The organism is Pseudoalteromonas sp. 2CM28B (assembly GCF_023161935.1).
The window spans coordinates 346029-403699 of the sequence record NZ_JALNTH010000004.1 but is presented as its reverse complement, the minus strand read 5'-3'; the positions used below and the strand labels follow the sequence as shown (position 1 = coordinate 403699).

The 57671-nt window shown below is 40.6% G+C and carries 48 protein-coding genes and 1 riboswitch (2 of these 49 cut by a window edge); of the genes, 29 read left to right on the top strand and 19 right to left on the bottom strand.

The window, feature by feature from the left end:
* Positions 1–299, top strand: partial view of a tRNA uracil 4-sulfurtransferase ThiI gene (gene thiI / locus MTN96_RS08565; protein WP_004588521.1) — the final stretch only. 1159 nt of this gene lie to the left of the window's left edge; the window shows 299 of its 1458 coding nt (coding positions 1160–1458); the start codon falls outside the window, past its left edge; the stop codon is at positions 297–299.
* A gap of 26 nt (positions 300–325) precedes the next feature.
* On the opposite strand, the gene MTN96_RS08560 is transcribed toward thiI, so the two are convergent.
* Together MTN96_RS08560 and MTN96_RS08555 are read right to left on the bottom strand one after the other, a co-directional pair.
* Entirely contained in the window at positions 326–1228 is a 903-nt protein-coding gene (locus MTN96_RS08560; protein ID WP_248531198.1) for a ketopantoate reductase family protein, read from the bottom strand.
* Positions 1221–1574, bottom strand: coding sequence for a VanZ family protein (locus tag MTN96_RS08555; protein WP_004588519.1), 354 nt, complete (start codon positions 1572–1574; stop codon positions 1221–1223). The genes MTN96_RS08560 and MTN96_RS08555 overlap by 8 nt, the downstream gene beginning before the upstream one ends.
* Positions 1575–1724: 150 nt before the next feature.
* Here MTN96_RS08555 and MTN96_RS08550 point away from each other — a divergent pair, with 150 nt between their 5' ends.
* The 3 genes from MTN96_RS08550 to MTN96_RS08540 all read left to right on the top strand — a co-directional run bounded on the left by MTN96_RS08550 (position 1725) and on the right by MTN96_RS08540 (position 5373).
* The gene (locus MTN96_RS08550) at positions 1725–2207 is read left to right on the top strand and encodes a YajQ family cyclic di-GMP-binding protein (RefSeq protein WP_004588518.1); all 483 of its coding nucleotides are present in this window, start codon (positions 1725–1727) and stop codon (positions 2205–2207) included.
* Between the two features lie 267 nt (positions 2208–2474).
* Positions 2475–3257, top strand: coding sequence for an ABC transporter substrate-binding protein (locus MTN96_RS08545; RefSeq protein WP_248531196.1), 783 nt, complete (start codon positions 2475–2477; stop codon positions 3255–3257).
* 86 nt (positions 3258–3343) lie between these two features.
* Positions 3344–3507, top strand: a riboswitch (cobalamin riboswitch).
* 36 nt (positions 3508–3543) lie between these two features.
* The gene (locus MTN96_RS08540; RefSeq protein WP_138578334.1) at positions 3544–5373 is read left to right on the top strand and encodes a TonB-dependent receptor domain-containing protein; all 1830 of its coding nucleotides are present in this window, start codon (positions 3544–3546) and stop codon (positions 5371–5373) included.
* 245 nt (positions 5374–5618) lie between these two features.
* Here the strand turns inward: MTN96_RS08540 and msrA are convergent, their stop codons facing one another.
* The 3 genes from msrA to MTN96_RS08525 form a co-directional block, all read right to left on the bottom strand.
* Positions 5619–6155 carry a peptide-methionine (S)-S-oxide reductase MsrA gene (msrA, locus tag MTN96_RS08535; protein ID WP_248531194.1) on the bottom strand — a complete coding sequence of 179 codons (537 nt, stop codon included), beginning with the start codon at positions 6153–6155 and terminating at the stop codon, positions 5619–5621.
* Between the two features lie 89 nt (positions 6156–6244).
* Positions 6245–9352 (bottom strand): efflux RND transporter permease subunit, encoded by a 3108-nt coding sequence (locus MTN96_RS08530; protein ID WP_248531192.1) that lies wholly within the window; start codon positions 9350–9352, stop codon positions 6245–6247.
* Positions 9353–9355: 3 nt separating this feature from the next.
* Positions 9356–10408 carry an efflux RND transporter periplasmic adaptor subunit gene (locus tag MTN96_RS08525; RefSeq protein ID WP_055252939.1) on the bottom strand — a complete coding sequence of 351 codons (1053 nt, stop codon included), beginning with the start codon at positions 10406–10408 and terminating at the stop codon, positions 9356–9358.
* 246 nt (positions 10409–10654) lie between these two features.
* Here MTN96_RS08525 and MTN96_RS08520 point away from each other — a divergent pair, with 246 nt between their 5' ends.
* The 6 genes from MTN96_RS08520 to MTN96_RS08495 all read left to right on the top strand — a co-directional run bounded on the left by MTN96_RS08520 (position 10655) and on the right by MTN96_RS08495 (position 16234).
* Positions 10655–11359, top strand: a complete 705-nt coding sequence (locus MTN96_RS08520) for a DUF2982 domain-containing protein (RefSeq protein ID WP_029773870.1) — start codon at positions 10655–10657, stop codon at positions 11357–11359.
* A 20-nt stretch (positions 11360–11379) separates the two neighbouring features.
* Positions 11380–11712, top strand: coding sequence for a hypothetical protein (locus MTN96_RS08515; protein ID WP_024034321.1), 333 nt, complete (start codon positions 11380–11382; stop codon positions 11710–11712).
* A gap of 151 nt (positions 11713–11863) precedes the next feature.
* The gene (locus tag MTN96_RS08510; protein ID WP_248531191.1) at positions 11864–13519 is read left to right on the top strand and encodes a DUF1566 domain-containing protein; all 1656 of its coding nucleotides are present in this window, start codon (positions 11864–11866) and stop codon (positions 13517–13519) included.
* 9 nt (positions 13520–13528) lie between these two features.
* Positions 13529–14047, top strand: a complete 519-nt coding sequence (locus MTN96_RS08505; protein ID WP_248531189.1) for a DUF1566 domain-containing protein — start codon at positions 13529–13531, stop codon at positions 14045–14047.
* 175 nt (positions 14048–14222) lie between these two features.
* Positions 14223–15140, top strand: a complete 918-nt coding sequence (locus MTN96_RS08500) for an AAA family ATPase (RefSeq protein ID WP_248531188.1) — start codon at positions 14223–14225, stop codon at positions 15138–15140.
* Positions 15141–15151: 11 nt separating this feature from the next.
* Positions 15152–16234 carry a general secretion pathway protein GspB gene (locus MTN96_RS08495; protein WP_096042123.1) on the top strand — a complete coding sequence of 361 codons (1083 nt, stop codon included), beginning with the start codon at positions 15152–15154 and terminating at the stop codon, positions 16232–16234.
* A 49-nt stretch (positions 16235–16283) separates the two neighbouring features.
* Here MTN96_RS08495 and MTN96_RS08490 read toward each other — a convergent pair whose 3' ends face one another.
* Positions 16284–17477, bottom strand: coding sequence for an HD-GYP domain-containing protein (locus MTN96_RS08490; protein WP_064386891.1), 1194 nt, complete (start codon positions 17475–17477; stop codon positions 16284–16286).
* A 119-nt stretch (positions 17478–17596) separates the two neighbouring features.
* On the bottom strand, positions 17597–21400 hold the full coding sequence (gene putA, locus MTN96_RS08485; protein WP_024034315.1) for a bifunctional proline dehydrogenase/L-glutamate gamma-semialdehyde dehydrogenase PutA: 3804 nt from the start codon (positions 21398–21400) through the stop codon (positions 17597–17599).
* A 207-nt stretch (positions 21401–21607) separates the two neighbouring features.
* Between putA and MTN96_RS08480 the strand changes: the two genes are divergently transcribed.
* A complete protein-coding gene (locus tag MTN96_RS08480) occupies positions 21608–22090 on the top strand; it encodes a winged helix-turn-helix transcriptional regulator (protein ID WP_004587169.1) in 483 nt (160 codons plus the stop codon).
* 112 nt (positions 22091–22202) lie between these two features.
* Here the strand turns inward: MTN96_RS08480 and MTN96_RS08475 are convergent, their stop codons facing one another.
* On the bottom strand, positions 22203–22808 hold the full coding sequence (locus MTN96_RS08475; protein ID WP_024034313.1) for a TIGR04211 family SH3 domain-containing protein: 606 nt from the start codon (positions 22806–22808) through the stop codon (positions 22203–22205).
* 215 nt (positions 22809–23023) lie between these two features.
* On the opposite strand from MTN96_RS08475, the gene MTN96_RS08470 reads away from it, so the two are divergent.
* The 3 genes from MTN96_RS08470 (at position 23024) to MTN96_RS08460 (ending at position 27752) form a co-directional block, all read left to right on the top strand.
* Entirely contained in the window at positions 23024–24544 is a 1521-nt protein-coding gene (locus tag MTN96_RS08470; RefSeq protein WP_248451686.1) for a CYTH and CHAD domain-containing protein, read from the top strand.
* A 165-nt stretch (positions 24545–24709) separates the two neighbouring features.
* A complete protein-coding gene (locus tag MTN96_RS08465) occupies positions 24710–25519 on the top strand; it encodes a phosphate/phosphite/phosphonate ABC transporter substrate-binding protein (protein ID WP_248462629.1) in 810 nt (269 codons plus the stop codon).
* Positions 25506–27752, top strand: a complete 2247-nt coding sequence (locus MTN96_RS08460) for an ATP-binding protein (RefSeq protein WP_248531187.1) — start codon at positions 25506–25508, stop codon at positions 27750–27752. Before MTN96_RS08465 ends, MTN96_RS08460 begins: the two co-directional genes overlap by 14 nt.
* A gap of 24 nt (positions 27753–27776) precedes the next feature.
* Here MTN96_RS08460 and MTN96_RS08455 read toward each other — a convergent pair whose 3' ends face one another.
* The gene (locus tag MTN96_RS08455; protein WP_248531186.1) at positions 27777–29294 is read right to left on the bottom strand and encodes a S10 family peptidase; all 1518 of its coding nucleotides are present in this window, start codon (positions 29292–29294) and stop codon (positions 27777–27779) included.
* 336 nt (positions 29295–29630) lie between these two features.
* Between MTN96_RS08455 and MTN96_RS08450 the strand changes: the two genes are divergently transcribed.
* The 5 genes from MTN96_RS08450 (at position 29631) to MTN96_RS08430 (ending at position 38620) form a co-directional block, all read left to right on the top strand.
* Positions 29631–30851: a response regulator gene (locus MTN96_RS08450; protein WP_248531185.1), complete on the top strand. Its 1221-nt coding sequence runs from the start codon at positions 29631–29633 to the stop codon at positions 30849–30851.
* A gap of 221 nt (positions 30852–31072) precedes the next feature.
* Positions 31073–31411, top strand: coding sequence for a P-II family nitrogen regulator (locus MTN96_RS08445; RefSeq protein ID WP_004587162.1), 339 nt, complete (start codon positions 31073–31075; stop codon positions 31409–31411).
* Positions 31412–31423: 12 nt separating this feature from the next.
* Positions 31424–32653, top strand: a complete 1230-nt coding sequence (locus tag MTN96_RS08440; protein ID WP_004587161.1) for an ammonium transporter — start codon at positions 31424–31426, stop codon at positions 32651–32653.
* 149 nt (positions 32654–32802) lie between these two features.
* Positions 32803–35145, top strand: coding sequence for a penicillin-binding protein 1B (mrcB, locus tag MTN96_RS08435; RefSeq protein WP_004587160.1), 2343 nt, complete (start codon positions 32803–32805; stop codon positions 35143–35145).
* Between the two features lie 454 nt (positions 35146–35599).
* Positions 35600–38620, top strand: coding sequence for a TonB-dependent receptor (locus MTN96_RS08430; RefSeq protein WP_024034306.1), 3021 nt, complete (start codon positions 35600–35602; stop codon positions 38618–38620).
* Positions 38621–38696: 76 nt separating this feature from the next.
* Here the strand turns inward: MTN96_RS08430 and MTN96_RS08425 are convergent, their stop codons facing one another.
* The 5 genes from MTN96_RS08425 to MTN96_RS08405 form a co-directional block, all read right to left on the bottom strand.
* Entirely contained in the window at positions 38697–40538 is a 1842-nt protein-coding gene (locus MTN96_RS08425) for a methyl-accepting chemotaxis protein (RefSeq protein WP_248531184.1), read from the bottom strand.
* Positions 40539–40695: 157 nt separating this feature from the next.
* On the bottom strand, positions 40696–41976 hold the full coding sequence (gene hemL, locus MTN96_RS08420; protein ID WP_248531183.1) for a glutamate-1-semialdehyde 2,1-aminomutase: 1281 nt from the start codon (positions 41974–41976) through the stop codon (positions 40696–40698).
* Between the two features lie 35 nt (positions 41977–42011).
* Positions 42012–43028 carry an aspartate carbamoyltransferase gene (locus tag MTN96_RS08415; RefSeq protein ID WP_004587156.1) on the bottom strand — a complete coding sequence of 339 codons (1017 nt, stop codon included), beginning with the start codon at positions 43026–43028 and terminating at the stop codon, positions 42012–42014.
* A gap of 116 nt (positions 43029–43144) precedes the next feature.
* Positions 43145–43579 (bottom strand): CopD family protein, encoded by a 435-nt coding sequence (locus MTN96_RS08410; RefSeq protein ID WP_054983204.1) that lies wholly within the window; start codon positions 43577–43579, stop codon positions 43145–43147.
* 7 nt (positions 43580–43586) lie between these two features.
* Positions 43587–45269, bottom strand: a complete 1683-nt coding sequence (locus MTN96_RS08405; protein ID WP_248531182.1) for a chloride channel protein — start codon at positions 45267–45269, stop codon at positions 43587–43589.
* A 248-nt stretch (positions 45270–45517) separates the two neighbouring features.
* Between MTN96_RS08405 and erpA the strand changes: the two genes are divergently transcribed.
* On the top strand, positions 45518–45856 hold the full coding sequence (gene erpA, locus MTN96_RS08400; RefSeq protein WP_002958911.1) for an iron-sulfur cluster insertion protein ErpA: 339 nt from the start codon (positions 45518–45520) through the stop codon (positions 45854–45856).
* A 48-nt stretch (positions 45857–45904) separates the two neighbouring features.
* On the opposite strand, the gene MTN96_RS08395 is transcribed toward erpA, so the two are convergent.
* Positions 45905–46093 carry a hypothetical protein gene (locus tag MTN96_RS08395; RefSeq protein WP_004587152.1) on the bottom strand — a complete coding sequence of 63 codons (189 nt, stop codon included), beginning with the start codon at positions 46091–46093 and terminating at the stop codon, positions 45905–45907.
* A gap of 499 nt (positions 46094–46592) precedes the next feature.
* Here MTN96_RS08395 and MTN96_RS08390 point away from each other — a divergent pair, with 499 nt between their 5' ends.
* Entirely contained in the window at positions 46593–46832 is a 240-nt protein-coding gene (locus MTN96_RS08390) for a helix-turn-helix domain-containing protein (protein ID WP_004587151.1), read from the top strand.
* Between the two features lie 71 nt (positions 46833–46903).
* Here MTN96_RS08390 and MTN96_RS08385 read toward each other — a convergent pair whose 3' ends face one another.
* The 4 genes from MTN96_RS08385 to MTN96_RS08370 are packed head-to-tail and all read right to left on the bottom strand — an operon-like array spanning position 46904 to position 50654.
* Positions 46904–48283 (bottom strand): MFS transporter, encoded by a 1380-nt coding sequence (locus tag MTN96_RS08385; RefSeq protein WP_248531181.1) that lies wholly within the window; start codon positions 48281–48283, stop codon positions 46904–46906.
* 46 nt (positions 48284–48329) lie between these two features.
* Positions 48330–48947: a peptidylprolyl isomerase gene (locus MTN96_RS08380; protein WP_004587149.1), complete on the bottom strand. Its 618-nt coding sequence runs from the start codon at positions 48945–48947 to the stop codon at positions 48330–48332.
* Positions 48948–48949: 2 nt separating this feature from the next.
* A complete protein-coding gene (locus tag MTN96_RS08375; protein ID WP_096042114.1) occupies positions 48950–49510 on the bottom strand; it encodes a YajG family lipoprotein in 561 nt (186 codons plus the stop codon).
* A gap of 1 nt (position 49511) precedes the next feature.
* The gene (locus MTN96_RS08370) at positions 49512–50654 is read right to left on the bottom strand and encodes a methyltransferase (protein ID WP_024034301.1); all 1143 of its coding nucleotides are present in this window, start codon (positions 50652–50654) and stop codon (positions 49512–49514) included.
* A 42-nt stretch (positions 50655–50696) separates the two neighbouring features.
* On the opposite strand from MTN96_RS08370, the gene MTN96_RS08365 reads away from it, so the two are divergent.
* The 8 genes from MTN96_RS08365 to nqrE all read left to right on the top strand — a co-directional run.
* The gene (locus MTN96_RS08365; protein WP_096740006.1) at positions 50697–51308 is read left to right on the top strand and encodes an alpha-ketoglutarate-dependent dioxygenase AlkB; all 612 of its coding nucleotides are present in this window, start codon (positions 50697–50699) and stop codon (positions 51306–51308) included.
* A 55-nt stretch (positions 51309–51363) separates the two neighbouring features.
* Entirely contained in the window at positions 51364–51675 is a 312-nt protein-coding gene (locus MTN96_RS08360; RefSeq protein ID WP_004587145.1) for a BolA family transcriptional regulator, read from the top strand.
* A gap of 123 nt (positions 51676–51798) precedes the next feature.
* Positions 51799–52992, top strand: a complete 1194-nt coding sequence (gene fabV, locus MTN96_RS08355; RefSeq protein ID WP_024034299.1) for an enoyl-ACP reductase FabV — start codon at positions 51799–51801, stop codon at positions 52990–52992.
* 353 nt (positions 52993–53345) lie between these two features.
* The gene (locus MTN96_RS08350; RefSeq protein WP_004587143.1) at positions 53346–54689 is read left to right on the top strand and encodes a Na(+)-translocating NADH-quinone reductase subunit A; all 1344 of its coding nucleotides are present in this window, start codon (positions 53346–53348) and stop codon (positions 54687–54689) included.
* A 3-nt stretch (positions 54690–54692) separates the two neighbouring features.
* Positions 54693–55895: an NADH:ubiquinone reductase (Na(+)-transporting) subunit B gene (locus MTN96_RS08345; protein ID WP_004587142.1), complete on the top strand. Its 1203-nt coding sequence runs from the start codon at positions 54693–54695 to the stop codon at positions 55893–55895.
* Positions 55888–56640 carry a Na(+)-translocating NADH-quinone reductase subunit C gene (locus MTN96_RS08340; protein ID WP_004587141.1) on the top strand — a complete coding sequence of 251 codons (753 nt, stop codon included), beginning with the start codon at positions 55888–55890 and terminating at the stop codon, positions 56638–56640. Before MTN96_RS08345 ends, MTN96_RS08340 begins: the two co-directional genes overlap by 8 nt.
* Complete coding sequence (locus MTN96_RS08335; protein ID WP_004587140.1) at positions 56640–57272, top strand: NADH:ubiquinone reductase (Na(+)-transporting) subunit D; 633 nt, start codon at positions 56640–56642, stop codon at positions 57270–57272. The genes MTN96_RS08340 and MTN96_RS08335 overlap by 1 nt, the downstream gene beginning before the upstream one ends.
* Positions 57273–57282: 10 nt before the next feature.
* Positions 57283–57671: the 5' portion of an NADH:ubiquinone reductase (Na(+)-transporting) subunit E gene (gene nqrE / locus MTN96_RS08330; RefSeq protein ID WP_004587139.1), read on the top strand. It continues 220 nt past the right edge of the window; 389 of the gene's 609 nt are visible here — the first part of the coding sequence; it begins with the start codon at positions 57283–57285; its stop codon lies off the right edge, out of view.

Below are 57671 nucleotides of genomic sequence, written 5' to 3'. Positions count from 1 at the left end.
TGCGTGATATAGACGTAGAAGCTAAGCAGGAGCTTAAAGAAGCTGAGTCGGTAGTTGATTTACCAGCGGGTGCAGTGGTTGTTGATATTCGCTCACCAGAGGAAGAAGATGCAGCGCCGCTTGAGATTGACGGTATAGATGTAGTGCATTTACCGTTTTTCCGCTTAGCGACTAAATTTGGTGATCTGCCAAAAGATAAGGATTACTACCTGTATTGTGAAAGAGGGGTTATGAGCCAGTTACAGGCGCTTATTCTTCATGAAGCAGGCTTTACGGGTGTAAAAGTTTACCGCCCGTAAAGGTTAACCGTAATTTAGAGCGTGGTTTATACCACGCTTTTTTTTGCCTTAATTTTAGCAAGTAGGGCATCGTTTAGCGGGGTGCTGATATTTAATCGCTTACCTTGTTGGCTAATATAGCCACAAATGGCGTCTATTTCGGTTTGTCGGTTATGCGCTACGTCTTGATGCATTGAAGAGTAGTTTTCAGCGGTTAGCATCATTACGTTATAAGCGTTGTTAAGTGCATCAGCCAGCTTAATATCAAGCTTTAAAGCCTGGGCTATTTGGCATGCCTCAGTTAATAAATTAAAGATAATGCTATTAAAATAAGGGGCACGTAACTGACCATTTTTAATATCATACAATGCGCTTAATGGGTTAATGGCAATATTTACTAATAGTTTTTCAAAACGTAGCTGCTCAATATTAGTACTGTAGCTTAGCTGCGGCACGTTTTGCAATTGCTCACACATTGCTTGGCGATAACTGTGCGCGCAAGGGTTGCAGGCACCTAATACGCTTTTACCTTCACCGGTGTGCTGTACTATAAAGTCGTTTGTTTTAAAGCCAGCCATGCTGGTGGTTAAAAAGTACAACGCTTGTTGCTTATCGAGTTGCTCATTGAGCGTTTCAACATTACCCATTCCGTTGTGCGATACAACAAGTACACTACTTGGCGATAAAAAGGGTTTAACTTGCGTAAAGGCAGATTGCACTTGAAAAGCCTTTACAGCAAAAATAACAATATCAAACGCGGGCTGTTCATTAATTTGCTTAAGCGTAATAAACCGCGCATTAATTTTTTGCGAAGGCTGTTTTGCTTTGCAATAAAAGCGTGTATTTGCAGTGGCTTTGCGTGTTAACACATGAACAGTGTGAGCTTTAGATAAAAAATGGCTTAGCAATAAACCAATAGCGCCGTCGCCAATAATAAGAATATTAGCCATAAGGGTTCTTTTTTCGAGGAGTAAAAATGGTTCTTAGTAAAAAGTACGTGGCTGCACCAGCAAAATCAGCAACAAAATCACCTAACGAGGCCTGCCTGTAGGGCAGCGCATCTTGCATTATTTCTATTGCTGCACCGTAGCCCGCAAGCAAAAGTACTTGCGTGTACAGCGGTAACTTAAAGGCTTTATCCATAATGATGGCAAGTATAAAAAATATCCCAAAGTGGGCAACTTTATCAACATGTGGAAATAAGTTCGTAACGCCGCCTTTTATTTCTTTGGCAAATAAGAGGGTAAACACCACAATACTAATCAAAAAAACTGCTTGGTAAACACGCCTTGTCACGATAAATCCTAAAACCGCTTAAAAAAGAGGCTGCAGTATATCAAACTAAATTAGTATCGCACCTGAACAACTGGCAGAAAAATGTAAAGATTTATAATTTTAGCGTTATAATCGGCGCATAAATTTAGATTTAATAGTTAGGAGAACCCAATGCCTTCATTTGATATCGTATCAGAAGTAGAAATGAACGAAGCTAAAAATGCAGTAGATAACGCCAACCGTGAGCTAGAAACACGCTTTGACTTTAGAGGTGTTGACGCATCAATTGAGCTAAACGACAAAACAATTAAACTAAAAGCTGAAGCTGACTCACAAGTTATGCAGTTGTTTGATATTTTAGCAGGTAAAATTTCTAAGCGTGGTATGGACGTAGCAAGCTTGGAACTACAAGACATCACTCGTGCTGGTAAAAACGTGTTTCGTAATGTTGCACTTAAGCAAGGCATTGAGAAAGACATGGCTAAAAAAGTAGTTAAAGCCATTAAAGACTCAAAAGTAAAAGTACAAGCTGCTATTCAAGGTGAAGAAGTACGTGTAACTGGTAAAAAACGTGACGATTTACAAGCCGCTATGCAAGTCGTTCGCACTGCAGATTTAGGTCAGCCTTTCCAGTTTAAAAACTTTCGCGATTAATTAGCTAAGTGCCTTTAGTATTTTAAAGTGAAAATTTAAATGTGTGGTTATTAAATATATTAGCCACACATTTTACCCCGCCCTAATTACAGCCTTTATTTACTCGCAAGCCTAAACCCCTTTTACCTGTGTAAAATTACTCCACTGTTATTCCATACTCTTTTAACGTTATTTAAATGCATTATTAAACCTGCTTATCACGCAGTTGTGTATATTAGGCTATTCTTAATATCAATATTACTTAATAGCGACTGTTAAAGGCTTTAAATGCTTAAGTTTCTTGTTTTTATAATTATTATTGCGAGCAGTAAGTTTAGCTTTGCCAAGCCAATAAATGTAGATGTGTTGGTAGAGGACGGTTACTTTCCAATTATTATTAATGCCGAAAAAGAGCAAGGGTTAGCGCCTGAGTTTGTAAAAATACTCAATGACTCTCAAAGCGAATATAAATTTACTCTTAACTCTTTGCCTGTAAAAAGGCTCAAAAAGTGGGTCGAATGGGGGGAATTCGACATGTTGTTTTTAATGGCTATGCAATGGGTACCTGAGGTAGCAAGAAGTGCCTTAAAGGAAACTAGCTTTTATGTTATTGCTAAAAATGAGTTGTATACGCTGGCACAAAACGCCCAAAAGCAAAGCTATTTCGATGACTTACATGCTTTAACAAAAGCGGGAGTATTGGGGTATTCCTATCGTTTTGCTGATTTTAAAACCGATGCACAGTATTTAAGTGATGAACACCAAGTTAGTTTAACAATCGATGAGTTTAACGTTGTTAAAATGCTGCTATTAAAGCGTGCCGATGTAGGGGTGTTAAATAACATAGCTTATCAATACTTTAAAAAGAACAACATTTTTAATATGAACCTGCTTTATAAGAGTAATACCCCAGATGCTATATACGATACTCATTTTTTAGTTAATCCTGTGCGCAGTAAAATTACGGTAAAACAAATGGATAAGCTTTTAAATTCGCCCGAAATAAAACCTAAAATCACAGCGCTTTTAAGTTTATACGGCGTAACATCCAGCTTTACTGAAAATAAATAATTTAACCTTTAGCTATATAGACGTCCGTTGACATTTGTAAACAAACTGCTCACAATAACCGCCTATTTTCAAGGTGCTTGCTGGTTGCTAAATACAGGGTTTAAAGTATTAAAACTAACAGCGAGATAATCGGGAAGTTGGTGCGCCTTTATGATAAAAGCAATCCCAACACTGCCCCCGCAACGGTAAAGTATTAACGCATTTATGTGTTTACTGAGTCCGGAGACCGGCCTTGAAGTAATCTTACTTACTTAAATCTTTGCGGTGGGCAAAGATAGGGAACATCATGCTAAATAAAACAACTCTTGGCGTTGCTATCTCGGCTGCGCTGTCTTTTTCTGTATCTGCTGCACAAAGCCCAATTGAAAAAATCACTGTTACCGCTAATAAATTTGAACAATCAATAAATAATGTATTAGCGAGCGTTAATGTAATTGAACGCGCCGAAATAGATGCAAGCAATGTACGCGATTTACCAACCTTATTAAGCACTCAAGTGGGTTTTCAGATTAATCCTAATGGTGGCTTTGGCCAAACGTCGGGCGTATCTTTACGTGGTACAGGTTCTGGCGATACGCTAATTTTAATTGATGGTGTACGCACGGGCTCAGCCACGCTAGGACAAAAAGCATTAAATAACGTGCCGCTAAATAGTATTGAGCGAATCGAGATCATAAAAGGCTCGCGTGCAGCTGTGTATGGCTCAGATGCATTAGCTGGGGTTATTAATATAATAACGCGTGAAGCGAGCAATGTATCACTTGATGCCACATTTGGCTCTAACGCTTATCAAAACTATCAGCTTGCAGGTTCAGTAAAATCAAATGAAGTGGTTAGCGCATTTAATGCAGGCTTTGAAAAAACCGATGGTTTTGATGCATTACAAGGTATAGCGCCCGATGACGACAGCTATGAAAATAAAAACGTAGGCTTTAAATTAAACTATGCAGATGCACACTACGGTAACTTTAAGCTACTAGGCCAGTACAGCGAAGGTTACGCGGATTACGATAGCAGCTTTAGCCCTGCAACGAGCACGGTCGAAAGAGGGGATTTTAAAAACTATCAACTGTCGGCGCAGTGGAGCAAAAACTACACTAACCAATCTCATGCTATAGATGTTGCTTTTGCAACCGATGATTCTGACAGCACATATGTGGACTCTTTTACCGGCGGGCCATTAACCAGTACATTTATTACTAAGCGCTCGCAAGTAGATTACAGCGGCCAATACCGCTTAACAAATGCGCTTAATATTAGCGGCGGCGTTAATTGGTATAACGATGATGTATCGCAAAGCTCGCAAGCATTTGATGAGAATAGCCGCGATGTATTAGCAGTGTTTGTTGGGGCTTATTACGACACCGACACTGTGCTTGCCAATTTAACTCTTCGCCAAGACGACGATGAACAGTTTGGTGATGAAACAACCTATACTGCGGCGGCTGGTTATCATTTATCTGAAAATTCAACATTTAGAATTAGTCAAAGCACAGGTTTTAAAGCGCCAACATTTAACGATTTATACTACCCAAATTTTGGTAATCCAGATCTCCAACCTGAAAAATCAATAAACCGCGAGGTTGGTGTAAATGTTAATTTTGACAGTGCACAAGTCGATTTTGCAATTTTTAGAAACGACATCGAAGATAAAATTGATTACGATGAAAACTTTGCGTTAGCTAATATAAACGAAGCTCGCTATGAAGGGGTTGAGTTTAGCCTTACACAACAAATTTTAGGCTTTGATAGCCACTTTAATTTTGCATATTTAAGTGCCGAAAACAAAGAAACCGGCGATGAGCTACGCAATGTTGCCAAGCGCACTGTTAATTGGGAGCTCACAAAGCAATTTGGTGATTTTGATGCTCGCATTGATATGCAATACCGCAGTGATCGCGAGGGTGCAGTCACGCGCCTAGGTTCGTATACACTTTGGAACCTAGCGGGTAACTATCATGTAAACGATAATATTGAGCTGTCGCTTCGTGTAGAGAACCTATTCGACAGAGATTACAATGTGGTTGACTCAAGAGCTGACTTTACAAGCGGTGACGTATATTACTACAACACCCCAGAGCGCCGCTTTTTTGTAGGTGCAAGCTATCAGTTTTAATAGCGTTTTTTAATATACAAAAGCCCGATTTATATCGGGCTTTTTAATGTGTATTTATACCAATTCGCATTAATACTTAATCATTTTCAGGGGCTAAATGTGTCGCTATCTGCGTTAAAAAATTCTCATTTAGAACAACTAAATAGCGAATTTTTTGCCTTGCTATCAACACGTTTATCCATCCTCAAAATAGATCACTTAATTATGCGGATTGGTATTAGAATTATTTTAACAACGAAAATTAGCTAGTCAGTTAAAAACTCTTTAAATACAGTTTCAAACTTGTGTAATTTAGGTGCTATTAAAATACTACAGTAACCCTGCTGTGGGTTTTCGTTGTAGTAATCTTGATGATAATGCTCTGCTGGGTAATATGTGGTAGCAGGGCTAACCTCTGTCACTATTGGCTCGCTAATATGGTTTTGTAACTGGGCTATCATCTCATTGGTTTTATTTAATTGCGCATCGTTGTGGTAATAAACAACACTTCTATACTGTGTGCCAATATCGTTACCTTGGCGATTTAATTGCGTGGCATCGTGTAACGTAAAAAACATGCTAAGCAGTGTTTCAAAACTCACTACAGCGCTGTCAAATTCCAGTTGCACAACCTCAGCATGGCCTGTTGTACCAGAGCAGACTGATTTATACGTGGGGTTGTCGGTATGGCCGCCGGTGTAACCTGAGCTTACGTTTAGTACACCTTTTACTCGTCTGAATGCAGCGTCTATACACCAAAAACAGCCTCCACCAAATGTTGCTAATTGTGTTGATGTGCTCATAAGTTGTCCTAATTATGTCTGTTACAGTATTAAGGCGAGCATAAATTGAATACGCCGTAACAGCAAGTTACGGCGCAGTGTAAGCTCAGTTAAATTTCTTCGCTGTCTTTTAACGGGTGAGAGTCGGCTTGCTTATTTAATTTTTGCTGTAAAAATTCTGGCGACTGTGTGTTGCGGGCTAGGGCATAATACGCCGCAGGCACAACATAAAGCGTTAGCAATGTTGCTACAATAACCCCTGTAAATACCACCACACCAATTACCATGCGGCTCTCTGCGCCTGGGCCTGATGCCAATACTAAAGGCACTGCGCTCATTACCGTAGTCAGAGAGGTCATTATTATTGGGCGCAGGCGCTGAGTGGCCGCTTGCAAAATAGCCTCGCTAAATTCTACGCCTTTATCGCGCAGTTGGTTGGTAAATTCGACTATTAAAATACCATTTTTAGCGCTTAAACCTATCAGCATTACAATACCAATTTGGCTATAAATATTAAGCGTTAAGCCCGTTGCCCATAGGCCAAACATGGCGCCCATTAGGCCAAGTGGTACTGTTAGCATAATGACAAACGGGTGCATAAAGCTTTCAAATTGCGCTGCTAAAACTAAAAAGGTCACAGTTAGGGCAAGCACAAATACATAGGTCATGGCCGATGCGCCTTCGTAATATAATTGTGATTCACCTTTATAATCTACAGCGCCGTCAATGTCGTTTTCTTCTGCAGCTACTTTGTTTAAAAAGTTAAGTGCTTGTTCCAGTGTATAGCCGTCCGCAAGATTAGCGCTTAGTGTAATGGCGCGCATTCGGTTATAACGGTTTAAGCGCGATGCTGTGGCCTCTTCTTTTAAGCTTATAAGGCTATCTAGTGGGACCAGTTCACCACTGCGTGATTTAAGGTAAATATTTGAAATGTCAGTAGGGTTTGTAAAGTCTTGTTTAGTGCCTTTTAAAATTACATCGTATTCTTCACCACGGTCAATAAAGGTGGTAACACGGCGCTGCCCTAGCATGGTTTCTAGCGTAGTGCCTACATCTGATACTGACACACCTAAATCGGCGGCTTTGTTTTTATCTATGCTGACTAAAAATTGTGGAAAGGTTTCTTTATAGTCGTGATCGATTCTTACCAAGCCTGGATTTTTTTCTGCGCGCTCTATAATGCGGTCGCGCCAATCAGCAAGTTGCTCGTAATCGTTACCTTGTAGTACAAACTCAATGGGGCGAGAGGAGCCGCCACCGCCAATACCACGGCGCATAATAGCAAAGGCACGTACATCTGTTACTTCGGTCATTTTGGCGCTTATTTCGTCCATAACTTCCCAGGTAGAGCGCTTGCGCTTATCCCAATCGGCCATACCAACGATAGCAACACCGCCACTGCCGCCCCAGCCCGGTACGCGTACTAAAACACGGCTTAATTCGCCAGCTTCTGAGTAAGGAAGCAGGCGCTCTTCTATTTTGGCCATGTTGGCTGCGTTATTTTCATAACTTGCGCCTTCAGGGCCGCTCATCATAATAAAAAAGGTACCGCGGTCTTCTTTTGGCGTAAGCTCAGAGGGCACTTGTAAAAACAACGAGTAGCTAACAAAACCAGCAAGCACTAGGCTTATCATTAGGCCCCATTTTTTGGTCATATTTGAGGTAAGCGATTGGCGGTAACTGTTTTCAACTTTGCTAAAAACACGGTCCATCCATTGGCTAAATTTACTTTCTTTTTCTGACGCTTTTAAAACTTTAGAGCACAGCGCCGGCGAGAGGGTAAGGGCAGTAATACTAGAGAAAAACACCGCGGCACTTACAGCCATTGCAAACTCTGTAAACAAGGCGCCAATTCGCCCATCCATAAATACTAAAGGTACAAACACCGAAATAAGCACAAGCGTTGTCGCAATAATTGCAAAGCCTACTTCGCGGGCACCTCTAAAGGCTGCTAATAAGGGAGGCTCGCCAAGCTCAATACGACGGTGAATATTTTCAAGCATTACAATGGCGTCATCTACGACCAAACCAATCGCTAATACCAGCGCAAGTAAGGTTAATAAGTTGATTGAATAACCCATGGCAAGTAAAAACATAAAGCTGCCAACAAGTGCTACAGGCACCGTAACGGCGGGGATAAGCGTAGCGCGAATATTACCTAAAAAGATAAATATTATTAACACCACTAACCCCATAGAAATGGCAAGCGTGCTATATACTTCGTTGATTGACTCTTTAATAAAAATAGACGAGTCGTAGCTGTCTTGAATAGTGGTGCCCTCTGGCAAATTACGTTTTATTTTTTCAAGTTCACTGCGGGCGTTGTCTACCACTGTTAAGGTGTTTGCTTTTGCTTGCTTTACTATGCCAAGGCCAATCATGTTACGGCCGTTACCACGGAACAGGCTTTCATCGTCGGCGGCTTCTAAATGTACATCGGCAACTTCACCTAAACGCACAAGGTAGCCGTCTTCACCGCGTTTAATAACTAAGTTTTGAAAATCACGTTGGTCTTTATAGCTACGCGCTGTACGTACGGTAAAGTCGCGGTCGATAGACTCAATTTCACCTGCTGGTAGCTCTACGTTTTCGCTGCGTAGGGTGTTTTCGATATCACTCGAAGTGATCCCACGAGCAGCCATGGCTTGGCGGTTTAGCCAAATTTTCATGGCGTATTGGCGCTCACCACCAATACGTACATTTGAAACGCCATCTACAACGGCTAATCGGTCGACAATAAAGCGCTGTGCATAATCGCTCAATTGCAGCGAGTTCATGGTTTCACTGTTAAGTACAAACCAAGCAATAGGGCTCTCGTCGCTGTTTGACTTAGATACCTCTGGTGGGCGCACTTGCTCTGGTAGGTTATCTAGTGCGCGGGCTACTCGCTCTCGTACATCGTTTGAGGCTGCGTCAATATCACGGCTTATATCAAACTCAATAACGATATTAGAGCGCCCATTTCTGCTTGAAGAATTAATACTTTTAATGCCTTCAATACCCGATATCCGGTTTTCTAATATTTGCGTTATTTTTGTCTCGACTATTTCTGCCGAAGCACCAGTGTAGTCAGTACTAATACTAACAATAGGGGTTTCAATATCGGGGTATTCTCTAAGTGGTAGCATCGAAAAAGCCACCAAGCCAAATGTTAGCAGTAGTAAGTTAATTACTATGGCAAAAACAGGGCGTTTAACACTCGTATCTGTAATTTTCACCGATTAACCCTCAACACTTACTTTGCTACCAGGGCGAATTTTAATAATGCCTTCGGTAATCACTTGCTCGCCATCGCTAAGGCCTTCATCAATCGCTACCCAGCCGTTATTTCTGCTTGCAACATGCACTTCTACCTTGTTGGCAATACCCTCTTTTACTTGGTATACAAAATGTTTATCTTGCAGTGGGATCACGGCTTTTTCTGGCACCATAAGCGCCTGATTACTACTAAGCTCCAAAGCGGTGTTTAAAAGCATACCAGGGCGTAATAGCCCGGATTTATTAGCAAAGCTTGCGGTTACTTCTACACTGCGAGTAATCGAGTCGATACGAGAACTAATATGGGTCACTTTGCCGGTGAAAGTGCGCCCTGGGTAGGCATCGTTTTGAGTATGTACTTTCATGCCTAGGTTAAGTTGAGATAAATATTTTTCAGGGACTTTAAAGTCAACTTTTATAATACTAATATCATCAAGCGTTGTAATAATTGTATCGCTACTTACATAAGCACCAACCGACACTTCTCGTTTGCCTAATAAGCCAGAAAACGGCGCGGTAATTAGCATTTCATCAAGTTTGGTTTTAGCGCTTTCTAGTTGGGCTTGCGTGGCATCTACGCGAGAAAGCTGCTCTTCTAATAATGATTTAGCGGTAGATTGCGTACGAGAAAGCTCAGTAAGGCGGCTTAACTGACGTTTTTCTTCTTTTAAGTTAATGCCTAGCTCTTTTACAGCGTATTGTTCTTGCTGATTTTGCAGCTGCACAAGGCGTTGGCCTTTACTTACTAAGTCGCCATCTTCAAAATATATGTGTGTAACATAATCGCTTTGTGCGCTTTTTATATAAATTGCTTGGTTTGCGCGTGCACTGCCTATGGCTTCAATCATAACGGTGTTTTCTTGAGACGATACCGTATGAGCCATTACCTGTGTGGGTGTATCACTTGAATTAGATTGTTCGCCATGGCTAGATGGCAAATATAAGTACACACTTAAAATAACAAGAAGCGTAATTAAAAATGGAAAAAGAGCTTTACCTGACTGTTTTGAATACATCGTTTTCATACCTGAAAATAAATTGTAAGTATTGTACGAAATAAGACCGTGAAAAGGCGGTTATGTGTCTCATAAATTTGTGCGTTAGGCGTAAAAATTTATGAGACTAATTACTTGTTCCCATTTAACACTAAAATTATGATAAAACGATGAAGCAACCACCGCAGTGTAAAACCTGTTTAACAATGAGAAAAATAATACTTTGGGGTATTGTTATGTTTTTATTTTATATGGTTTTTTACCAATATGGGTAAGCCAAGTTCAATAATAAAATACAGGGCGCAAGGGGCGCGCAATGGCATTGAAGTACTTACTGTAGGCAGCGTAGGCTTAGTATTTATTATGCTGTTTAATTTACTGCGCCCGGGTGAAATTAGCTTGATAGAAATTTTTTTAGTAAGTATGTGTATAGCTGCTATTTTTATTGGTTTTTTAAAAACACAGGAACCTTATTACAGTTTAGTGCTTAGTGAGTCCTTACTTGTGTATCAGCATAAATATGGCCAGTGGCAGTTACATGTTAGTAACTTACACCACAGCGGTATTCCTAAGGTGGCTGATGGCCTTGAATACCTTGAATTAAACGCAGTAGGTTTAAAACTCAATGATATGGATGAATTTTTAAGCGCTATACACCCACGCATTGCCGGAAAACTACTGATAGAGCAGCGTAATTTATTTATGCAAGCTGTTCAAAAACATTGCAAAAATGGCAATTGCCCATCAGAATGGTTAATAGAAGAGACACAATACACCTCACCTAAAGGATTTAGCTATACTGGACTTATAGCTATGTTTGCTAACAGAGCCAAGCACCTTGAGTTGTTAACGGGATATAACTTACTGTTACCCGCAAGTGTATTAGAAACAGACATTTGGTCGTTCAGTGCCGATTTAAATAAATGGAAACGCGCACCTGAACGGTTTATAGCATCGCAAGTTGGACACTAAATGCGATAGTAGGAAAAATAATGAGCCAAGAAAGATCTTTTATAAAGAGTGGTCGCAATACCATCATCCATAAAGATAAAAAGCTTGATCTAGTCATTGTAAATGCAGAGCAGCACCCACGTATAAAGGTAACTCAAAATGGTTTGGAGCCATTTAAAGAGGATCTACCTAAAAACCGGCGTGATGCCAAAGAGCGTTATCTTGAAATTGTTAATGTAAGTAGCGCTGATATTTTTGGCGAAGAAAAACAGCTGTTGTTTATTCAGGCGCTTGATGGGCGTGAATACAAAGTAGATTACTCAAAAATAGGCACTAAGCTGTTTGTGCGTATTCATCAAGATACGTATATGTAATACCAATCCGCAATAATGCTTAATCATTTTGCGACACGTTTTCCAGCCTCAAAATGGAGCACTTAATTAAGCGAATTGGTATAACTCTAAATGGCACCTTTATTGCTAGTGATTACACTATAGTAATTATTTGACATTATAGGTGCGTTTTATGAAAGCGTTTGCTTTTACTCCCCTTATATCTTGTTTTTTATTGGCTGCCTGTGGCGGTGGAGGCAGCGGTAGTGAAGACTCTACTGTTGAAACCTCGGTTAATGCCGGAACCGATCTTCAAGTTGTAGAAAAAACAGAGTTTACAATCACCGCACAAGGCTCACCAGATGACGGTACCTTTACTTGGCAGCGCGTTAGCGGCCCATCTGTGGACGGCTTCCCGCTTGAAGGTGCAGAGCAAACAATTACTGCGCCCGATGTTAAAGCCGACAGTGAACTTGTACTATCTGTAAGCTATCAAACAGATAACGGCAGCTTAGTTAGTGACAACGTGAGCATATTTATTACCTCAAGTAATCAATTACCGCTTGCTGTTGTTAGTCAAACAGCCCCTGAAACACTGCCTTCAACCTATAACGACACCGTAACGTTAAGTGCTGAAGAGTCGAGCGACCCTGACGAAAATGGCCAAATTAATAGCTATCAGTGGCAATTAATTTCAGGCCCAGATTTAGATGTAACCGACTTTGACAACTCTACGGTAAGTTTTAGCCACCCGCTGCTTGAATCAAATACTAATTTAATATGGCAATTAAGCGTTACCGACGACGAGGGCGGCGAGGCAAGTACTGAATACAGTATGACATTAAATAAAACAGACGAGCTGGTTGTGGCCAATGCCGGAGATGACCAAAACGTTGAAGAATTTGAGGAAGTGACCTTAGATGCAAGTGAAAGTGACACCCTAACAGATACGTTTTCATGTAGCTGGCAACAATTAACAGGCAATGCCGAAACGCTGGCAAATACTAGCCAATGTACCACGACATTTTTTGCCTCCGACGTTGATTTAGATACCACATTGAGCTTTGAAGTCACTGTTACTGATTCTAAAGGGCGCACTGACACCGATACCGTATTTATTGATGTATCACCAAAAGCATTAGGGTTAATTAACGACAGTGGCCTAGGCGAGTGTTATAACAATACCCAGCGTATCAATTGCCAAAGTAGTGACTTTCCGGGTCAAGATGCAGAGCTTGGCCGAGACAGCTTTGCCAACCAACTCGATAAAGCAGGCCAAGGTAACCTTGCCTTTGACTACACTAAGCTAAATCAGTTTGCTGATGAAGTAGCGGATGATAGTGACGACTTTACTTGTATACGCGACAACGTAACGGGGCTTGTATGGGAAGTGAAAAGTGTAGAGTCAGGTACATTACCTAATACCACCTTACGCGATGGCCAAAATCATTACTTTTGGGATTTAGGCACGACAACCTTTACCGATACCAGTACTGCTAATACCACCTGTCCAGATGATACAAGCTGTGGTGTGCAAACCTATATAAATGAAGTGAACGACTTAGATTTTTGCGGCGGTACCAATTGGCGCTTACCAACTTACACTGAGCTGTTGAGCTTAATTGATTATGGCAAGCAGGGCGAAAACGTATTAATTGATGAAGCGTTTTTTCCAAATATGCCAGAAGCAGGCGCTATAGATGATGTGAATTTACCGTACTGGACATCACAAACTGCAGCCGATGGTACCAGCTTATCGCAAGCCTACATTATCGATATGAGCAACGGGAATGACTTAGCCTACCCGAAAGAAAAATACGCGTATGTACGTTTAGTCAGAAGCCGATAGGAGAAAATCATGAAAACATGCTTACTATTTTCAATGGCTGTATTTAGCGCAAGCTTTCAACTAGTCGCAGCGCAAACGTGTTACGACGGGGCGGATACAACAACCCCAACCACTCGCTTCACCCTTAATGACGATGGCACAGTGTTAGATACAGAAACAGGCCTAATGTGGCAACGTTGTAGCTACGGACAAGTTTACGATAGCGACACTGAAACATGCACAGGCTCTACCCCGTCACTTAATTGGCAAGAAGCACTCAGAGGCGCAGAAAACGACACCACTGCCGATTACGACGATTGGCAGGTGCCTAATGTTAAAGAGCTTGCCAGTATTTTAGAGCACAGCTGCACCGAGCCAAGTATTAACGAAAAGGTGTTTTTAGGCACTAAATTGCAAAACTACTGGAGTAATACCTCAGGGGTAAGCACGATGAGCTCAGCATGGGTTTACCAGTTTGATAGTGGGCTTAATAGCTTACATGCTAAAACCAGTGACGTGTATTTACGTTTGGTGCGTTACGAAAACTAAGTAAAATAAAATAGCCAAGCACTTAGCTTTAATACAAAAGCGCCGCTAAATTTAGCGGCGCTTTTTTGTTTTACATAAATTTACGTTATTTCAATAATAAAGCGCATACAACGTTGTTACTTTGTCGTTTTTTTTGCCATTATAGGCCGAGTTTTAATGACGAAGGAACATTGCGGTGTATTTAAGCTACTTTGGCTTGAGCGAAAAGCCATTTTCGATCTCGCCCAACCCCCATTATTTATTTTTAAGCGAACGCCACAAAGAGGCACTTGCCCACTTAACCTATGGTTTAGGCGAAGATGGCGGGTTTGTATTGCTAACCGGCGAAGTGGGAACAGGCAAAACCACCATTACCCGCAGTATGTTAGAGCAACTGCCAGAGAACACTCAAGTTGCAATGCTCCATAATCCGGCGCTGTCGGAGCTTGAACTTTTGGCCAGTATTTGTGATGAGCTAAACATTACTTACGATGCCCAAAATGCCACCCTTAAAAGTTTAACCGACATTATTAAGCAGCACCTAGAGGCTAATAACAAAGCGGGCGGGCACACAATTTTAATTATTGATGAAGCGCAGCTCCTTGCCCCCGATGTGCTTGAGCAATTACGACTATTAACCAACATAGAAACTGATCATAAAAAACTGTTACAAATAGTCTTAGTGGGTCAACCAGAGCTTCAGGCATTATTAAAACGTACTGAGCTTAGGCAGTTAGCGCAGCGAATTACAGCACGGTATCACTTATTACCGCTCACCCAAGGGCAAACAGTTGCGTATATAAAGCATCGTTTACATATTGCCGGGTGTGATAAAGGCGTTTTTTCGCTCGATGCTATGCAAGCTGTACATCAGTTAACTGGCGGCATTCCACGCTTAATGAATTTAGTCTGTGAGCGCGCGTTAGTCGGGGCTTTTTCTAAGCAGCAGCTTATTGTTGATAGTGATATTATAAAACAATCAGCCCAAGAATCACTGCCTATGGACTTTGTGGCTGCGCAGAATAATGCGCCTAAGTACACTGGCCGTATTTATTATTACTTAGCATTTGCTGCTTTGTTTGCAGTAGGTGTTGGCATGTCGTTTATTATATAGTTAGGTAATTTATGTCTTATTTATTAGATGCATTAAAGCAATCTCAACAAGCAGATATGAGCGCCGAGCAATATGATTTGCAGTCAGCGCAGTTAAAGCAGCAGCAAGCACTTACGCGCTATAAAAAAATGGTGTGGCTACTTGGCGGCGCAATTGCAGCATTTATTGCTATAGCGGGTGGCTTTACAGCAGGTAAGTGGTTTCAAAGCAGCGCACTATTAAACACAAGCCAGACGGTTGATGTTGTTAGCACTGATAGCAAAAAGCAAAAACAAGCAGTAACAGATGAGCCAACTACAGCGCAAAATAAAGCCGAAAAGCCTGTAACATCACCTTCTTCAGAGGCTGAAAAAAATAGTAATAAAGCAACGATTGAAGGGCAGTTGGTGTATGTACAAACACCTACCGGGGTACAAAAAATGTTGCTTACCCCACAGGGGCAGTATATCCCTATTAATGATAATCCGGCGCAGCAGCAACCAGGTTACACTGTGCAACCCCCTATAAATGCTAACGGGTATAATCAAAATGCGTTTAATCAGCAAACTTACAATGCACAGCTACCTAATACGCAAAGCTATAATCCACTTGCTTATAATGCACACGGCCAAAACACGCAATTTATGCAGCCGCAAGCACAAAATACAAGCTCAGCAGGTTTAGATATGAGCAAGTACAAAGTGCTTGGAAAACCACTGAATGGTGAAAATACCCCAAGCACGCAAGCGCCGCAAAGTAGTCCGGAGCTTGATGCTGTACCGAGTAAATTAAAAGATGCCTTTGCACAAGCGATAAAAGACTCGGAGCAAGAACAAGATTACGAAGTAACGCAGGCCTCTCGCAGTTCATCTCGAGTTAAACCGGTTGAGCTATTACCAGATGGCTTACAAGCCATGCTGCCAAGCATTAAATACCAAGCACATATATACTCTTCAAGTGCAGATAAACGCTGGATAAAGCTTAATGGCAGAGAGCTACACGAAGGGGAGAGCATTGGGGCACTAACAGTGCGCGAAATTACCCCAGAGCAAAGTGTACTTGATTTTGATGGTTATGAATTCAGTATTAAAGCTTTGCAGGATTGGCCGCAATAAAGCGCAGCTAATAAAGTAAAGCCGCAAAACTGCGGCTTTACTTTTTAACTCAGGGTAAAATAGCGTTTTTGTAAAAGCGCTCTAAATCAATGTTGTAGTCGGTCGGCTTAACAGTTGATTCGAGCTTGTCGGCTGTTTTTTTATTTGCCAAGTTTATATCTTGCATTTCCGTGTAGCGACCGTGTTTAGCACTATAAAATGTTTTAACCACCGGCTTTAAAGGTGTTTCAGGGTTACTCTGTGTAACCAAGCCTACTTTTTGGCTAGATAAGCGCACTAAGGTGCCTACAGGGTGAATGCCAATACATTGGATAAACTTAGTAAGTAGCTCACCATCAAAGCTATCAGGGCAACCATCTTTTAAAATTTTAAACGCTTTTATAGGCTCCATACCTGCTTTATATACCCGCTCTGCCGTGAGTGCATCATATACATCTACAATTGACGCCATACGTACGTATTGGCTTATCTCATCGCCTTTTTTGGCAAACGGATAGCCTTTTCCGTCTAAGCGCTCATGGTGTAGGCCGGCAATGTCTACAGCAATCCCCGTTAACCCCGCTTCTTCTAAAATTTGCTTAGAATACAGAGCATGGTTTTGCATAATTTTAAATTCGTCATCACTAAAGCGACCCGGTTTATTGAGCACTTCGTCAGGAATTTTAATTTTTCCTATGTCATGTAACAAAGCACCTGTAGTGAGCTCTACAATAATGTCGCGCTCTATGCCTAAGTGCTTTGCAAAAATACCCATTAAAATAGAAACGTTGATAGAGTGCTCTAATAAGTAAGCATCTTTTTGACGCATTTGCGTTAAGCAGGCTAGGGCATCTTGGTTTCTAAAAATAGAGTCCATAAAGCCACTGGCAAGCTCTTTAAAAGGCGCTATGTCTATATCTCTACCCGCTTTTATGTCGCCAAAGGCCTTTTGTTGAAGTGTTTTAGCTTCGTCGTAGAGCTTTTTAGCTTTGCCCATTTCTTGTTCGCTACTATGAACTTTAAGCCAAGGGTCGCGTTTTTTAATCTCTGCCTTAGGCGCAGGGGCTTGGGTGTCGGGCTCGGGTGTAGTTAATGTTTTATCTGGATCTATCTCTATTTCTAAAATGCCCGCTTTTTTGAGCTTATCGATACTCGCCTGAGTCTTAACCCAGCCTTGGTTTTTAATTTTAATGCGCCCAGTTTGTTTTGTAACACTTTGAACAAACATGCCAGGCTGTAATTGCGAAATAGAGATAACTTTCAATTTTTTTACTTCTGTAATGGGTCTTTGTTTAAATTAGCATCATTATACGTTGCAGGGTAAAAAAAAAGGCACTTTTAAGTGCCTTTTTTTACATTTTTAGTTAATTAGTACTAGATGGGCTATTCGTCATCTTCTACTAGGGTCATCAGTGAAGTATTACCACCAGATGCGGTAGTATCTATACTGATCGTTTTTTCAGTAATTAAGCGCTTAATCAACGTATCGTAATACTCTGAAGTAATTACTGGCAAAATAGCGCCTTTACGCTGTGCAAGTTGTTGGCTGAAGTAACCTAAACGAGACGAACGTGCAGCAACCACCGCACCCGCTAAGTGAGGGTGAGCCAAAATAGCTTGTAGTTGATTAGGTTTTGCAACCTGGAACACGCCCTCAGCAACGCCTGTGGCAATAAACTTATCTTTAAAGGCTACCGCTTCATCGTAAAATAGCTCTGATGCTACCGTAATTACTGTATTACCTGCAGCAAGTGCTGTGATGATTGAAAGCGCCCAAAAGTTAAATGACGTGCTTTTATCTGCATAACATACTACGCAACCACGTGCTTCAAGGTGCAAGGTGTTTGATTCACCAGTAGGCCCAGGCAAAGTAGTAAACTTACGCATGTGTTTTTCTAATCGGTTAAGTTGTGCACGCGCTTCTGAAAGCGTTAATGCCAAATCGTCCGCTAGGTCATCAATAATTTCGACCGTTGCTACTTTAGCAAGCAACTGACGAACAGCCGATACACGGTCATTTAACGGTGTTGCACGCCAAATTTTCTCATCGCGCATTGAGTTAGCCATTAGCTTTTCAACTTGCTCGTTTGCACCGCTGTAATGGTGTAAATCAAGCTCATCTGGCGTTAGGTTAGTCATTTGCACGTTATCAGGTGATGCTTTCTCTTTTACTAAGCGCTGCAGGTAGTTAGGGCCACCGGCTTTAGGGCCAGTACCAGATAAACCACGGCCACCAAACGGTTGCACACCGACAATGGCACCAATCATGTTGCGGTTTACATATACGTTACCCGCACGCGACATTTTAGCTAGGTACTCACAACGCTCTTCAATACGTGAGTGAACACCCATTGTTAAGCCATAACCTGTGTTGTTTATTTGGTCAATCACGTTGTCGATATCATTCGCTTTAAAGCGAACAATGTGCACACATGGACCAAATACTTCACGTTTAAGTACTGATAAATCTTCGATTTCGTATAAACGAGGGGCAAAAAAGTAGGCGCCATTTTCGGTGTTATCAGGGATCTTACACTCGTAATGAAGTGTTGCATTACCTTTTAAGTATTCAACATGATCATTTAGCGTTTTAAGGGCTTTTTCATCAATTACTGGGCCTACATCGGTAGAAAGTAATGACGGGTCGCCAATATGCAGCTCGGCGAGTGCGCCTTTAAGCATTTCTATAATGCCATCGGCTACATCTTCTTGTATAAATAATACACGCAGTGCTGAACAGCGCTGGCCTGCACTTTGGAAACCTGAGCTTATTACATCATCAACAACTTGCTCTGGCAGCGCTGTTGAATCCACAATCATACAGTTTTGGCCACCGGTTTCTGCAATTAACGGTACTTGAATATCGTTACGCGCAGCCAGTGTTTGTGAAATAAGTGTGCCTGTTTCTGTAGAACCGGTAAACATAACAGCCTGAATGCGCTCATCAGGTACAATTGTTTTACCTACCTCAGAACCACGGGCAATCACCGGCTGTACTACATGCTCTGGTAAGCCAACCGAAAGCATTAACTCAATAGCGCGAAGTGCGATTAAGCTTGTTTGCTCTGCAGGTTTTGCAATAACAGTATTACCAGTCACAATGGCAGCGGCCACCTGACCTAAGAAAATAGCAAGCGGGAAGTTCCACGGGCTAATACATAAAATTACACCGCGTGCTTCAAAGCGCTCATCGCTTGCAAGTTCTTCTGCGCGTGCCGCGTAGTAACGACAAAAATCAACGGCTTCACGTACTTCGTCAATACCATCTTGCGCAATTTTACCGGCTTCTTTAATACATATAGCTACGAGTTCGTCGTGGTGACGCTCTAAAATATCAGCCACGCGGCGTAATAAATTAGCACGCTCTTTTACAGATGTTTGTGACCATGACTCAAATGCCGCTTCTGCATTGGCCAAAATGTCTTTCATCTCATCGCCAGATTGCAGTTTAACGTGGCCGATGATTTCGTTGTGATTAGCTGGGTTTTTAACCGCTAATGCGCCTTCAGGTACTTGGCTTTGATCAATTAAGTGCTCGTTAAACCAGCTTTCAAGGTTTTCTTTGAATGGCGTAATTACATTAATATCGGTTAAGTCCATGCCTTTAGAGTTAGCACGTTCGTCGCCGTATAAGTCGATTGGCATTTTAATTTGCGTATTGTACTTATTACGTAAACCTTGCAGTGTTTCTACTGGATCAGGTAATAGCGACTCAACTGGTTTAGTGGTATCTACAATGGCGTTTACAAACGATGAGTTAGCGCCATTTTCAAGTAAACGACGTACTAAGTAGGCAAGTAGGTCTTCGTGCTGGCCAACGGGTGCATAAACACGGCATTGAATTTTTTCTTCATTTACGATTTGGTCAAATAAAGATTCGCCCATACCGTGTAAACGCTGGAATTCAAATCCGGTGTTATCGCCTTTAGCAACTTCTAAAATAGTGGCTGCAGTGTAAGCGTTGTGTGTTGCAAATTGCGGGTACAGTACATCGCGTGCTTCTAGCATTCTAATAGCACAGGCTTTGTAAGATACATCGGTAGTTGCTTTACGCGTAAATACTGGGTAGTGCTCTAAACCATCTTGTTGCGTGGTTTTAATTTCTGTATCCCAGTAGGCACCTTTTACAAGGCGAACCATCATTTTACGGCCTACACGAGTAGCAAGTTCAGTTACCCATTCAATAACAAAAATAGCGCGCTTTTGGTATGCTTGTACGGCTAAACCAAAACCTTGCCAGTTACCTAAATCTTCATCGCTAAATACCGCTTCTATAACATCTAACGAAATATCTAAGCGGTCAGCTTCTTCTGCATCAACTGTAAAGCCAATGTCGTATTTTTTAGCAGCAAGCGCGAGCTCTTTCAGTTTAGGCACAATTTCGGCCATTACGCGGTCTTTATGCGTGAACTCATAACGTGGATGAATAGCAGAAAGTTTAACTGAAATACCAGGGCTTTTAACTGGGCCACGGCCATTTGCCGCTTTACCAATTGCATGGATTGCGTTCATGTAGCTGTCGAAGTAACGCTTGGCATCTTTCATTGTGCGCGCGCCTTCGCCTAGCATGTCGTATGAGTATACGTAGCCTTTTTGCTCTTTTTCAGCAGCGCGTTCAATGGCTTCGTCAATGGTGCGACCCATAACGAACTGCTTACCCATAATTTTCATGGCAAAGTTTACAGACTTGCGAATCACAGGCTCGCCTAAACGACCTATGGTCTTTTTAAGCATGCCAAATTGCTGTTCTTTGGTTTTATCTGTGTAGTTAACCATTTTACCGGTTACTAATAATCCCCACGAAGAAGCATTAACGAATAAAGAATCGCTGCTTCCTAAATGAGAACTCCAATCACCTTTAGCAAGCTTGTCACGAATTAACGTATCTTGCGTGGCTTTGTCTGGTACGCGAAGTAGGGCTTCGGCCAAACACATTAACACTACACCTTCCTCACTAGAGAGTGAGAATTCATTTAAAAGTGCGTCTACACCGCTTTGACCGTCTTGATCTTTTCGAATGTTTAAAACAATCTGGCGAGCTCTTTCCCATGCACGGCTTCGTGCTTTAACACCCACTTCTGCAAGTGGTAAAATATGATCAATAACAGCATTTTCATCAATGCGGTAAAAATCACGAATTTTCTGTCTTGTAGGACAGGTTGTTGTCAAATCGCCATTGAATAACATAAGCAACCCTTAGGAATGTTAATATGTAAATAGTAGAACAAAATTTATGTGCTTGGGCTGTTGAGCTAAAGCAACTTTGCTACCAATAAATTACCAGTGATGTAATGCGTGCATTCTAATTAAATTTCAGCAGAATATGCTGGTTAAATTTCACGATTTACGATAATTTACAGGGCATATTTTCAACTTATCCGTATAAAATTCTGTATGACAAGTCCAAATAGATTACGCCTGCTTGATCGTATCGATTTAGCAATATTAGACGTTCTTCAAAAGAACGGCAGAATTTCTAATGTTAACCTAGCAAAACAAGTTAATTTAAGTCCTAGTCCATGCCTTGACCGTGTAAAACGTTTAGAGCAAGAAGGCTATATAGAAGGGTACTTTGCAAAGCTTAGCGAACAAAAGCTGAATCAGAGCTTAGTAGCGCATGTGCAAGTATCGCTGGTGACATCTAACACGGCTGTTTTTAAAGTATTTAAAGAGCATATACTTAAAATTGAGCAAGTTGTAGAGTGCGATATGGTAGCGGGAGGGTACGACTACCTGCTAAAAATTAGGGTCTCGGATATGGATGAGTATCGACAGGTGCTAGGAGACTTGGTCGATATTCCGGGCGTAGGTACTCACCATACTTACATGGTAATAGAAAAAATTAAGCAGGATCCTGGTTTACGTTTGGATGTTTAAAAACCAAATGCTTATTGCAATACATTACACACACATTAAAAAAGCACCTAAGGGTGCTTTTTTAATGATTAGCCAGCGGCTATTAAACTTAGTTAACCAAGGTTTAGGTTAATTAAGCCCACCCTTCGTAGCGCTTACGGCGCGAAAGTACAACGGTAAGTATAATACCTAAAAACAAACCTATAAAAGCAATAGCGCCACCATAAGTAAGTAGTTGGCGTTTTTCTTTTGCAGTGGCTGCTTGTTTTTGAGCGCGTTCTTGCTCAAGCGTTGTTTGCAGCTCAGTAATTTGTTGATTAAGCAATTTGTTTTGATTAGTTAAGCTTTGATTATGTTCTTGTAACTGAGGTAGTTCAACTTGTGCTTGGCGTAGTTTGTTTTGCACTGTGCTCATTTCGCTACTGAGTGTTTGATACTGCTGATGAAGCCCTGGCGTTTGCGATATAAATTTAGACTCAACCCAACCTTCACGGTCTTTATCGTCTTTTATTTTTATAAAGCCGTTTTCTTCTTTTGATAGCACGGTTAATTTAGTACCCGCATCTACAGAGCCAAGTAAGCGGTAGTTTTTACCTGCGCCAGAGCGCATAAAGGTATATAGATTATCGATTATATAAGCTGAATTTGCATCTGATGAATTGGCTGTTTGAGCTTCTTGTGCTTGGCTTATAAACGAGGTGGCTGTTAAAAGTAGCCCTAGTAAACAGTGTTTTAGCATTTATCTACCTTGTTAGTCTATCCGTGTCCGTTGTGGTTGTGATTGAGATTTTCACATAAGTAGTGAGATAGTATGGATTAAACGCGTTAATAGCAAGGTTGATATTGTAACCCAGTACGGGCGTTGCTCAGCCAAAAAGGTTAAAAAATTTGCAAAATGAGGTGGCTTTGTTTATTTTGAGCACTTATTTATTTTAAAGGTAATCCTCAACCCTAATGGATACTGAGATAGAACTGAAGTTTTTGGTATCAGATGCCGTTGTTCCACTGATCCCCTCGCTAATCACACAATTTGCTAAAACGGTTATTAATAAACCTTCACGTAGTTTGCAAAATGCCTATTACGATACCCCAAGTAGAGAGCTAAGAGCCCTTGATATAGGTTTTAGAACCCGCTGTGCCGACAGTAAATGCGAACAAACAATAAAGCTTGCTGGCGAAGTTGTGGGGGGGCTACACCAACGTCCTGAATACAACTTACCAATTGAATCAAGCCGTCCTGATTTATTAGCATTTAGTAATGCTATTTGGCCTCATGGTATGCAAGTAAATGCTATTAGCGATAATTTATATCCTATTTTTAGCACTAACTTTATTCGTCGTACTTGGTTAATAGAAACTCCAAATGGCGCAAAAATTGAAGTCGTGCTAGATAAAGGCGAAATAGCAGCATCGGGTAAGGTTGATATTATTAGCGAGCTAGAAATAGAGCTTGTTGAGGGCAACAGAGACGAGCTATTTGCTTTGGCAGATAAACTTGTTAGCCAAAACTGTATTCGTTTAGGGCTTTATTCAAAAGCAGCTAGAGGCTACCGACTAGCCGATGAAACACCGCTTAAACCAAGTAAGTCTATTGGGTTTGTAAAATTAAAAAAACAAGCAACTCAAGAGCAAGCACTAATAGAGGCCATGAACTTTGGTATTCGTTTTGTGCAAAAGCATGAGCAGTGTTACTTTGACAAGCCAAGTTTAAAAACGCTCAAACGTGTGACTGATGGCATTAGTTTAATTAGGCATAATTTTTGGTTGTTTGACGATATTGTAAGTAAAGACAGTACTGAGCAATTAAGAACAGAGTTAAAGTGGCTGTTAAGTGAATTAGCTTGGGTTGAAAATGCAATTCAGCTAAAAACTTATACATCTAAACGCCATGCATTTTATAAAAAAATAAATGCAGCGCCTGCATTAGCGCAAGTTATTAACGATTTAAAAGAGCTACAGCCAAGCATTGATGATATTAATGCTTTGTTTCAAAGCGCGCGATACAATCGTTTATTGCTGTCGTTGACTACTTGGTTGGTAGATAAACAATGGCGTAAGTTTTGGGGGCAAACTCAACTACAGGCAGCAGAGCAGCCAGTAGCTAAAATTGCAAAACGTTTATTTAATAAAGATTGGCAAAATTTAGATAAGTTACTTCCTAAAGAGCAAACGCTTACAGCACAAGATTATTTAAGCTTACGCACCCAATTAGAAAACAGCTTATTAAGCGGTAATTGCTTAGGGTCATTGTTTGACAAAGAAGAGCGCTTAGAATTTAGACTGCCGTGGCTGGATATTTCTCATGGTATGTACGAGCTCAGCACGCTGGAATATTTAAAGCAGCTTTGCGGCGGGCAAGAAGACGAGCAATTGGCTAAAATTCAACAGTGGCTAGATCAAAAGTCAGATTACTTAGTCAGTGCAATGGAGCAAAGCCGTTTAGCGTCTTTTGATATAGAGCCGTACTGGCAGTAATATATTTAAGCAGGTGTGTGTATGGGCGCCTGCTTTTATCTTTTTGTTGAAACTTTCTTAAACCTCCTAAATTAAATAACCTCTTAATTTCTACGTAATAAAAATGGTGCGTTAGTCACTCGTTAACTATGCTTATAGTCATAAACCTACAACGGTAAGACTAATATGAAGTGTAGTGTTGTTTTGCTTTTTTTATTCAATAGTATGGGTGTCTATGCTCAAACCTTTACTTTTGGTGTAGTTCCGCAATATGAGCCTCAAAAACTCACTGCAATATGGCAGCCCTTTCTTAATAAAGTAACCGAAAAAACAGGCGTGCAACTAAAGCTTGTTACCGTGGAATCAATCCCGGTTTTTGAGCAAGGTTTTGCAGATGGCGATTACGATTTTGCTTATATGAACCCATGGCATAGTGTGATTGCTTTCGACAAGCAAGGCTATTTACCTATAGTGAAAGATGCTGCGCGCCATTTGCAAGGCGTATTAGTAGTCAATAAAAACAGTAATATTGAATCCGTTAAGCAGCTTGAAGGCGCCGAAATTGCTTTTCCTGCGCCTAATGCATTAGGCGCTTCTTTATTAATGCGGGCGGAGCTTGCCCTATTGTATGGCTTAACAATAAAGCCTGTATATGTACAAACGCACTCATCTGTTTATTTAAATGTGGCACTTAACGCAACGCCTGCCGGCGGCGGGGTAATGGGCACATTAAAGCAACAGCCTCAAAATTTGCAGCAAAAGCTAAAAGTTATTTACAAAACGCGTAAGGTTAGCCGCCACCCCATTGTGGTTCACCCTAGAGTAAATAATCAGGTACAAGCGCAAGTTCAACAAGCAATTATAGAAATAGGGAGCGACCCTAAACAAAAACACTTATTAGCGGGTATTCCTATAATTAACCCAAGTAAAGCAAGCATTGACGATTACAACCAATTAACGCAATGGGGTTTACGCTCGTTTTATGTTGAAAATTAACTGGTGGCGCAGCCTAAGGGTTCAAAGCTTTATTGCGGTAATGGCATTTGGCTTTTTATTAATATGCTTATTTATTTTTTACGCTTTGCCAGAGCAAGCTAGGTGGGTAAACGATGGCCTTTCTAGCGCAGCGCAGCGCTCTTTACAGCAACTATCTACATCAATAAAAACCCCTTTATTAACTCGCCAATACGCACAGCTGTATGAGCAAATAGACGCGCAACTTAATACAAACCCTAATTGGAAAGCAATTAGGGTAGTAGAGCCTTCTACAGGTAATCAGTTATATCCATTAGATGAGTGGCAGCTGTTAGCGCAGCAGGGCAATGTTACGTTAAATGAGCACATTACTTTTTTAGATAAACCTTTGGCTGAAATAACGTTGGTCGTTAATTTTGAAGACAAAATAAACGAAGCGGCCAAGCTACATTACACATTAATTTATATTCAGTTTTTTATACTTGTGGTGTTTTTTATTGGCTTAGCTTGGTTGGTCGATTATAGAATTACCAGCCCTTTACGGGCGCTCGAAGTCGCCTTTTCTAAACTGGCTAAAGGGAACTTTGATTGCCACGTTAGCGTTCAGCAAAAAAATGAGATTGGCAGCGTCATAAATGCATTTAATAAAATGGCCGGTGAGGTTGCTACTAATCATCAAAAAGTAAACGCACTGAGAATTCAAGCCGAGTCGGCCAGTAAGGCTAAGTCTGACTTTATGGCGAGTATGAGCCATGAGCTTAGAACGCCGTTAAATGCGATTTTAGGGTTAGCGCAGCTTTATCAATATGACAGTAAAGCAACCGAGGTACACAAAGACAATGCGCAAAGTATTTACCAAGCTGGGGAGCATTTACTTTTACTAATAAACGACGTGCTAGATTTAACTTCTATTGAGTCGGGGAATATGCAGTTTAATTTTGAATATGCCTCCGTGAAAGACATGCTACAGCATAGTATTGAAATGGTGAGCGAACTTGCCAGAGTTGAGCTTGTTACTATAGATACTCACAATATTGACTCCCTAGAAGGTATTTACTTATATGTAGATAAGCGCCGTTTTAAACAGGTACTGCTTAATTTACTTTCCAACGCAATAAAATATAACAAAGTGCGAGGTAAAATAGATATACGTTGCGAGATTGCTGATTCAAGCCGCTGTAATATTGATATTGAAGATACAGGGTGCGGTTTTTCAGAAGATGATATTTTAAGGCTTTTTAAACCCTTTGATAGACTAGGGGCAGATACCAGTAAAACACATGGTACGGGCATAGGTTTAGTTATTACTAAAGAGCTTGTAGAGCGTATGCAAGGGCAGCTACAAGTAAATAGCCAAATAAATAAAGGCGCGTGCTTTACCATTAGCTTTAATAGTTTTAAAGAAAGCGCTTTAACCACTATACAAGCTGATGAACCGATAAATCACCCCAGCAGTGAGCCCGCAGACTCCGCCACAGGTAAACTCCCAGTATTAAATGTGCTGGTGGCAGAAGATCAACTGACTAATCAGCAGGTTTTAAAGCAGCAACTGACCATGCTTGGTGTTAATTCAACGTTTGCAAATAATGGTGAACAGGCCTGGCAAATGCTCCAAGATAAGTCCTTCGATATGCTACTTACCGATATTCAAATGCCGTTGCTAAATGGCCTTGAATTGGCTAAAAAAATCCGAAAAAACACACAGTTCAATGAGCTCATAATTATTGCTGTTACGGCCAACATAATGGAAAAAAACATTCAAGATTGTTACAGCGCTGGGATGAACGGTTTTTTAACTAAACCGATAGAGCTTGAAAGCCTAAAAGCACTGTTGATGAAACACTCGCAAGGCATTGTTCCTTCGCATACACAGCCGCTGCAAATCACAGCGCAAGCAAGCTCTATGTACAGTCAATTAGATATGCCTTTATTGTTTTCGATGTTAGGAAAAGATACGCATGTACATTGTTTAGTCTTTCAGGCGTTTTTACAGACCGCTTATGAGCAAGTTAAATTAATTGAAGCATATACACATAGTTTAAATTATGCCGATTTATCTTTTCAGGCGCATGGTTTAAAGTCATCTGCTAAATCGGTTGCAGCGTTAAAGTTAAGTGATACCTGCCAGCAGATAGAAAGCTTAGCCGCGCAAAATAAGGTCGATGAAGCGTTATTATTTGCACTACAAACAGGATTTAATGAAGTGGTTACACAGTTAAAAGTGTACTGTAATAAACATGAGGCATCTTCGTAATGCCTCATGTAATGGCCCTTTTAATTAATATTTAGCGGCCTGCCCTTTAGCGGGTAGGGAGCTTAAAATGAAGTCGCGTAAATCGTTATTTGAAAGCTTAAGATCTTCATGTCGTAGGTACATCATATGGCCGCTGCGGTACCCTTTAAAGCTTAACCTGTCTTTCATTTTTCCACTTGGGTCAAGCTGCCATAACGTGTATTTAGCATCAAAGTAATTTGTTGCGCCATCGTAGTAACCCGCTTGAATCATGACGTTTAAATACGGGTTTTGCGCCATCGCTAAACGTAAGTTTTCGCCGGTATTATTTTTACTACGATCCCATGGGTGAACATTGCCAAATAAGTTGTATTTAACATCCGTTTTATAGTTGAGCTCTTCACGCAGGTAATAGTTAATTGCAGGCGTAAATGAGTGCAGCCAAGAGGTAAGCTCAGCCCAGTAATCAGGTGATTCGCCAGCATCGCGTTTATCAATACCTAAATAGCGCGAATCTAGACGTCCGACAGTTTGTCCGCGCTCACGTAAAAGTTCTTTCCAAAAAAATTGAGTGGGAATATCTAAGTTGTTTTGCGCTACAAACTGCTCTGAAAGGCCAGCATATTCGGCCATTTTCTTTATTATTTGGTGTTTTTTATCGGCATCGATAAAGCCACCTTTAGCGAGGGCAGGAATAAGCTCATTAATAGTGAACTGTTCTACTTCGGGTAAAAGTTCATTGAGATCTTTTTCTTGCAAGTTTTTATTCAGTGCTTTGTGATACCACGCAGTTGCAGCAAAATAAGGTAAGCGATTAGCCGCTTTTATAGGACCATCGCGTTTTATACCAATATCGGTCGGCGATACTAAAACCACCCCATTAATGTACATCCATTGACTGTTTTGTAGTTCATGGGCAAGGCCTGATACACGAGTAGTGCCGTAGCTTTCTCCAATTAAAAACTTAGGTGAGCGCCAGCGCTCGTTTCGGTTAACAAAGGTATTTAGCCATTCAGCTAAGTATTTTATGTCGGCATTGACACCAAAAAAGTGCTCTTTTTGTTGCTCTTTCGAAAGCATTTCACCTTTAGCGTTTTCTACTACGCGTGAATAACCTGTATTTACCGGATTTACATAAACAATATCTGCTACATCTAATACTGAGTAGGGGTTATCTTTTACGCCATAAGGCTGAATGGGGTAGCCTTCGTCATCAATTTTTAATACGCGTGGGCCAGTATAGGCTAAGTGCATCCATACAGATGCAGAGCCAGGCCCGCCATTAAACGATATCAGTAATGGGCGAGCTGCGGTGTTATCGACTTTATCTCGTGTGTAATAGGTATATTGTAATGTGGCAATGGTATCGCCATTATCATTCCACACCGGCTGAGTGCCTGTTTTAACGGTGTAGCTAAAGCGTTCACCATTAATTTTTGCTTTATGCTTAGTGACTACGTGGCTATCAATGTCTATTTTTCGTTGGTTTTCTGCTGTTGCAGTACTGCTAAGCAATACGATGGCAAGCGCTAAGGTGTAACGAGTTAATTGGACAAGCTTCATTGTCGTTCCTTATTTTTGTTTAGATGCTATTTAAAATAAAAAACACACAAATAACAAAAGTATTGAGATTAATGGTCGATAATACTGGTTAAGTCTAAACTTATACACGGCGTGTTTGTTTATTTAGGGTTAATTTATCCTAGCGTGTTTAGCTTAGCTAAAAAATCAAGTATATTTGGTCGACTTTGTATTTGAATTAAATACAAGCCTTGCGCTACATTAATGGACCTAGCCTACTTACTGGCTACATAAACAGAACTTTACTGGATGTTTTTCATAGCTTGTCGCTTCAGTGCAAGTTTAAGTACGTAAAATAACAAGATTAAAGAGAAGTTTATGCAAAGAGTATTAGTGGTTGAAGACAGTAAAGTAGTGCAGCAGGTGCTACGCCACTTAACGGCTCAATATTTAGATGTCGCTGTCGATTTCGCATGGTCATTAAATGAATGCCAAGACTATATTGAGAAACATAAATACTCGCTGGCTTTAGTTGATTTAACTTTGCCAGATGCACCTAATGGCGAGGTGGCTAAATTCACACTTTCACACGCTATTCCTACTGTGGTACTTACCTCAAAAATTGATGAATATAAGCGCCAACAAATGCTAGAGCTTGGTGTTATTGATTACGTAATTAAAGACAATCGCGATTCATACCATTACGCTATCAAGTTAGTGGCTCAGCTTCTGAGAAATCAAGGCTGTAAGGCGTTGGTTGCTGATGATTCAATGCTAAGCCGCTCTTTAATGAAGCAAATGCTAGAAAAGCAATTATTTGATGTAACCGATGCGCAAGATGGTCAGCAAGCACTCGAAATAATAAAAAGTAATCCTAATATAAAATTGCTCATGACCGATTATGCGATGCCATTAATGGATGGCTTTGAACTGGTTAAAGCGGTGCGTAATTTTAGAGGGCGCGATGATTTGGCCATCATTGGACTTTCGGGGGCAGGTAAACATGGGTTATCGGCTCGGTTTATTAAATACGGTGCCAACGACTTTTTAACAAAGCCATTTATGAATGAAGAGTTTCATTGTCGTGTTATGCAAACAATGGAGCAGTTGTCACTGATTGCGGATATTAAAGAAAGTGCTTACAGAGACTATTTAACGGGTATGTATAACCGCCGTTATTTTTACCAATATGCAGAGCAACTATTAAAAAAACAACAGCAAAATACGCTTGCATTACTCGATATAGATTTTTTTAAAAATATTAATGACACCTTAGGCCACGAAGCGGGCGATCAGGCACTAAAGCAGGTAGCCACGTTAATTAAAACTACGTTTTCTAAGTTTACCGTTGCGCGGGTGGGCGGCGAAGAGTTTGCCATTATATTAGATGATATAGACACGGCGCGTGGGCGAGAGTACTTAGAAGGCTTTAGAAAAAAACTCGCTAAACATGAGTTTTTAATCGATGAAAAACCGTTTTCTATCACCATCAGTATTGGTGTTGCTGATTTTCAAAACACTGATTTAACTCAGGCCATGCGCATCGCAGATGCGGCCCTTTACGAAGCAAAAAAAAATGGCCGAAACTGTGTTGTGTAAATATAAAAAATAACACTAATTACAAGCTAGTAGGGCATCACTTTTGGTGATGCACCAATGTAGCTAAGTTGTTAAAAAAGCGCACCTTGATGGTGCGTTTTTTTTGTTTTAAATTTACTATTTACATTTATCTTATTGATATTAAGTGTTTTTTAATAGTGGCACAAAGGTTGGATTATGTAAGCCAACAGGATAACAATAAAGCGTCCGAGGGGGCCACTATGAAAATGATTAGTGCAATCATAAAACCATTTAAATTAGATGATGTGCGTGAAGCGCTCGCTGATTTAGGTATTGAAGGGATGACCGTAGTTGATGTTAAAGGTTTTGGACGTCAACGAGGCCATACAGAGCTGTATCGTGGAGCAGAGTATCAGGTAGATTTTATTCCTAAGATCAAACTTGAAATTGCTACTCGTACTGAAAATTGCCAACGCGTAGTTGAAGCAATTACCAAAATTGCATCAACAGGCAAAATTGGTGACGGTAAAATTTTCGTGTACGACTTAGATCAAATTGTGCGTATTCGTACGGGCGAACTTGATGAAGAAGCAATTTAAGGGGGCTGATTAATGGAAAACACAATTGTAGAACTCAAATTTTCACTCGACACCTTTTATTTTCTGGTGTCGGGTATATTAGTAATGTGGATGGCAGCAGGTTTTGCCATGTTAGAAGCGGGTTTAGTTCGCTCTAAAAACACCACTGAAATTTTAACTAAAAACGTGGCGCTGTATTCTATCGCATGTACCATGTTTTTATTAGTTGGCTACAACATTATGTATGTAGACAACGCTGAAGGCGGCATTATCCCTTCAATTGGCGCATTAATTGGCACGCAAGCGGCCGATGCTGACCACTCTTTAGAATCTGACTTTTTCTTCCAAGTAGTATTTGTTGCAACGGCTATGTCGATTGTATCGGGTGCGGTTGCTGAACGTATGAAGTTATTTGCTTTCTTAGCATTTGCAGTTGTTTTAACTGGCTTTATTTACCCAATGGAAGGTTACTGGACATGGGGCGGCGGTTTCTTATCAGAAATGGGCTTTGTTGACTTTGCAGGCTCTGCAATTGTTCATGGTGCCGGTGCTGCAGCTGCTTTAGCGGGTGTAATTTTACTTGGCGCTCGTAAAGGTAAATACGGTAAAAACGGTGAAATTTACCCAATTCCAGGCTCTAACCTACCACTTGCTACATTAGGTACGTTTATTTTATGGATGGGTTGGTTTGGTTTTAACGGTGGTTCGCAATTACTTCTTTCAGATAAAGAAAATGCAACAGCTGTAGGTCAAATTTTACTTAACACTAACGCTGCTGCTGCAATGGGTGCAATTGCTGCACTGTTTGTATGTAAAGTGTTGTGGGGTAAAGCTGATTTAACTATGGTACTAAACGGCGCATTAGCAGGTTTAGTGGTTATTACAGCAGACCCACTTTCACCATCTCCATTAATGGCGTGTTTACTAGGTATTTTAGGTGGCTCACTGGTTGTATTTAGCATTGTAGCTCTAGATAAAGCGAAGATTGATGACCCAGTAGGTGCTATCTCTGTTCATGGTGTATGTGGCGCGCTAGGTATTATGTTAGTGCCTGTATCTAACGGCGATGCAAACTTTGTAACACAGCTGATTGGTTTAGTGACTATTTTAGCCTTTGTTTTTGTAGCTTCATTTATTGTGTGGGCTATTTTAAAGCAAACTATGGGTATTCGCGTAACCGAAGAAGAAGAGTTAAGCGGTATGGACCAACACGATTGTGGTGTTGATGCTTACCCTGAGTTTGTATCTGTTCGCAGTAACTAATATTAAATAGATTAATCATTGTGTTCACAAAGCCCTACCTTGGTAGGGCTTTTTTTCGTTTCAGGGAAGGTTAACTTTTCAGGTGTTAGGCTATACCCAATATGCTAAGCTCACACTCGTGAATAAACCTTGGAATAAATTACACTTAAATGGCTGACAACAAAAAAACACCCAGTAGTAAAACCACTCCTAAGCGTGCACCTAAAGCAACTAGCTCGCCACGTAAAGCTAAATCAAAAACGACTAAAAAAACGTCAAACACTGTTGTTAAACGCACATTTATGCGAAAAACATGGTCTGTTTTTTGGAAATTGAGCTTAGCTGTTTTTATTGCTATGGCCATGTATCTTATTTATTTAGATTCAAAAACAACACGTATATTTGAAGGTAATAAATGGCAGTTACCTGCCCAAGTATACGCACGCTCAATGGAGTTTTACCCAGGGCAGTTTTTATCTAGTCAAGAGGTTGTGTGGGAGCTTGAGCGCCTAAATTATTCATCAGTTAATAGGCTAAGCCGCACGGGACAGTTTGTAAAAACAGCCGATAGCATAAAAATTTACCGACGAGACTTTGAGTTTTATGATGGCCTTGAAGAATCGCACATTATTGAGCTGCGTTTTGCCGGGCAAAAGGTCGCAACCATTAAAGATAAATTTGGCAGGCGCCTAAACAGCGCTCGCCTAGAGCCTGTGCAAATAGCTCGAATTGGAAATGATTCAAAGCAAGATAGAGAGTTTGTACCGCTTGATAAGTTTCCGCCTATGTTGAAAGACACGTTATTAGTGGTAGAAGATCGGGATTTTTATCAGCATCATGGTGTGTCGGTATTTTCTATTTTGCGCGCGCTTTATTCAAACATTAAAGCAGGGCGTACCGTGCAAGGTGGCAGCACCTTAACGCAGCAGCTTGCAAAAAATATATACCTAACGCGTGAGCGTTCTTTAGTGCGTAAAATAAATGAAGCATTTATTGCGCTTATTCTAGATTACCGTTATTCAAAAGATCAGATTTTAGAAGCTTATTTAAATGAAGTTTACCTAGGTCAATCTTATAACCAAGGCGTGCATGGCATGGGCTTGGCCTCTGAGTTTTATTTTTCAAAGCCTGTTGATGAGCTGGAATATGACCAAATAGCGCTGCTAGTGGCGATGGTCAAAGGGCCTTCGTATTACAATCCTCGTCGCTATAAAGAGCGCACTATGGAGCGTCGCGACCTAGTACTGCGTTTAATGGTTGAAAACAAGCTACTAACTACAAAAGAATACCGTGCATCACTCAAACGCCCAATTGATATAGCGCCTATGAAAGCAAGTTTACAAAAGTCATACCCTGGCTTTTTAGAACTTGTAAACCGTGAGCTTAAGCAGTTATTACCTGATCAAAAAACACTAGATGCTGGGGTTCGTGTATTTACTTACTTTGATTTGCAAAAACAAACGGCGATGGAAGAGTCCATTCAAAAAAGTTTACCGTATTTAGAAAAACGTCCTAACACCGATAAACTCGAAGCAGCCATGATCTCAGTTAATGTAGAAAAAGGCGGTGTGTCGGCTTTAGTGTCGGGGCGCGATGTTCGCTACTCAGGTTTTAACCGAGTGCTCGATACTAAACGAAATATTGGCTCTTTAGTTAAACCCGCGGTGTACTTAACAGCCCTGCAGTTACCACATTATAACTTAGCCACATTACTTGATGACTCCCCTGTGCAGGTAACAAATGAGCAAGGTAAAGTGTGGCAACCTGAGAACTTTGATCACCAATACCGAGGTGCATTACCACTTTATAAAGCCTTCAGTAACAGTATTAATATTCCTGCGGTAAATTTAGGTCTAGATGTAGGTGTTGATAAAGTAGCAAATACGCTCAAAGGATTAGGCGCAAAAGGTAATATAGATGAATACCCCTCGCTGCTACTTGGTGCTGTAGAAATGTCGAGCTTTGAGGTCGCCCAGCTTTATACCACTATCGCAGCAGATGGCGAGTATAGAGAGCTTACCTCTGTATCTGCGCTAACAGACTCGGTAGGTAACGTTTTGTATAAGCATAAAGTTAAGTCTGAGCCGCGCTTTGCAAAAGACGCAGTATATATGACTAAATATGCCATGAAGCGAGTGACAAAAGACGGCACCGCTAAGCGTTTAAATTTACACTTTCCATCAATTCAGCTTGCCGGTAAAACAGGCACTAGTAATGATTTACGTGATAGCTGGTTTGCAGGGTTTGATCAAAACACAGTGACCGTTGCATGGCTTGGTAGAGACGATAATAGAAGCACAGGTTTAACAGGGAGTGTGGGCGCGTTAGAAGCTTATATTCGTTACTTAAAACCGCTCAACCCTGAAGCAATAGCTGATACACGCCCGCCATCAATAAGATGGGCTTTCGTCAATGAAAGAACGGGTTTACAAGCACCGCCCGGATGCGGAAAAGTCATTCAGTTACCACTAAGAGCCAGTGAGTTTGAACCTAGGCCGCAGTGTATACGCTAATAAAATAAAACCTTAATAATAAAACCGCTAACTCAGCGGTTTTATTATATTTGCTTCACTATCTAGCAATCAAAATTTGAAACTAAATAAATTTTAATTACTTTTATTAGCTTATTTTTTTAGAAGTAAATTAAAAAGCAGTAAGTATGATTAGACTAAAGTAGCACTTTGCGAGATTAAAAATAAGAGCTTTGTAACGAGTATGTTAATGGTTTGATTAACTGAATTATTGTTAATTAATTGCCTGTTTTTGTTTCTTTAAATTAACATTAAAAATCTTATATATCACAAATAAACATGTAAAAATAAATTTAAGTTATTGTTTTTAATTTATTTTTATTTATGTTTTGGTTTTATTTAATTAACATATTTACAATTCGTACCCTTTTGATACCCTCTGTATGCATTTTGTATAAAGTGCAAAAATAATTATAAACTTAACAGGGATAAGAGTATGAAAAATATTTTCAAAAAAAATCTTACGGCAATAGCGGTTCTCGCTTCACTAGGTGTAGCGCTTCCAGCAGTGGCATCTGATGTTGTAGGTTCTATCGATAATATTTCTACTACAGCAGGGTATACCGTAACAGTAAAAAATCCTGCAACAGGGTTAGAAAGAACATTAAATATTTCTGAAGACGGTTCATTTCGATTTGCTTCATTGCCTTCAGGTAGCTATCAAATACAAATCTTAAAAAACGGTGCCGTTGTAGCTGAAGATAGTGTTCGCGTTTCATTAGGCGCTAATGCAAAAGCGAGCTTTGATTTAGCACAAGTCAGTGATTCCGGTCCTGAAGTAATTCAAGTATTAGGCGCTCGTATTTCTTCGATTGATTTAACAACTGCCGATTCTGGCCTAGTTATTACAGATGCTGAAATAGACCGTATGCCGATAAACAGAGACCTTACCTCGGTTGCATTGTTGGCACCTGGAGCTGTTAAAGGAGACAGTGCTTTTGGTAATACTGCGTCGTTTGGTGGCTCATCAGTAGCTGAAAATGCATGTTATATTAATGGCTTAGAGGTTACTAATACCCGCCAAGGCCTTGGTTGTGGTGAAGTGCCGTTTGAGTTCTATGACCAGTTCCAAGTTAAAACGGGTGGTTACTCTGCCAAATTTGGCCGCGCAACCGGTGGTACCATAAATACAACTACTAAAAGTGGTACAAATGAGTGGGAATTTGCGGCAGTTGTGCAATTTCAACCAGACTCTTTGCAAGAAGAAGGAAGTATTTCTCGTGGTAACAACGGCGCAGGTCAAATATTTAGAGATGAAAGCTTAGACACTGATAGCAAAACAGATGTGACTATTTCTGCTGGTGGCCCTCTAATTGAAGACACGTTGTTTTTCTATGGATTAATTAACCCAAGAGATACTGAGTCTACATACACGTGGGGTGGAGATGAATTTTCGCCAAACGATCAATACCGTAATGAATCAGCTTCTGGTGGCGATAATTTATTTTGGGGCGGTAAGCTTGATTGGGATATTAATGAAAACCATAGGTTAAGCTACTTTGCTTACTCTAATCGTCGTGATATTGAGCGTTCAGTATACGAATACAATAACGGAACTGTGGGCGACCGTATCGATGGCGCCATTTTAAAGCGTGGTGGTGAAGCACAAAGCTTAAGTTATACGGGTGTTTTAACTGAAGACCTAGTTGTTACTGCTATGGCTGGTAATATTAAAACCGAATATGAAACGCAATCAGAAAACTTGGTTTGTCCATCTATTACCGACTCTCGAGGTACTGCTAATCCAATCACTGGCTGTGGTGCCGGCGGTAGCTTTGGTGCCAATAATGATGAAAATACCCAATATCGCTTAGATGTTGAATATGTATGGAATGACCATGAAATAACATTTGGTATCGATTACCAAGAGCGTAAGTCTGAGAATATAAGTAGTCCTATTGGTGGCCACAGCTATGATTACAGAACACTTGCAGATAATGGTAGTTGGCAAGCCGATAATGGCGCATTAACAAATAACACTGGTGCCGCGCTTGACTATGTTGAAGACCGTATCTTTGATGGCGGCGGCAGCTTTGAATCAGAGTTAACAGCTTACTACATAGAAGATCAGTGGCAAGTAACAGAGGATTTCTCAGTTAAAGTTGGCTTACGTATTGATGAGTTTGATAGCTGGGGTACGACTGGTAAGTTACTAACTAGCTTTGAAACAGATATTGCACCTAGACTAGGCTTCACATGGGATCCTACAGGTACAGGCGACACTAAAGTTTATGGTACATATGGGCGTTATTACTTACCCGTAGCCAATAATACTATTTTTAGAGCCGCATCAGGGGTTAGTGATATAACCACAGCTTATACATATACTGGTGTTGATTCGCAAACTGGCGCACCAACAGGCCTAACGCCATTAGCTGATACGCTTGGGAATGGTGGTATTCAAAACTCACAGCAAGTGAGTGGTGTACCGGTTATACCTGAAAAAGATATCTTCCAAGCGCAAGAGGCTGATCCATTCTCTAAAGATGAATATATTATTGGTATACAGCAAGCTTTAAATGATGAATATACAGTAGGTGTTAAAGGTATATACCGCGAAGTTGCAACAGCATTAGATGACTACTGTGGGCGATATGCATACCCTTACTGCGTAATGATAAACCCTGGCGATTCGTCTAGCTGGTACAGTGACGGTTACTATTGGAATGGAACCGATTGGGGAGATTCATCATTCAATAACGACGGTGTTCCAGATAGTGGTTCTTTAACTACCTATTCAGCAGAAACAATAGGCCTACCTAAAGCAAATAATGAATACACCGCTGTAGAGTTTAGCCTTGACTATAAAGCTGACACTATTCGTTATCAGTTTGGTTATACATGGGCTAGAAGTGTAGGTAATTTTGAAGGTGCTGTTAAATCAGATATTGGTCAAGCTGATGCGGGTATTACCCAAGACTTTGACTTTCCAGCAGTTATGGATGGATCTCAGGGCTATCAACCTAATGATAGACGCCATACATTTAAATTCTTTGGTAGTTGGGAGCCAATGGAAGACTTAACTGTAGGCTGGAATGCTACTTTACAAAGCGGGCGTCCTAAGAGCTTATTTGGTCAAGGCTATCCATCTACCGATCCAAATTTAAATGGCGGTTGGGGTGATACTTTCTACATTTATACTAATGAGTGTCCAGATACAAATGGCAACGGCGACTGTGATCAAGATGAGAAAATCTATGAAAAACATAGCCGAGGCACAAATGGCCGTACACCTTGGGTATTTAACTTAGATTTATCTGCTGCATATGATTTCACAGTATCTGATATCGACATGCGTGCATCGGTTAATGTATTTAACATTTTCAACTCGCAAACAGAGTCATCACTGAATGAACACTATGAGCAAAATGAAGGTGAAGTAAATGCGTACCATGATGCTGCATACTCATGGCAAACACCACGTTACGTTCGTATAGGTTTGGAAGCTCGCTTTTAATACTTATTAAAAACTAACCTTAAAAACCCTTCTTAATCGAAGGGTTTTTTGTAATTTAAAAGCACTTTTATAATTTTCAAGATTTAAAAAATTGCATTGATTTAGTTAAGTCATCAGAGAGCTGACTAAGTTGCTGTGCGTCTTGCAGTGTAGATTGTGCAGAGAGAAGAGTGTGATCAGCTAAGTTACTGACTTCTTGCGAATCAGTTAATGCTTGGGTGGTTGCGTTAGATTGCTCTTTAACCCGCAGTGCTATTTCCTCGCCTTGGTGTTTTATATCGCCCATACTTTGCTCTGCACTTTGTAAAATATCGTTTGTTTCGGTGGCGGCTTTTACCGATTGTTCCATCTTCTGGACACTTGAGCGCATTTTTTGTTGTGTATCGTCAGAGGCCTGCTGAAGTGAGCTAATTATTTGGTGAATTTCTTGGGTTTGAGTTTGTGTACGCTGGGCAAGGGTTCTTACTTCATCAGCTACCACGGCAAAACCACGGCCATGTTCACCGGCTCGTGCGGCTTCTATTGCTGCGTTTAGGGCTAATAAATTAGTTTGATCGGCTATTTCGCTAATGCCTTTACTTACTTTACTAATTTCTTGGCTATCTTGAGCTAGTCTATCTAAGGCTTGTTGGCTTTCGGTAAATTCAACTTGAAGGTCTTGCATGTATTTGGCTAGTTCCATGGTGTTGTTAGAGCCTTGCTTTACATGTTGCGCGGCATCTTGCGCTGTTAACATCGCTTGATTAGCAGAGTCTTCTACACTCACTGCACTTTGCTCCATATTACTTAGTGCATCATGAATAGCGTTTACCCGTTTTTGCTGTTTTTCAACATCGTTACTCGTTTGGCTGCTTGCCTGTGAAAGCGATTTAGTGGCGCCGCATAGCTCCACAGTACTTGCTTTTACATTCTCTAAAAGTTTTGAAAAGGCATTAAGAAGTGAATTATATCGCGCTGCAATAATATCCATTTCATCATTAGTACTTGAGTTGATAACCGCATTTAAGTCGCCATTTGCTGCTCTTTGCGCAGCTTCGGCAAAGCGATTAATGGTATCAACTACCGCAAAATAAAAACCAACCATTAAGTAAAATGCAATCAATAAACTAATTAATGATGCAGCTAATACAGTGTTTCTAGTCAAGCGTTGCGTGTTCAGTTTTTCATTTATTAGCGATTCAAGGGTAGGGATGCTTTTATCAATTAGTTGGCTAATACGACTAAGCACTTGGCTGGTAAGCCCTGCAAATTCGTCTTGTGTAAGCTGTATATCATCTGGTTCAAGCAGCTTTTTATCAATGGCTGTTTTAAAAGCGGCTATGGCGTTATGTAAATTAGTGAGAGAGGGCGTCAGTGCTTTATTTACAGATGCATCGGCCGTGGTGGCAATTGTAAGTATTTTATCGAGTTGCTGCTGGTACAAAGGTAGTGATTTACTTAAGTTTGAAAGCGCAATGAAAGTCTCTGGTGTAAAACGCTGGTTAGTAAGAACAGTATTAGCGCTTTGCGCTGTCGCATTTATCTGCATGATAAGCGCAGGTATAGGCGTAACTAATGCGCGATTAACATAAGCACTCGCAAGTTGGTTATCTAAGGCTAAATTAGACTGTATTGAAACCAGCTCAAGTACGTCATTCATTTGCTCATCTTTTACATTAAAGCCACGTGCTTTAGCTACTTTTACATTTTTATAGGTTTCACCCTGCATTTGATTTGCAAGAATGTCTCTGTAGCTCAGTAATCCTTGTTTTTGCATTTGAGAGACGCTTATACTCTCGCTTAATAAAGAGACTAAAAAAAACAAACTAAGCGCAAGGGGTAATAATAAAATACCAAAAACTAAACCAATTTTAGTTTTATATTTTAAGTTGCCCATTAATGATATAGCAGGTGCTGCTAAGTGCCTTAAGCTCGTCATACGTTTCTCTTGTGGGGTAAAAGTGAGTCTAAAAAGTGAGACCGTATAAAGGCTAAAAACCATTCAATTATCAATGCGCACAAATAAAAAAAGCCCGTAAGGGCTTTTTTTAACTACAGAGTTAATAACGCACATTATTAACACATGTATTGGATGCTTATAGCTTAGCGAAGGCGCGCTCTGCAGCTTCTATAGTCGCTTGTACTTCTTGCTCTGTATGCGCTGCACACACAAAACCTGCTTCAAATGCAGAAGGTGCTAGGTATACGCCTTCTTCCAGCATTAAGTGGAAAAAGCGTTTAAAGCGTTCTAAATCACATTCTGTAGCTTGTTTATAAGTGGTTACTTTTTCTGCTTCAGTGAAGAAAAAGCCATACATACCGCCAGCGTAGTTAGTGGTTAAAGGAATGCCTGCTTTTTTAGCGCCTGCTTCAAAACCTTCACAAATTGCTTTAGAAATAGCTTCTAACTTATCGTGCAAACCTGGTGCACTTAATAGCTCAAGCGATTTTAAACCCGCAGCCATTGCAATAGGGTTACCAGAAAGTGTACCGGCTTGGTAAACCGGCCCTACTGGCGCAATGTAATCCATAATTTCGGTTTTGCCGCCAAAGGCACCAACAGGCATGCCGCCACCAATGACTTTACCTAAACATGTTAAGTCAGGTTTTATGTTGTAATACGCCTGAGCGCCACCTAATGCAACACGAAAACCGGTCATTACTTCGTCAAAAATAAGCACTGATTTGTACTCATCACATACTGCACGCAAGCCTTCTAAAAAGCCTTCTACAGGAGGAATACAGTTCATGTTACCCGCTACTGGCTCAACGATAATACAGGCAATGTCGTCTGCGTATTTTTCAAATACCGCTTTTACTTCATCAAGGTTATTAAACGATACGGTAAGCGTGTGCTTTGCAAAATCCTCAGGGATACCAGGTGAATTTGGCACACCCATGGTTAATGCGCCAGAGCCTGCTTTTACTAGTAATGAGTCAGCATGGCCGTGGTAACAACCTTCAAACTTAAGGATTTTATCGCGCCCTGTATAGCCACGGGCTAAGCGAATGGCGCTCATTGTTGCTTCAGTACCCGAGCTTACCATGCGTACTTTTTCGATTGAGGGAACAAGCGCTTTTACTTTTTCGGCCATTAAAATTTCGGCTTCAGTGGGCGCCCCATAACTTAAACCGTTTTCTACCGCTTCGTGAACAGCTTGCTTTATAGCTGGGTGGTTATGGCCCATGATCATCGGGCCCCACGAACCTACATAATCGATATAACGGTTGCCATCGGCATCAAAGGTAAAGGCACCCTCGGCTTTGGTGATAAATAGTGGCGTGCCACCTACTCCGTTAAATGCACGTACAGGTGAATTTACACCACCAGGAATTGAAGTTTGTGCACGATTAAATAAATCTTGGCTAATTGTCATGAAAAATCCTATAAATTGTCGCTTGGTAAAAGTGTTTAGCTGTCGCGTTTGCGGCTAAACCAAGGTACGTCTACTTCATATTGCTCGACTTTATTTTCTACGCCGAGGGTTAAAGCAAACAGTGCCATACGAATTAACACGCCATTTTGTACTTGGCGGAATATAGCTAAATTGTCGTTACTGTTTAAGTCGTTATCAAGCTCATTAGCTTCTAAACGGCTATCGCGTGGGAGCGGGTGCATAAGCACGGAATTTGGCTTACAGTGCGCGTTATAAATTGATTGGCTAATTCTAAAGCCGCCACGGTATTTATTAGCCTCTTCTTGTGAAGGGAAGCGCTCTTCTTGAATACGTGTTTGGTACACAATATCGGCTGCTAAGTTCCCTTCCATTTTGTTGACTAATTGTATTTTATGGCCTGCATTTTCTACCGCATCTAAAATACTCGTTGGCATTTGCAGGCCATCGGGCGCCACCATCGAAAATTTTACGTTTTTGTAATGGCACAATAATTTAGATAATGAATGTACTGTGCGGCCATATTTTAAATCGCCAACTAAGGCGATATGCATGCCATCAATGTTTTGATCAAATCGGTTGAGTTCGCGCTCAATAGTAAGCAAGTCAAGTAGTGCTTGAGTAGGGTGCTCGTTTGGGCCATCGCCACCGTTAATTACCGGTACGGTACAACCGTCTGCAAATTCGCTTACCGAGCCTGCATCAGGGTGGCGCATAGCGACGGCATCAGCGTACGCTGAAATAACGCGCGCAGTGTCGTAAAGCGATTCGCCTTTAGCTAGGGCTGAGCTTTGCATGCCGGTTGTTTCGCGCACGCCACCGCCTAGTAAATTAAAGGCAGTACCAAAGCTTACACGCGTACGCGTGCTTGGTTCAAAAAACAAATTAGCTAAAATAGCGCCTTCTAGCACTGTTGTTTGCTTTTGTTTTTTAGCATAAGGCTCCATTTTTTTCGCTACTGCAAAAATACGCTCAATGCAGTCTCTGTCGAGTTGATTTACCGACAGTATATGTTCACCTTGGAAACTTAACATGGGGTTATTCCTAATCAATCAAAGGGGCGCGATAATCCATAAAAATGGGGCACGCAATCGCGCGTGTTATAGCAAGTATTGTAAATTGCAGCGCAGTTTAACATGCGCTACACAGCTTATAAATTAGGTTTTATTACCGCAAGCGTAACAATAATTAGCAGCGCAATAACTGGGAGCTCATTAAAAATACGATAAAAGCGGTCCGTTTTGGTGTTTCTGTCGTGTTTAAAGTCGCTCAGTAATTTAAAGCAGTAGCCGTGATATAGATATAAAATAATGACCAGTACCAGTTTGTAGTGCAGCCACATGCTGTATCTAAACCACTCACGGCCATATTCTACAATAGTGAGTACACCAAAAACGGCCGTTAAAATAGCAAACGGGGTAACAAAAAAGAGTAGCCGGCGTTCCATCACTTTAAGCATAGAGTTACAGGCTTTTTCTTCGCTCATTGCGTGGTATACGAATAACCGAGGTAAATAAAAAATACCGGCAAACCAAGCAATCATAAAAAAAATGTGCAGTGTTTTATAAATTAGTAAAGCGCTCATAAGAATCCTAAAGTAGGCTGTTACGAATAGTTAAAATATTATTTATTTGATCCCAGCGTAATAGCCCCATTATTTGCTGATCATCTAGCAAGTTGTATACATACAGGGCGCCGCTGCGTTTATCTTTTAAAATATCAAAGGCATCAGCTAAGGTCGACTGGCTGCTAATGCCTTGTAAGCTAATGTAGTTTATATTTATGTTTTCGCCCGACATCAGGGTAAGGTCGTACTCTGCTAAGCGATAGCCGTTTTCTTCATCGTAAACTATTAAAGGGGTTTGGCTATCCATGGCGTCTAAGGTGTTTTTAATTTGCTCTTTATCGTCTGAATAAAGCAGTTTAAAGTCCTCATCCATATCATCCATTATGCCCACTTTTTGTAGCGCCTCCGTTGCGGGCGATACATGATAGGGTAGCCCCTGAAAATCAAGCTGGTGCAAAAATATAGACCGATTGCCAAATACTTGCAGCGCCGTTACATAGGCGGTTGTTATCACTAACATGGCCGGTACAATAATCTCTGGCGAGGACGTAAGCTCCATCACAGTTGTTAATGCTGCTAACGGCGCATGTAATGTAGCTGCGAGTAATCCTGCCATTCCTAATACGCCGTAAGTACCAGCAATGTCAGCACCTGGGCTTATAAATTGGGCAAAAAAGGCCATTAAAGTACCTGTTAATACACCTAGCCCAATAACGGGACCTATTAAGCCACCCGGTATTCCTAGGCCAATGGCAAACAAGGTCGCCAGCAGTTTAGCTATTAAAATAGTGGTAAGTAGCTGCGCGTTTTCAGGCGATTCAACCGCAATAGTAATCGCACTCATACCCGAACCCATTGCTTGGGGCACTGCATAGGCAATAATACTCGCAATACAACCTGCAATGAGTAAACGAGGAAACATGCTTAAAGGTTTAAATGTTTTTATGATCAGCATTAAATTTTGATTAAAGCTATAGGCAATTGCCCCTAAGGCCATGCCACATAAAATTAAATATGGGTAATGCCAACCACTCAATGGCGTAATGCTAATAAGTGCAAGCTCTGAGCCTTCACCAAACACAAATTGGGTTGCTAATGCACCAGTTAGTGCGGCAAGCATAATTGGTACAAAAATATGCACTTTGTACTCACGTAGCACCACTTCCATTACAAAAATAACCGCAGCCAGTGGGGTATTAAACGAGGCCGCAATACCAGCGGCGACACCACAGCCACTTAATGTACGCATGGCGTTATGCGGTAAATGAAGTTTATCGGCTAATATACTTGCGCCAGTGGCGCCCATATGAACAGATGGCCCTTCGCGGCCCACCGAAAAACCACTAATAAGTGCCAGTGCACCACCAACAAATTGGTTTACGGTGTTGTAAAGCGGCATTTGCCCGTAGTGGCGTTTAATGCGATGAATAACAAAAGGAATGCCTAATCGGTAGTGCTTAAAGCCAGTAAATGCAGCAAATGTAGCAATCAGTAGCGCAGCAATTAACGGCATTAAAACCCGTTCAATAGTGGGGATGGTAGTAAAATTATCGGGAGTGTCTAAAAATAAGCTTTGAAAAAACAGAATCGTTAAGCGAAATAAAATAATAAAAAATGCAGCAATTAAACCAGCACTTACGCCTAATAAGCATAATTGCACAGAGGTTTTTGGTTTTGCTAATCGACGCCTGAGTTGCTCAAGCCACATGCTGTATTCTCCGCCACATTTTTTCAGCGAGCAGTTTAACAAAAGTGTGCAGGTAAGTCCTTGTGATTTTGCAATTTTAAACACTTATATTAACAAATATTACAGCAATCACTGAAAACACATTTTGCTATCGTATCGGCTAAAGCAATAGTTAAAAGCCTAAGATACCTCAAGAGATGTTTGACTATACTTGATTAAAACACTCGGGTATTAGATAATCACGCCATTGCGATATTGAGGGTTTTAAAATGTCTGAAGAATTACCAATAAAGTTCAGCGATGCAGCTGCTGTTCGTGTTAAACAGTTAATCGACGAAGAAGAAAATCCAGATTTAAAACTGCGTGTTTACGTAACAGGTGGTGGTTGTTCTGGTTTTCAATATGGTTTTACTTTTGATGAAAAAGCAAATCCTGGCGATTTAGAAATAGTTAAAAATGGTGTAACCCTGGTTATTGACCCAATGAGTATTCAGTACTTAGTTGATGGCGAAGTGGATTACACAGAAGGGTTAGAAGGCGCACGCTTTTTTGTATCTAATCCTAATGCAACGACTACCTGTGGGTGTGGTGCAAGTTTTAGCGTTTAAGCAATTTACGCTTAGCTATTAAAGCCGCGTTAGCGGCTTTTTTAATGCCTAAAATTCAATTGGGCTGTAATGGGTAAACTGCATTATTAATACAAAAAAGCCTAATACAAAAGCAGAAAAGGCAAGTATGTATAAAAAGCCTTTCTTACCTTGTTTAATGGGTACTCCGTAGTGACGTAAAAACAAAAACCATAAAAAGCATAGTAAAATAGGCAACAAAAATAAGACTCTAAACATACTTCCTCTTTAGTCCCTTAGTTAGGGAAAAACGTTATTTATGGGAACTTTTTTACCCTTACTGTTGTTTAAACATCAATACAGCAAGGTTATTTGCACGTTAATTTGTAACAAAGTGCTTTTATCTTACAATTAATTTTTTAGGAAAAAACTTAATATTTTTGGTACGTTAACTTAAATATTCAGCATAAGTAAAGGTTAGTGGTTGGGTAAATTTATGCAAACTATGTAATTAATTATTTAACCGAACTGTTAATAGTATATAATGTATCCAAGAGTGAGACGGGCAAAATTTCACTCTTAATAAAAATAAACCTATATCCTATTTTTGCGGGTTAGCACTGAATAGATTGGTAGGTTGAATAAGTAGCAATACCTTTGCTTATTTAAGCAATAGCTTGCTATTGAATAATGTAGTGGGTATCTGCTTATATGCCTCCAATCATTGTGTGACTACTGCTTTGACGGGTATGTCATATCATCTAGTAGGAGATGTAAAATGATGGGCAAGACTGTTTCTTCTGAAGAAAACGAAAAGCTAACTAAATGGCTTAAAACAAAACGCCATGAAAAGGGTCATACAATGCGTAGCCTGGCACAAGTGCTAGGAACACCTCACTCATTTATCGGTAAGATTGAAAATCAAGAACGCCGCTTAGATGTTATTGAGTTTGTACGTTACTGTAATGCACTTGAAGTTGATCCGCATGAAGCGCTAGGCTTAATTAAAGCGGATTAATATTGTTTTGCTTAGGGTGTTATAAGGGGCACTTGAACGGCCTAAGCAAATCACGTTAATGCAGGGATGCATTACATATTTTTATGGTAATTTTGCTCTAACTGATAGAGCTTATGCCTAATCAAATATAAAAACACCAGCGAAGGTATTACCATTAATGCCGTTAACACAAAAAATAATGCCCAATTTCCCATTAGCCAATCATCAATAACCACACCACTGTAACTTGAAAGCAGTGTACGCCCTAAATTCCCAAGCGAAGCCAGTAATGCATAATGTGTTGCACTAAATGCCCGGTCACATAACATCGATATAAATGCCACCATAGCCACTAACGACCAAGCCTGAGTAAAGCCATCAATTACAATAGCAAAAGCGTATAAGCCTAAATTAGGGCCAACCAGCGCAATAGCCGAAAATGCTAAATTAGACCCCGCCATAGCAACGCCACTTATAAATAACCCTTTTACAATGCCGTACTTTTGATTGAACAAGCTGCCCACAAAGGTAAAAGCAATGGTGAGTACTGCAGTGCCTACTTTTGAAAAAGTAGCTATGTCGCTGTTGCTAAAGCCTATTTCTTTATAAAAAACAATCGACATACGCCCTAAAAAAGCTTCGCCTATTTTAAATAAGAAAATAAATGCTAATAAGGCAAGGGCTGTTTTAACCCCATTTTTAGCAAAAAAGGTTTTAAAGGGATCAACCACTGTAACGCCAAGCCAAGCAATCACTTTAGTAAAGGGCGTTTGCTTAATGCTGGCTAGTTTTTCAAGGTATACGCGCTCAAGCTCTGCGTGAACAGCTTCTCGGTTTGATTTAGGCTCTTTGGCAAACAACACGCCGCTCATTAGTATCAACATAACAGCGGCTAAAAAGTAATACACTTGTGGCCAATCTAAAGAGGGGATATCGGCCATGTAAAAAGGAATAGCACCCAGTAATGCGTAACCTGTCCACCAACCCGATGTGGACATAGCAGCAGCTGCAGTGGCTTTATGAGATTCGTTTTCGCTTAACGTGTCTATTCTAAAAGCATCAATTGCTATGTCTTGTGTGGCAGAGGCGACTGCGATAAGTAAACACAAGCCAGCGGCAATCGCTAAGTTTGCTTTTAAATCAAGCCCCGCTAAAAGCAGGGTGCCAATAAACATAAAGCTTTGGCAAAATAAAATCCAGCTGCGACGTTGCCCGAACCATTTGTACAATAACGGCAGTTTGGTTCTATCAATAAGCGGCGACCACATAAAATTAATGCTATATGCGCCAAATACAATACCAAATAAGCCAATCATACTTCGGCTTAGGCCTTCGTCTTTTAGCCAAGCCGACATCACAGAGCCAATCAGTACCCATGGAAAACCACTGCTCATACCAAATATAAAAATATTGATTAAACGTTTATCTTTAAAATACGAGAAATATTCGCTTACTGAGAGGGTTTTGCTCATAGGGCCTTCATTGGCGTTGGGTGCAACTTAGTTGCACCTCAGTGATTTATAATGGGGTTTGCTCAAGTACTTTAATATTTAAAATAACAACGGGCGTTTTTGGTACAAAGTCGTAGCCAATTTTTTCATTAAAGCCGGTTTCTACAGCCATAATTTTATCTAGCGTGTCGTAACCATCCATTACATTGCCAAACACGGCAAAGCCCCAATCTCTACCTGGGTTTAAATGATCGTTATCATCCATATTAAAAAAGAACTGGCGAGTTCCTGAATGCGGTTCACGGTCTTGATACGCCATAGCGATGCTGTACATATCATTTTTTAAACCATTGCCACTTTCGTTAAATATAGGGTCGTTTTCGTGTAAGCCATCAAGGTCTTTATCGTAGCCACCACCTTGTATTACAAAGTCACGGTCGTTTTCAACATCACGTTCTACACGGTGGAATATACTGCCTTGGTAACTTTTATCCATTACGTAGGTTAAAAAGTTATTTACCGTAATAGGGGCTTTTGAGCGGTCTAGCTCAACCACAATGCTACCCAATGACGTGACTATTTCTACACGCGGAAAAATATTGTCTTTTTGAACAAAACGGCCTTCTTGCGCGGCAAAGGTGCTTACACTAAATAGTAGGCTTAAGCAGATTAAAAATCGTTTCATTGTTAACCTTCTAAAAATTCAATTAATTCTGGGTCCGATACAATGCGGGTTATAATTTGTTCCGTCAACTTATTGAGTTGACCTTCAATTTTGGCGCGATCGTGGCTCAGCGGCCCTTCTAAATTAGCACTGCCACGATACACTTTACTAAAATTGCTGGTAGAGCGAATGACCCGTACGCCTAGCTCAATGTGCGCTTCGCTGGTATGGCTCATGAGCTTTTCAGTCACCTGTGCTTGTAAGGCATGAATGTCTAGTTCAAAGCGGGTTGTTGCTAGGTTAGAAATGCTTGCCCCGTTACGGTTTAGCGCGCTATCTAATACGCTTTTAACAGAGGTTACAATATCTTGGCTGGCAAAGGTTTTGGTTTTGTCCGACTCAACAAGCTTAAGGGTGGCGCTATCACCACGTAAATCAATAACGCTGGTACTTAAACTGGCTGAAATAACGCTAATTTGGCCACTTTTATAAACCGGGTTTAGTATCACTTGGTTTGGCTGGTTACTGCATGCGCTAAACACCAGCATGGAGCAACAGGCTAAAATAAATTTAGTTAATTTCATTTTATAGCATCCCACTATTTTTAGTTGCGCTGAGCACTACAAACTTTTTGTTTGAACCTAATAGCTTACAGTTACCAAACATACGATTTAATTTATCGTGATAATCTAAATGACGATTACCAATAATACGCAGCTCGCCACCTTCTTTTAATGTATCTTTTGCTTGTTTAAACATTTGCCACGCAATGTGGTCGGTAACAGCTTGGGCTTGGTGAAATGGAGGGTTACACAACACCATATCCACACTGTCTCTTGCAAAGCCGGTTAAACAATCGTTTTCTATAAATTGGCAATCATCAAATTTATTTGCTTGGTTAAGTTCTACATTTAAACGTGCAGATTCGACCGCCATGTACGACTCATCAACAAAGGTTACCGACGCATTTGGACAGCGTGATAACGTCATTAAACCCACCACACCATTACCACAACCTAAGTCGATAATGCTTTTTGCTTTTGAGGTTTGCGGCAAGTAATTAAAAAAGAACCGTGCACCTATATCTAACGAATCGCGCGAAAACACATTGGCATGGTTCGTTATATTAAAATCAGTGCCTTCCAGCTGCCAACTTACCGGGAAGTTAGCTTCTTTATAACCGCCTTTAGCTGTACTTAATATTAAACGCGACTTTTTAACGGCCAAGCTTGTTTTGGTCTCGCCAATAAATTGCTCAAACGCTTTTATAGTTGAGTTATGAATTTCTTTTGTTTTACCCGCGGCAATAACCGGTGTGCCAGGGGCAAGTACTTCACTCAACTCGCTTAATTGAAACTGTAAAAACCCGACGTTACGCGGTATTTTTATAAGTACTAAATCAACCTCTTCAGGCAGCGCAGATAAGCTATCTAACTGTGTAAATTGGGCTGTTGATAGTTTATTTTCTTTTAAATTATAGGCTGCAGCTTGGTGGCTAATATAAGAATCGTTAACTGAACAAACCGTTAATTCACTAAAATAACAGGCAAGAGCACCAAACGCGTCGTTTAAAATTAGTAATGAGCGACAATCAGGGTGATGTTCGTTAACATAATTGATAAGGTACTCGTCGGCCGAATCCCACGCTTGTAAACTGCGGTTTTTTTGATCCAAAGGGAAACGTTCAAGAGTAAATGTTTTATCGCCTAGCTGGGCTTGCGTCGTCATAATGGTTTGTTGATCAGTAATCTAATGTAGGTAAATTCTAACATGCAACGGCAAAACGCCAACCCCCAACAGTTACCAAACGGCTTTTCTTATCAAAGTAAGGCGCTTAGTGCGCAAAAAAGCCTCGATTTATTTTATTATTTACAAAAACATCTTAATTGGCAGCAGCCTAATGTCACTGTGTATGGCAGAACAGGGCCCATTCCACGTTTGCAATGTTTTATGAGCGACTTAAATATTGAATATGGTTACTCACACAGTAAACAAACAGTAGAGCCGTGGGATGAGGTGCTTTTAGCAATGCGAAAACGTTTAGAGCGACATTTAAATAAGCCGCTTAATTCGTTATTAGTTAATTATTACCGTGATGGTAACGACACCATGGGCTGGCACAGTGATGATGAAATAGAACTAGGCCCTGAACCTACCATTGTATGTATATCACTTGGTGCTGAGCGCGTACTCAAATTAAAACAAAAAGCCACCAATAAAGTCACCGACTTAAAATTACAAAGCGGTAGTTGCTTAGTGATGAGTGGGCATAGTCAGCGCGACTACCAGCACGCAATCCCCAAACAAACTACGCTTGCTCACCCACGGATCAGCTTAACGTACCGCTTTATTGAGCACATTAAACAAAAGCAATTTAGTTAGTTAAATTAACTTGTTATAGTAGCTGCACAAATCAGTGACTAAATATGGTGTTTTAATGTCAATGCAACAACAAATTCAAGACAAGCTTAGTAGCGCGATTGCCTGTAAGCATTTAAACGTAATTAACGAAAGCCATATGCACAGCGCCGGTACTGAGTCGCATTTTAAAGTAATTGTGGTAAGTGAAGAGTTTGCGGGTAAACGATTACTACAGCGCCACCGCCAAATTAACGAAGTACTAAAAGATGAGCTAGCAAATCACATTCATGCCTTAGCAATTCATACGTACACGCCAGATGAATTTTCAGAGCAGGGTGGCGAAGCACCTGACTCTCCAAATTGTATGGGCGGCTCAAAGCTAAATTAACCACAATGTACGTTAGCCAATATAATAGGGGTATTTGATCAGGTTTAACTGATCAGATCAGTGTTTTTAGTATTAGCCTTTAAACTAGCGCTAATTTTTATTGTAAAAGATATAGGATGATCAATGGTCATTAAGCCTAAAATTCGTGGATTTATTTGTACTAACGCACACCCTGTAGGATGTGCAGAGCATGTTCAAGAGCAAATTAACTATGTAAAACAACAAGGCGAATTAAAAGATGCGCCTAAAAATGTACTCGTAATTGGTGCATCTACTGGTTACGGCTTAGCGTCTCGTATTACGGCGGCATTTGGCGGTGGGGCTAAAACACTGGGTATTTTCTTTGAAAAAGAAGGTACAGAGCGTAAAACAGGTTCTGCTGGTTGGTACAATACAGCAGCATTTCAAGACGCTGCAGATGAAGCTGGGCTTTGGTCAAAAAATATTAATGGCGATGCGTTTTCTAACGAAATTAAGCAAAAAGCAATCGAGACAATCAAAGCAGATTTAGGCAAAGTAGACTGTATTATTTACAGCTTAGCATCGCCTCGTCGTACCGATCCAAATACAGGTGAGGTGTATTCATCTACACTTAAACCTATTGGCAGTGCTGTAACTACAAAAAATTTAAATACGTCAAAGCGCGAAATTGACGAAGTAACAGTAGAAGCCGCAAGCCAAGATGACATCGACAACACCATTAAAGTGATGGGCGGTGAAGATTGGGAAATGTGGATTGATGCATTAAAAGAAGCAGACGTACTAGCCGATAACTTTAAAACCACGGCTTATACTTATATAGGTAAAGAGTTAACGTGGCCAATCTACGGGCACGCAACAATAGGTAAAGCAAAAGAAGATTTAGACCGAGCAACTGCTGCAATTAAAGAATCGACAAAAGATTTAAATGGTCAAGCCTATGTGTCGTCTTTAAATGCTGTTGTTACTCAGGCAAGTTCTGCTATTCCAATTATGCCGCTATATATCTCTGCTTTATTTAAAGTAATGAAAGCCGATGGCACTTATGAAGGCACTATTGAGCAAATTCATGCTTTATTTAGCGAAAACCTATACGGTGAAAACCCACGCTTTGACGAAGGCGGCCACTTATTCCAAAACTACAAAGAGCTAGAAGACGATGTACAAGCACGTGTGCAAGCTGTTTGGGATAAAGTAGACACGAGCTCAATTGATGAGCTAACCGATTATGTAGGCTACCATAACGAATTTTTACGTTTATTTGGTTTTGGCATTGACGCTGTTGACTATGAGCAAGATGTAGATGCAGTGAAGCCAATTGCAAACATGATTGACTAATCATACTTTGTAATTATAAAAAGTCGCTTATTGCGGCTTTTTTGCTTTTAGTGTTTTAGATATTTTGTGGCAGTTAGGTGCTTAGGCTACCACTTTGGTCTACCTTGATTTTTATTTAAAACACTTAACAAAACTAAATAAGCGTTTCTGTCGTATAATTTTCATAAATACACTCGCATAGTCGTACATAATGATGTTAAAATCGAAGCAATATGTGAGGAGTTTTACTGCGTTGCTTGTTTGATATTCCTAGCAAGTTGTTCTTTTGTACCTTGATATATCTTGGATAACTCAAGTGGCGACGTGGTTGATACGATTTTTCAGTTTCTTTCCGTTAATTAATGCAAGTGCGTATGATCAACATAAAAAAAGGTCTGGATTTACCCATAGAGGGCGCGCCTCAGCAAGTTATTCATGATGGTTCTGCCATCAAACGTGTAGCTGTGCTAGGTGAAGAGTTTATCGGTATGCGTCCAACCATGCATGTTCGTGTGGATGACCAAGTCAAAAAAGGCCAGGTACTTTTTGAAGACAAAAAGAACCCAGGCGTCCTATTTACTGCACCAGCTTCTGGTACAGTAAAAGAAATTAATCGTGGTGCTAAACGTGTGCTGCAATCTGTTGTTATTGAAGTAAACGGCAGTGAGCAAATCACCTTTGACTCTTTCAATGCAGATGAGCTTGCAAGCTTATCGCGTGAAAAAGCCAAAGAAGTACTTGTTCAGTCAGGTCAATGGACAGCACTTCGTGCTCGGCCATTTAGCAAAATAGCTGCGTTGGATGCAAATCCTAGCTCTATATTTGTAACCGCTATTGACACAAACCCTCTTGCTGCAGATCCTGCAGTAATTATTGCCGAAAATGCAGCTGCATTTGAAGCGGGTCTTGCTGTTGTTTCGCGTTTGACCGATGGCAAAGTATTTGTATGTAAGCAAGCTGGCAGTCAAGTTCCTAGCTCGTCTATCGCTCAAGTAGAAGTACATGAGTTCGGTGGCGTGCATCCAGCAGGCTTAGTTGGTACTCATATTCATCACCTTGATGCAGTATCTGTTAATAAACAAGTTTGGCATATTGGTTACCAAGACGTTATCGCGTATGGTCACTTATTCCTTACTGGTGAAATCAACACAGACCGTGTTATTTCGCTTGCAGGTCCTCGCGTTAAAAACCCTCGTTTAGTGAAAACACAACTAGGTGCTTCATTAGATGATTTAGTGGCAGGCGAATTAGAAGACGGTGATAACCGTGTTATTTCTGGTTCTGTTTTATCTGGCGCTATTTCTTCAGGTCCTCATGCATTCTTAGGCCGCTACCACGTTCAAGTATCTGTTTTACTTGAAGGTCGCGAAAAAGAGCTGTTTGGTTGGATTGCACCAGGTAGTGATAAATTCTCTGTAACGCGTACATTCCTTTCTCACCTTGCACCGAGTCGTTTATTTAAAATGACAACGTCTACAGGTGGTTCAAAACGTGCCATGGTACCAATTGGTAGCTACGAGCGCGTAATGCCGCTAGATATTTTGCCAACCCTATTATTACGTGACTTAATTTCACGTGACTTAGACAGTGCAATTTCATTAGGCGCGCTTGAACTTGATGAAGAAGATTTAGCGTTATGTACCTTCGTTTGTCCGGGCAAATACGAGTATGGTTCTATCCTACGCGATTGCTTAACAACGATCGAGAAGGAAGGCTAAGAGATGGGTTTAAAGAAATTTTTAGAAGACATTGAGCCGCATTTTGAACCAGGTGGTAAACACGAAAAATGGTACGCCCTGTATGAAGCAGCCGCGACTATTTTTTACACGCCAGGTTATGTAAATAAAGGCGCAACTCACGTTCGCGATAATATCGACCTAAAACGCATGATGATTTTAGTGTGGATGGCGACGTTCCCAGCTATGTTTTTTGGTATGTTCAACATCGGTCATCAGGCCGCAGGTGCTTTAGCACAAGGTTTTGAACTAGCAAACTCTTGGCAGGTTGGCTTGTTCCAGTTATTTGGTGGTGAATTAACCGCTGAGTCGGGCTGGGGCGCTAAAATGTTCTACGGGGCATGCTTCTTCTTACCAATATACGCCGTTACTTTTGCAGTAGGTGGTTTTTGGGAAGTACTATTTGCTTCTGTGCGTAAGCATGAAGTTAACGAAGGTTTCTTCGTAACCTCTGTATTATTTGCACTTATTTTGCCTGCGACTATTCCTTTATGGCAAGTGGCGTTAGGTATTACGTTTGGTGTTGTTATTGCTAAAGAAATCTTTGGTGGTACAGGCCGTAACTTCTTAAACCCTGCATTAGCGGGCCGTGCGTTTTTATTCTTCGCATACCCTGCACAAATTTCAGGTGACACAGTATGGACTGCAGTAGACTCGTTCTCTGGTGCAACTATGCTAGGTCAAGCGTTTGTAGGCACTCTTGATTACAGCAACATGGAGCTATGGTGGAATGCGTTTTACGGTTTCATTCAAGGTTCTGTAGGTGAGACATCTACGCTTGCTGTGCTTATTGGTGGCTTATTCTTAATTTACGTTCGCATCGCTTCTTGGCGCATTGTACTAGGTGTATTCCTAGGTATGGTGGCAACTGCATTCTTATTAAATGCGGTTGGCTCTGAGAGCAATCCTGTATTTGCAATGCCTTGGCATTGGCATTTAGTACTGGGTGGTTTTGCGTTTGGTATGTTCTTTATGGCTACTGACCCTGTATCAGCTGCATTTACCGATAAAGGTAAGTTCGCATACGGCGCGCTTATTGGCTTTATGGTAGTTATGATCCGTGTAGTAAACCCTGCTTTCCCAGAAGGCATGATGCTAGCAATCTTATTTGCTAACTTATTTGCTCCACTGTTCGATCACTTTGTAGTGCAAGCTAATATCAAGCGGAGGTTGGCACGTAATGTCTAGTAATAACGAATCAATCGGCAAAACGTTAACGGTTGTTGTAGCACTATGTTTAGTGTGTGCAATTATTGTATCGTTTGCTTCTGTACAGCTTCGTCCTTTACAGCAAGCTAATAAAACTCAAGATATTCAACGTAATATCTTAGCAGCAGCTGATATTGAAATCGCAAACTCTGTATCTGACACATTCGATGGCAAAATCGAAGCACGTGTTGTTGATATGGACACTGGCGAATTTGTTGAAGATGCTGATCCAAACTCATTTGATTTCGAAAAATCGAAATTCGACCAACAAAGAAGTTTTGCACTTAAAGCAGAAGGGATTAAGGACATCGCTGGTATTCAGCGTATGACTAAAAACTCACCTGTTTACATCTCTAAAAAAGAAGATGGTTCTACAGATGCAATCATTTTACCTATCCAAGGTTACGGCCTTTGGGGTGTAATGTATGGTTTCTTAGCGCTTGAAAGCGATGGCGAAACAGTTAAAAACATCAACTTTTACAAGCATAGCGAAACACCAGGCCTGGGTGGCGAAATTCAAAACCCACAATGGACAGCTAAATGGCAAGGTAAAGAGTTACCTATTAACATTATGAAAAGCGGTGCTAGCAACGAACATCAAATTGATGGTTTATCAGGTGCTACACTAACTTCTAATGGTGTTGATCACACAGTTGACTTTTGGACTGGTGAAAACGGCTTTGGTCCTTTCCTTGCGAAGGTACGTGAAGGAGCGTTGAAATAATGGCTGATACTAAAGAAATGAAGTCGGTCCTATTTGGTCCGGTTTTAGCTAACAACCCAATCGCATTACAAGTACTTGGTATTTGTTCTGCTCTGGCGGTAACGTCTAGCTTAAAAAATGCCTTAATCATGTCAATTGCTTTGACATTAGTAACGGCGTTTTCTAGCTTGTTCATTTCAAGCATTCGTAACCACATACCTTCATCAGTACGTATTATCGTACAGATGACGATCATTGCTTCACTAGTAATTGTTGTAGACCAAGTGTTACAAGCATTCTCTTACGCTACGGCGAAAGAGCTTTCTGTATTCGTTGGCCTAATCATTACTAACTGTATTGTAATGGGTCGTGCTGAAGCGTACGCAATGAAGTCGCCACCACTTATGTCATTTTTAGATGGTATTGGTAATGGCTTAGGCTACTCAGTGGTATTACTTACTGTTGGTTTCATTCGTGAGCTATTTGGTAAGGGAACACTATTCGGTGTTGATATTATCCCATTAGTACAAGATGGTGGTTGGTATCAACCTATGGGTCTATTGATTTTACCACCGAGTGCATTCTTCATCATTGGTTTATTCATATGGGTACTTCGTACTTATAAGAAAGACCAAGTAGAAGCTAAAGCGTAAGGGGCAAGCAGTGGAACATTATATTAGTTTATTTGTAAAAGCGGTTTTTATTGAAAACTTAGCTTTAGCTTTCTTCCTAGGTATGTGTACTTTCTTAGCAGTATCTAAAAAAGTAACTACATCAATTGGCCTAGGTGTAGCCGTTATTGTGGTACTGGGTATTTCTGTACCAGTAAATAACTTGGTTTACCATGCCGTACTTGCACCGGGTGCATTAGAGTGGCTTGGTTACCCTGAAGCAGACCTTAGCTTTTTACGTTTCTTAACGTTCATTGGTGTTATTGCAGCACTTGTGCAAATTTTGGAAATGGCATTAGATAAGTTTTTCCCTGCACTTTACAACGCATTAGGTATCTTCTTACCACTAATCACAGTTAACTGTGCAATTTTTGGTGCGGT

What these genes read in the sequence shown, in the direction of transcription:
- MTN96_RS08415 (WP_004587156.1), bottom strand. Translation starts at nt 43,028, where the DNA reads ATGTTAAGTTTCCAAGGTGAACATATACTGTCGGTAAATCAACTCGAC.
- MTN96_RS08380 (WP_004587149.1), bottom strand. Translation starts at nt 48,947, where the DNA reads ATGAAACGATTTTTAATCTGCTTAAGCCTACTATTTAGTGTAAGCACC.
- MTN96_RS08335 (WP_004587140.1), top strand. Translation starts at nt 56,640, where the DNA reads ATGGCTGATACTAAAGAAATGAAGTCGGTCCTATTTGGTCCGGTTTTA.
- MTN96_RS08460 (WP_248531187.1), top strand. Translation starts at nt 25,506, where the DNA reads ATGTTGAAAATTAACTGGTGGCGCAGCCTAAGGGTTCAAAGCTTTATT.
- MTN96_RS08445 (WP_004587162.1), top strand. Translation starts at nt 31,073, where the DNA reads ATGAAAATGATTAGTGCAATCATAAAACCATTTAAATTAGATGATGTG.
- MTN96_RS08560 (WP_248531198.1), bottom strand. Translation starts at nt 1,228, where the DNA reads ATGGCTAATATTCTTATTATTGGCGACGGCGCTATTGGTTTATTGCTA.
- MTN96_RS08430 (WP_024034306.1), top strand. Translation starts at nt 35,600, where the DNA reads ATGAAAAATATTTTCAAAAAAAATCTTACGGCAATAGCGGTTCTCGCT.
- MTN96_RS08495 (WP_096042123.1), top strand. Translation starts at nt 15,152, where the DNA reads ATGTCTTATTTATTAGATGCATTAAAGCAATCTCAACAAGCAGATATG.
- MTN96_RS08515 (WP_024034321.1), top strand. Translation starts at nt 11,380, where the DNA reads ATGAGCCAAGAAAGATCTTTTATAAAGAGTGGTCGCAATACCATCATC.
- MTN96_RS08470 (WP_248451686.1), top strand. Translation starts at nt 23,024, where the DNA reads ATGGATACTGAGATAGAACTGAAGTTTTTGGTATCAGATGCCGTTGTT.
- MTN96_RS08505 (WP_248531189.1), top strand. Translation starts at nt 13,529, where the DNA reads ATGAAAACATGCTTACTATTTTCAATGGCTGTATTTAGCGCAAGCTTT.
- putA (WP_024034315.1), bottom strand. Translation starts at nt 21,400, where the DNA reads ATGTTATTCAATGGCGATTTGACAACAACCTGTCCTACAAGACAGAAA.
- MTN96_RS08465 (WP_248462629.1), top strand. Translation starts at nt 24,710, where the DNA reads ATGAAGTGTAGTGTTGTTTTGCTTTTTTTATTCAATAGTATGGGTGTC.
- MTN96_RS08525 (WP_055252939.1), bottom strand. Translation starts at nt 10,408, where the DNA reads ATGTATTCAAAACAGTCAGGTAAAGCTCTTTTTCCATTTTTAATTACG.
- MTN96_RS08350 (WP_004587143.1), top strand. Translation starts at nt 53,346, where the DNA reads ATGATCAACATAAAAAAAGGTCTGGATTTACCCATAGAGGGCGCGCCT.
- MTN96_RS08360 (WP_004587145.1), top strand. Translation starts at nt 51,364, where the DNA reads ATGTCAATGCAACAACAAATTCAAGACAAGCTTAGTAGCGCGATTGCC.
- MTN96_RS08340 (WP_004587141.1), top strand. Translation starts at nt 55,888, where the DNA reads ATGTCTAGTAATAACGAATCAATCGGCAAAACGTTAACGGTTGTTGTA.
- MTN96_RS08545 (WP_248531196.1), top strand. Translation starts at nt 2,475, where the DNA reads ATGCTTAAGTTTCTTGTTTTTATAATTATTATTGCGAGCAGTAAGTTT.
- MTN96_RS08370 (WP_024034301.1), bottom strand. Translation starts at nt 50,654, where the DNA reads ATGACGACGCAAGCCCAGCTAGGCGATAAAACATTTACTCTTGAACGT.
- MTN96_RS08550 (WP_004588518.1), top strand. Translation starts at nt 1,725, where the DNA reads ATGCCTTCATTTGATATCGTATCAGAAGTAGAAATGAACGAAGCTAAA.
- mrcB (WP_004587160.1), top strand. Translation starts at nt 32,803, where the DNA reads ATGGCTGACAACAAAAAAACACCCAGTAGTAAAACCACTCCTAAGCGT.
- hemL (WP_248531183.1), bottom strand. Translation starts at nt 41,976, where the DNA reads ATGACAATTAGCCAAGATTTATTTAATCGTGCACAAACTTCAATTCCT.
- MTN96_RS08455 (WP_248531186.1), bottom strand. Translation starts at nt 29,294, where the DNA reads ATGAAGCTTGTCCAATTAACTCGTTACACCTTAGCGCTTGCCATCGTA.
- MTN96_RS08345 (WP_004587142.1), top strand. Translation starts at nt 54,693, where the DNA reads ATGGGTTTAAAGAAATTTTTAGAAGACATTGAGCCGCATTTTGAACCA.
- MTN96_RS08440 (WP_004587161.1), top strand. Translation starts at nt 31,424, where the DNA reads ATGGAAAACACAATTGTAGAACTCAAATTTTCACTCGACACCTTTTAT.
- MTN96_RS08450 (WP_248531185.1), top strand. Translation starts at nt 29,631, where the DNA reads ATGCAAAGAGTATTAGTGGTTGAAGACAGTAAAGTAGTGCAGCAGGTG.
- MTN96_RS08475 (WP_024034313.1), bottom strand. Translation starts at nt 22,808, where the DNA reads ATGCTAAAACACTGTTTACTAGGGCTACTTTTAACAGCCACCTCGTTT.
- MTN96_RS08410 (WP_054983204.1), bottom strand. Translation starts at nt 43,579, where the DNA reads ATGAGCGCTTTACTAATTTATAAAACACTGCACATTTTTTTTATGATT.
- fabV (WP_024034299.1), top strand. Translation starts at nt 51,799, where the DNA reads ATGGTCATTAAGCCTAAAATTCGTGGATTTATTTGTACTAACGCACAC.
- MTN96_RS08425 (WP_248531184.1), bottom strand. Translation starts at nt 40,538, where the DNA reads ATGACGAGCTTAAGGCACTTAGCAGCACCTGCTATATCATTAATGGGC.
- erpA (WP_002958911.1), top strand. Translation starts at nt 45,518, where the DNA reads ATGTCTGAAGAATTACCAATAAAGTTCAGCGATGCAGCTGCTGTTCGT.
- MTN96_RS08510 (WP_248531191.1), top strand. Translation starts at nt 11,864, where the DNA reads ATGAAAGCGTTTGCTTTTACTCCCCTTATATCTTGTTTTTTATTGGCT.
- MTN96_RS08395 (WP_004587152.1), bottom strand. Translation starts at nt 46,093, where the DNA reads ATGTTTAGAGTCTTATTTTTGTTGCCTATTTTACTATGCTTTTTATGG.
- msrA (WP_248531194.1), bottom strand. Translation starts at nt 6,155, where the DNA reads ATGAGCACATCAACACAATTAGCAACATTTGGTGGAGGCTGTTTTTGG.
- MTN96_RS08405 (WP_248531182.1), bottom strand. Translation starts at nt 45,269, where the DNA reads ATGTGGCTTGAGCAACTCAGGCGTCGATTAGCAAAACCAAAAACCTCT.
- MTN96_RS08540 (WP_138578334.1), top strand. Translation starts at nt 3,544, where the DNA reads ATGCTAAATAAAACAACTCTTGGCGTTGCTATCTCGGCTGCGCTGTCT.
- MTN96_RS08520 (WP_029773870.1), top strand. Translation starts at nt 10,655, where the DNA reads ATGGGTAAGCCAAGTTCAATAATAAAATACAGGGCGCAAGGGGCGCGC.
- MTN96_RS08375 (WP_096042114.1), bottom strand. Translation starts at nt 49,510, where the DNA reads ATGAAATTAACTAAATTTATTTTAGCCTGTTGCTCCATGCTGGTGTTT.
- MTN96_RS08385 (WP_248531181.1), bottom strand. Translation starts at nt 48,283, where the DNA reads ATGAGCAAAACCCTCTCAGTAAGCGAATATTTCTCGTATTTTAAAGAT.
- MTN96_RS08365 (WP_096740006.1), top strand. Translation starts at nt 50,697, where the DNA reads ATGCAACGGCAAAACGCCAACCCCCAACAGTTACCAAACGGCTTTTCT.
- MTN96_RS08390 (WP_004587151.1), top strand. Translation starts at nt 46,593, where the DNA reads ATGATGGGCAAGACTGTTTCTTCTGAAGAAAACGAAAAGCTAACTAAA.
- MTN96_RS08480 (WP_004587169.1), top strand. Translation starts at nt 21,608, where the DNA reads ATGACAAGTCCAAATAGATTACGCCTGCTTGATCGTATCGATTTAGCA.